Below are 42657 nucleotides of genomic sequence, written 5' to 3'. Positions count from 1 at the left end.
CCCCCCCCCGCGCATTCCGCCTGGCGCGGTCCGGCGCCGACAGCCGGCCCGCGGATGCGGCGACTTCAATCCGCTTTCTTCTTGAGCACGCTGATGTTGCCGTCGGCCTCCATGTAGGCGCGCCGCACTTCGCTGACATCCGTCACGCCTTTCAGGCGCAGTTCGCTCAGCAGCTCCGCTTCGGTGATGTACTCGCGCCGCAGGTTGCGGCGCGCAATGACGCCGTCATGGATCAGGCAGACCTTGTCGGCCGCCAGCAGCCGGCCGACCGGCTTGAAGAAATAGCCCGCCCTGTCGACGATGACGGTCCAACCGACGATCGTCGACACCAGCACCAGGCCGTCGACGATGGACTTGTATTCCCCCGCCATCGCGTTCTGCGCGGCGTCGGCGATCAGCACCAGCACCAGCATGTCGGCCACGCCGAACGAGCCGATATCGCGGCGGCCGGCCACGCGCAACAGCACGAAGATGAACCAGTAGACGATGGAGCCGCGGATGATGATTTCGAGCGGCGATATCGAGAAGGTGAACATCTCCGACCAGTCAGGACTCATGATCTTTCTCCCACGCGTGAAACGGCGACGCCCCCTCGGCGCGCCGCCGCAGTCAATTCATTTCGGGCGCGGATCGCGGATGCCCCGTTCCAGCCCCGCCATCGCGCCGCGCCGCAGCCGCGGTATGAAATTCGCCACGGCCCGCGCCACGTTGCGCACTTCCTGCTGCACCGCGCGGTCGCGATCCAGTTCCTCGTGGCTGGTGGCATAGGGCCGGTAGTAGCCGATATAGCGGTCCAGCCGCGACGACGCGCCGGCGTCGACCAGCCCCATCCAGTCCAGCCAGTCGCTGAGCGCGCGCCGCTGAGCCTCGATGCCGGCCACGTCGCCGTGCACCACCAGGCCATAGGCGCGTCCGGCCAGGTGCTTGGGGTAGGGCCAGCCATCCAGTTCGACCTGCTTGGCCTTGAGCGGATCCTTGCCGCCCGTGAGAGTGGGGTCGGGGTTGCCGCCATCGGCGCACACCAGCCGGTCGATCATCAGCTTCAGGGGACTGGGCGATTGATACCAATAGGATGGCGCCACCAGGATCACCCCATGGGCCGCCACCCATTGTTCGTAGATCGCGCCCATGGCGTCGTTGTCCTGCCCCAGCGAATGATTGGGGTAGCAGCTACAGGGCCAGTGGCACAGCGGCATCGCCGTCGACACGCAGCCCTTGCAGGGATGGATCCGGTATTCGTATTCCGAGACCAGGCGGCTGAGGTCCAGGGTGTCTGTCCGCATGCCGGCGGCCTGCAGTTCCTCCAGCAGGATGCGGGCCAGCCGCCAGCTCTTGGAGACCTCGCCAGGACAGGTGCCGTCGTTGCGGGACGCGCCGATGATCACCAGCACGCGGGAAGGCGTGGCCGGATCCTGTTGCGCGCGCTCGGCGAGCGCCAGCCGGTCTCGCGTTTCCTTCCACTCCACCGAAAGGTCATAGTCGGGATCGGCGTGGCCGGGGCCGGCCTTGACAGTGATCGGGGCCTTGCGGCCCTGCGCGTAGGCGTCCCAGGCGATCGCCTCGAGCCGCGCCAGCGCCGCCCGCTCGGCCTGGAACGCCGGATCGTAGAAGCGGCGCATGAAACGGGCGCGGAACGTTTCACGCTCGAGCTGCCCGGTGTACTGCCCCTTGCGGACCGTCGGTTTGTCGTCTGTCATCTCTGCCTCCGGCTGCGGGCGCGCTTGCGCCGCTGGGTCCTGGCGCGCGCGGTGCAGGCCGCCGCCAACGCCAGCAGTTTGTCCTCGTCCAGGCGTTCGGCATCCACCAGCCTTTCATCGGCCCCTTCGAGCGCGATCAGCAGTTCGTCCAGCTTCAGGTGCAGCGCCTCGCTGTCCTTGTTCTGGCTCTGCTGGATCAGGAACACCATCAGGAAGGTCACGATGGTCGTGCCCGTGTTGATCACCAGCTGCCAGGTCTCGGAATAACCGAACGCTGGGCCCGAGATTCCCCACAGGATCACCGCGATCAACGCCAGCCCGAATGCCACCGGCGATCCCGCCCAGCGGGTCACATGGGCGGCAAAATGGTCGAAGAAGCGCGACACCGGATTGCCCTTGGCCGCGTTGCGGGCCGCGGCGGGTCGGGGCGGCGCGGTCCGCCGCCTCCGTACGCGGGTGGCTGCCATGGTGCTCCTTTCGGTCGGGACGGAAACCGTGTTCAGCAAATTGCGTGCCCGCCGCCAGGGACGCGGGCATGCTAGGCTGGCGCTATTGCGGTCCGCCGGATTCCGATGAAATCCATTCTGCAGTCCGAGAAATACCTGCTGCTGGCCTGCCTGGTGGCCGTGGCGGGATACGCGGTCGATCCCCGCCTGGGCGATCACGGCCGGCTCGCCAGCGCGCTCGAGACGGCCGTGCTGGTCACGGCCATCCTGGCGGCTTCGCTGAGCGTGGCGCGCCACGCCGAACGCATCGCCCAAAAGCTGGGCGACCCCTACGGCAGCATGATCCTGACGTTGTCGGCGGTGCTGGTGGAAGTGATCGTGCTGGCCATCGTCTCGTCCCGGGCCGCGTCGCCGACGCTGGTGCGCGACAGCATCTATTCGGCCGTGATGCTGGACATCAACGGCATCCTGGGCGTGGCCGCGCTGCTCGGCGGCTTCAAGCATGGCGAGCAGGCCTACAACGACGATTCCGCCCGCACCTATAGCGTGATGATCCTGACCGCGGTGACGGTATCGATGGTCATCCCCGAGTTCGTCCCGCAAGCCGGCTGGCGCGCCTACAGCGGCTTCACCATCGTGGCGATGCTGTTGCTCTACGGCGTATTCCTGCGCATGCAGACCGGCCCGCACAGTTATTTCTTCAGCTACAGCTATCCCGACAAGAAAACCCGCCGCCCGCTGCCGGCGTCCGGCTATCCGAGCCGGCGCCAGTCGGTTGCCGTGATGGCCGCCGGCATCATCGCGGTGGGCGCGCTGGCCGAGCTGATGTCGCACTCCCTGAACCGCAGCCTGGCGGGCATCGACGTGCCTGTCGGGCTGGTGGCGCTGATCGTGGCCGGCATCTCGGCCGCGCCGGAAATGCTGACCGCCCTGCGCGCGGCGCTGGCCAACCGCATGCAATCGGTGGTCAACATCGCGCTGGGCGCCTCGCTGTCCACCGTGATCCTGACCGTGCCGGCCATGGAAGCCATGGCGCTGCTCTCCGGCCAGCGCATCGACATGGCCATGACGCCGCTGCAGACCGTGATGATGCTGGCGACCCTGCTGGTGGCCGCAATCAATCTGAACGACGGCCAGACCAATGCGATCGAAGGCATGACGCACTTCGTCCTTTTTGGCACTTTCCTGATGCTGCTGGGCCTGGGACTGTAGGAGCCGCCGCGCCAGGCACGGGAATTGCTCCGGCGCAAAGATTCCCGCGCCTGGAGACGCCATGTCCGCCATGACCTTGACGGTGCTGACCGTCAACACCCACAAGGGCTACACCAGCTTCAACCGCCGCTACATGCTGTACGACCTGCGCGAAGCGCTGCGCTCGGCGGCGCCCGACCTGGTCTTCCTGCAGGAGGTGGTGGGCGAACACCAGGATATGGCCGCGCGCCATCCAGGCGACCACGGAGCGGCGGCATCGCAGTACGAATTCCTGGCCGACACGCTGTGGCGCGACTTCGCCTACGGCCGCAACGCCGTGTATCCCGCGGGCCACCATGGCAATGCCGTACTGTCGCGCTATCCGATCGCGCGCTTCGAGAACCACGACGTCAGTGTCGGCGGCCACGAGAGCCGCGGCCTGCTGCATTGCGAACTCGAGGTCCCCGGGCAGGCCGGCGCCGTCCATGCGATCTGCGTGCACCTGGGGCTGCTGGCGCGCCATCGCGAACAGCAGATCGCCAGCCTGTGCCGCCTGGTGGCGCGCGACGTGCCGGCCGGCGCATCCTTGCTGATCGCGGGCGATTTCAACGACTGGCGCCTGAAAGCGGACCACCTGCTGCGCGACTGCCGGGTGCAGGAGGTGTTCACGTCGCGCCTGGGACGGCCGGCGCGCACCTTTCCGGCCCGCTGGCCGCTGCTGCGCCTGGACCGCATCTACGTGCGCAACGTGCGCGGCTGGCGCCCCGTGCCGCTGGCCTCGCGCGTCTGGTCGCGCCTGTCCGACCATGTGCCGATCGCGGCGGAGATCTCGCTATGACGCCCCCGCCCCTGGGCTGGCGCAGCGGCAACCGCTACACGCTGCTGGAGAACGGCGAAGCCTATTTTCCCGCGGTGCGCGCCGCGGTCGACGCGGCTGCCCGCGAAGTGCTGATCGAAACCTTCATCCTGTTCGACGACGCGGTCGGCCGCGACCTGCAGCGCACCCTGATCGCCGCCGCCGGACGCGGGGTCAGCGTCGACATCCTGGCCGACGGCTACGGCTCGGATGAATTGTCCGAGGAATTCCTGGCGGCCCTGACCGGCGCGGGCGTCCGTGTACATCTGTTCGACCCGCGCCCGCGGCTATTGGGGGTGCGGACCAACCTGTTCCGGCGCATGCATCGCAAGATCGTGGCGGTGGACGGAACCTGCGCATTCGTCGGCGGCATCAATTTCTCGGCCGACCACCTGCCGGACTACGGTCCCGAAGCCAAGCAGGATTACGCGGTGCGGGTGGAAGGCCCGCTGGCCGCCGACATCGCGGACTATGCGCGCGCCGCGCTGGGCGCCGATCGACCGCGTCGCCGGCGTCGCGGCCCGCTCGAGCCGATGCCGGCGGGCGATGGCGGCGGCCGCCTGGTGGTGCGCGACAACCAGGGCCACCCCACCGATATCGAACGCTACTACCGCGCCGGCCTGCGCGCGGCGCGCCAGGACGTGCTGATCGCCAACGCCTATTTCTTCCCCGGCTACCGCCTGCTGCACGATCTGGCCAGCACCGCCCGCCGCGGCGTGCGGGTGCGCCTGCTGCTGCAAGGCGAACCCGACATGCTGGTGGCGCAGCTGGCGGCCAGCATGCTGTACGACTATCTGATCGATGCCGGCGTCGAGATCTTCGAATACTGCAAGCGGCCCCTGCACGCCAAGGTCGCCTGCGTCGACGAGGACTGGTCCACCGTGGGATCCAGCAACCTGGACCCGCTCAGCCTGGCGTTGAACCTGGAGGCCAACGTGGTGGCCCGCGACGCCGCGCTCAATGCCAGCCTGCGCGCCAGCCTGGAACGGCTCATCGCCGAGGACTGCCGGCCGGTGCGGATGCGGCCGGGCTCGCGCCGGCGCCTGCGCCGCTTCTGGGTGGGCGTGGTGGTGTTCCATTTCCTGCGCCGCTTTCCCGCCTGGGCCGGCGCGCTGCCGGCGCACAAACCGCGCTTGCGCACGCTCGACGAGTCCGGCCAGCGCGAAGGCGAGGCGTTATGAGCCTGTACCGTTCCCGCCTGATGCGCGCGGCCCGGCATCGCTGGCCGCGCATCAAGAAGGTGCTGCCCTGGGTGGTGCTGGCAGTGGCGGCGGCCCTGCTGGTGTATTTCGGCAGCTCGGTCGACTGGCCGCAGGTCTGGCAGGCCGTGCGACGGATCCCGCGCGATACGGTCCTGCTGGCCGCCGCCCTGGTGGCGCCGGCCTACCTGGCGTACGCGGCCATGGACCTGCTGGGCCGGCGCTACACCGGCCATTCCCTGGCCTGGCCCAAAGTGCTGGGCGTGGCGATGCTGAGCTATGCGCTGAACCTGAACCTGGGCGTGCTGGTAGGCGGCCTGGGCGCGCGGCTGCGCCTGTATGCCCGGCTCGGCTGCCGCAAGTCCGTCGCCACGCGGGTGGCGTTGTTCTCGGCGGTGTCGAACTGGGTCGGCTATGGATGGGTGGCCGGCGTGTTGTTCGCCAGCGGCGCGATCGTGGTGCCGGCGGGCTGGGAAATCGGCGGCGGCATGCTGCGGCTGCTGGGGGTGGGGCTGCTGGCGATGGCCATTGCCTATGCGTGGGTCTGCGCGCGCGCCACGCGGCGCGCGGCCACGTGGATGGGAATGCGGGTGACGCTGCCGCGGGGACGCATGGCTGCGCTGCAAAGCGTGACGGCGGGGCTGTCGTGGATGCTGATGGGCGCCATCATGTATGTGCTGCTGCAGGGCAAAGTCGCCTATCCGATGGTGCTGGGCATCCTGCTGTGCACCAGCTTCGCGGCGGTGGTGACCCGGGTGCCGGGCGGCCTGGGCACCACCGAAGCGATCTTCGTGGCGGCCCTGTCCCCGCGGCTGCCGGCGGCCGAGGTGCTGGGCGCGGCGCTCGGCTATCGCGCGCTGTACGCGCTGGCGCCCCTGTGCCTGGCCCTGCTGGCCTTTGCCGCGGTCGAGATCCGCCTGGGCTGGCGCAGGCGCCACCCCCAGCCGGTGTCGGGCCAATGATTACAAAAAGGGGCACAAAAGGCGTAACGCAAGGGGTTGGCGCCAACCGGCAACGACCGGCGGCGGCGCCAGGGGCCACGGCCATGGCGCGCTCTCGCCGGCGCGGCGCCGGGCATGCCACTTGCGTAGGGACAAGTCTTGCGGACATGGCCCCGGTTCCCGAGGCCCTCCGCCGACTCCGGAGCAAGCATGGCGACAACAAGAATTCTCATCGTGGCGGCAGAAGCGTTCCCCCTGGCAAAGACCGGGGGCCTGGGCGACGCCATCACCGGCATGGCGCGCGCGCTGGCCCAGGCGCACATGCAACCGACACTATTGCTGCCCGCCTATCGCGGCGTTGCGCAACGCCTGCGGCCGGCGCGGCCGGTGGCCGACCTGGCGGGCCTGCCCGGCGGCGACGCGCGCCTGCTGGCGGGGGTCTGCCCGCAGTCGGGCCTGTCGTTCCTGCTGCTGGAAAACGACGCGCTGTACGACCGCGCCGGCCTGTACCTTGACGACGACGGCCAGGAATATGCCGACAACGCGCTGCGCTACGCGGCCCTGGCCCATGCTGCGGTGCGCATCGCCCAGGGCCTGCCCGGCCTGCCGCGCCCCGAACTGGTGCACGCGCATGACTGGCATGCGGCGTTGACGCCGCTATTGCTGCGCGCCACGGGCGTCACGGACGTGAAAAGCGTCCTGACGATCCACAACCTCGCCTTCCAGGGGCCGGCGGCGCTCGAGGATGCGCCCCTGCTGGGAGTTCCCGCGCCATTCCTGGGCGAAGACGGCGCCCAGGCCTGGGGCCGCCTGAATTTCATGAAGGCGGGAATCCGCTATGCCGACCGCGTCACCACCGTCAGCCATCGCTACGCCCGCGAGATCCTGACCCCCGAATTCGGCTGCGGACTGGACGGCGTGCTGCGCGAGCGCGCGGCCGACCTGTGCGCGATCGCCAACGGCATCGACACGCAGCTGTGGAACCCGGCGCGCGATCCGCACCTGGGACCGCTGCGCTACCACCCCGACGACCTGGCCAACAAGCGCCTGTGCAAAGCCGCCGCCCAGCGCGAATACGGCCTGCGCGAAGACCCGCAGGCCACGCTGCTGATCATGTGCAGCCGGTTGACGGGACAGAAAATGGCCGACGTGGCGGCGCTGGCGCTGCCGCGGGCGCTGGAAGCCCATCCGGCGCTGCAGGTCGCGGTGCTGGGCCAGGGGGAACGCCACCTCGAAGCCGCGCTGCGGGACCTGAGTCAGCGCTATCCCGGGCGCTGCGCGGTGCGCATTGGTTACGAGGAAGCCGGCGCCCACCGGCTGCAGGCGGCCGGCGACATCCTGCTGCACGGCAGCCGCTTCGAACCCTTCGGGCTGACCCCCCTTTACGCCATGCGGTATGGCACCTTGCCGATCGGCTCGCGGGTCGGCGGCATGGCCGACACGATCAAGGACCCGGGACCGCAGCAACCGCTGACCGCCATGGCCGGCGCCACCGGCGTGCTGTTCGACGGCAGCGCGCCCGAGGACATGGCGGCGGCGATTTCGCGCGCGCTCCATCTGCATCAACACGCCACCTTGTGGCGCGCCATGCAGCGCAACGCCATGACCGCGGATTTCAGCTGGCGCCCCGCCGTGGCGGAGTACCTGGCGCTGTTCCGCTCGCTCACGGGCGACGCGCCCGCCCCGCTGGCCGGCGGCGCGCAACCGCTGCCGGAGATCGCCGCGCCGCGACTGCGGCGCGTGCGCCAGGCGGCGACGCTTGGCGCCCCCGCGCCGCTGTAGGAGCCGCGCATGGCAGCCCCCTCCTCCTCGTCCGGCAGCCCGCCCATGCCGCGCATCTACTACGCGCGCGCCGGCCTGCCGGCCGAGGCCGCGGCGCGTGAGCCGCTGCTGGCCGGCTTGCGCCACGAGGGTTTCACGGCGGTGCTGGTGCCGGTTCCCTGGCTCTGCCCGCCCGGCGCGCGCTCGCTGGCCCCGGTCGATGCCGACCTGGCGGCGGCGCCGGACGGGCGCACCGAACCGCTGCCGGCGCGGCTGGCGCGCGATGCCCGCAGCGCCGCGGACCATGGCTTGGCGCTGCTGCTGCGGCTCGAGTTGCAACGGGTGGCCCGCCAGGCCCATGGCGCCACCGCCCCCGCCGCCTGGTACCAGGACCCGGTCGATGACCCGGCGCGCGATCCGCGCCTGCCCTGGCGCGAGCACGACGTGCGGCAGCTGCGCGACGGCCCGCCCGCGGGTTTCATCGAGGCCTGGGCGGCGCGGCTGCTGCGCTGGACGCGCAGCGGCGTGGCCGGCTACGTGGTACAGCCACCGCCCATGCTCGAGGCGCCCGCCTGGCGGGCATTGTTCGAACCGTCGCGCCAGCTCAATGGCGACCTGCGCTGCCTGGCATGGACCCCGGGCCTGCCGCCCGCGGCGCTGGAACGCCTGCGCGGCGCGGGTTTCGACGCGGTCTTCTGCTCGCTGCCGTGGTGGGACTACCGCGCGCCGTGGCTGGCCGAGGAACTGGAGCGCCTGCATGCGGTGGCGCCCGTGATCGCCCCCTCCTGCGCCCTGGAGGGAGACGAACCGGAGCCGGACGAGGACACGTCGGAGCGCCCCGCCGTCGACACCCGCCGGGGCTGGGCGGCGGCGTTCTGCGCCGCCGGCTGGCTCGCCGGAGACCTCGACCGCGCGGCCGGCGCCGCCCGCGTCAACTCCTGGCTGCGCGAGGCGCATGTCGCCGGCCCGCCGCGCATCGTCGTCGGCCGCGACGGCGGCGCCACCTTGCTGCTGCGCGCGACCGGCGACCAGGGCGCCGCGCTGCTGGCGCTCAATCCCGACGACACGGGCGCCGCGCGCGTCGACTGGGACCTGGCCGCCGGCCTGCTGCCCGCTGGCGCGATCAAGCCCCGCGACGACGCCCCGGCCGATGACACGCTGGCGCCCGCGGCCTGCGCCCGCTACGACGTGTCGGCGGCGCTGCCCGTATGCGCCGCGCCGCGCAACGCGGCCATGCTGCGCAATGACGCCGGCGCGCAAGCGCGCGTGGCCATCGAACAGGTCGCGCCCTCGGTGGACGCCGGCGCGCATGCCGTCAAATGTCGCGTGCACGAACTGGTCCGGGTGCAGGCCGACATCTTCATGGACGGGCATGACCGGCTGGCGGCCGAGCTGCGCTGGCGCGCCGACGACGAACCCGCCTGGCACAGCGTGCCGATGTCCCTGGCCACCAACGACCGCTGGGACGCCGCCTTCCGGCCAGGGCGGATCGGGCCCCACGCCTTCCAGGTCGCGGCCTGGTACGACGCCTGGGAAAGCTACCGGCACGAGCTGGAGGTCAAGCATGCCGCCGGCGCCAGCCTGCGGCTGGAGCGCGAGGAAGGCCTGCAACTGCTGCGCGAGGCCGACCAGCGCGGCCGGCAGGACGCCCCGCCCGGCGCCGGCGCCGGCCTCATCAAGCGCGCGCTCAAGCTTTGCGCGGCGCGCGATGCCCAGGCCGAACCCGATGCGGACCAGATCGAAATGCTGCTCAGCCCCGCCCTGGCCCAGGCCATGCGGACGCTGGACAGCCGCCCGTTCGAGTCGCTGTCCGCCATCTACCCCGTCTGGGTCGACCGGCCGCAGGCCGTGCACGCCGCCTGGTATGAGCTGTTTCCCCGTTCGCAGGCGGCCGAGCCCGGCCGGCATGGCACGTTCGATGACGTCATCGCGCGCCTGCCCGACATCCGCGAAATGGGCTTCGACGTGCTCTACCTGCCGCCGATCCATCCCATCGGCCAGGCCAACCGCAAAGGGCGCAACAATAGCCTGAGCGCCGGACCGGACGACGTCGGCAGCCCTTACGCCATCGGCTCGCCGGCCGGCGGCCACGACGCCATCGAACCGCGCCTGGGCACCCTGGCGGACTTCCTGCGGCTGGTCAGGGCGGCCGAGCGGCATGGCCTTGAAATGGCCCTGGACTTCGCCATCCAGTGCTCGCCCGACCATCCCTGGCTGAGCCAGCATCCCGACTGGTTCTCCTGGCGCCCCGACGGATCGCTGCGCTATGCCGAGAATCCGCCGAAGAAGTACCAGGACATCGTCAACGTGGCGTTCTACGGCCCCGCGCCCAAGCGCGCCCGCAAGCTCGGGCTGTGGCGCGCGCTGCGCGACATCGTGCTGTTCTGGGTGGGACACGGCGTGCGCATCTTCCGCGTCGACAACCCGCATACCAAGCCCTTGCCCTTCTGGCAGTGGCTGATCGCCGAAGTCCATGCGCGCCATCCGGACGTGCTGTTCCTGTCCGAGGCCTTCACCCGTCCCAAGATGATGTACCGGCTGGCCAAGGTGGGATTCACGCAGTCGTACACCTACTTCACCTGGCGCAACGACAAGGCCGAGCTCGAAGCCTACCTGCAAGAGATCTCGCATGCGCCAGCCGCGGATTTTTTCCGGCCGCACTTCTTCGTCAACACGCCGGACATCAATCCGGTCTTTCTGCAGACCAGCGGCCGTCCCGGCTTCCTGATCCGCGCGGCATTGGCGGCGCTGGGCTCGGGCCTGTGGGGCGTCTACAGCGGCTTCGAACTGTGCGAGGCCGCGCCGGTGCCCGGCAAGGAGGAATACCTGGATTCGGAAAAGTACGAGCTGCGCCAGCGCGACTGGCGCCAGCCCGGCAACATCCGCGCCGACATCGCCCGCCTGAACCAGTTGCGCCAGGCCAACCCCGCCCTGCAAAGCCACCGCGGCCTGACGCTGGCGGCAAGCGGCAACGACCGCGTCATCGCCTTCGCCAAGGCCACGCCGGGCAACGGCAACGTGGTGCTGGCGGCCATCAGCCTGGATCCGTTCCACCCCCAGACGGCCCGGGTCGAGCCGCCCTGCGCGCTGTTCGCGCCGCCCTGGCCGGACGGCCTGGTGGCCGAGGACCTGCTGGCCGGCCAGCGCGAAACCTGGCGCGGCGAGCGCGAGGTGGCGTTGTCCCCCGACCAACCCTATCGCATCTGGCGGCTGTCGCGTCATGGCTGACGCCGCCAGGGAGCCCATGACCATGATCAGCCAACCCCACCCCCAGGACGACGGCCTTTGGTACAAGGACGCGGTGGTCTACCAACTGCATGTGAAGTCGTTCTTCGATTCCAACGACGACGGCGTGGGCGACCTGCCCGGGCTGATTTCCAAGCTCGACTACATCGCCAACCTGGGCGTCGATACGATCTGGCTGCTGCCCTTCTACCCCTCGCCGCGACGCGACGACGGCTACGACATCGCCGACTACCGCGGCGTGCATCCGGACTACGGCACCGTCGCCGACGTGCGCAAGCTGATCCGAGCGGCCCACGCGCGCGGCCTGCGCGTCATCACCGAGCTGGTGGTCAACCATACCTCCGACCAGCATCCGTGGTTCCAGCGGGCGCGCACCTCGCGGCCCGGCTCGGCGGCGCGCAATTTCTACGTGTGGTCGGACAACGACAAGGCCTACGCCGGCACCCGCGTGATCTTCTGCGACACCGAGAAGTCCAACTGGACCTGGGACCCGGTGGCCAACGCCTACTTCTGGCACCGCTTCTACTCGCACCAGCCCGACCTGAACTACGACAACCCGCAGGTGCTCAAGGAAGTGCTGGCGGTGATGCGCCACTGGCTGGACATGGGCGTGGACGGGCTGCGGCTGGACGCCGTGCCCTACCTGGTCGAGCGCGAGGGCACCAACAACGAGAACCTGCCCGAGACCCACCAGGTGCTCAAGCGCATCCGCGCCGTCATCGACAGCGAGTATCCGGGCCGCCTGCTGCTGGCCGAGGCCAACCAGTGGCCCGAGGACGCGCAGGAGTATTTCGGCAATGGCGACGAATGCCACATGTCGTTCCACTTTCCGCTGATGCCGCGCATGTACATGGCGATCGCGCAGGAAGACCGCTTTCCCATCACCGACATCATCCGCCAGACGCCCGACATCCCCGCCACCTGCCAGTGGGCCATCTTCCTGCGCAACCACGACGAACTGACGCTGGAGATGGTCACCAGCCGCGAACGCGACTACCTCTGGAGCGTCTACGCGGCCGATCCGCGCGCCCGCATCAACCTGGGCATCCGCCGCCGCCTGGCGCCGCTGCTGGAACGCGACCGGCGCCGGGTCGAACTGATGAACAGCCTGCTCTTGTCGATGCCCGGCACGCCGGTGCTGTATTACGGCGACGAACTGGGCATGGGCGACAACGTGCACCTGGGGGACCGCGACGGCGTGCGCACGCCGATGCAATGGTCGCCCGACCGCAACGGCGGCTTCTCGCGCGCCGACCCCGAACGGCTGCCGCTGCCGGTGCTGATGGGGCCGCTGTATGGCTATGAGGCCGTCAACGTCGAGGCTCAGCAGCGCGACCCGCACTCGCTGCTGAACTGGACCCGCCGCATGCTGGCGCAGCGCCGCCAGACCCACGCCTTCGGCCGCGGCACGCTGCGCTTCATCCAGGCCGGCAACCGCAAGATCCTGGCCTACCTGCGGCAATGGCGCGACACCACCATCCTGTGCGTGGCCAACCTGTCCAACGCCGCCCAGCCGGTCGAACTGCCGCTGCAGGCCTTCGACGGCCGCGTGCCGGTGGAGATGCTGGGCGGCACGCCGTTTCCCGCGATCGGCGAGCTGCCCTACCTGCTGACGCTGCCGCCCTACGGCTTTTACTGGATGGACCTGAGCGCCGAGGCGGCGCCGCCCGGCTGGCACGCGAGCGCGCCGGAACGCATGCCGGAGCTGGCCACGCTGGTGTTGCGCGGCCATGCCAACGCCGTCCTCACGGATGGCTCGCGCCAGACCCTGGAAACCGAAGTGCTGCCGGAATACCTGGCGCGCCAGCGCTGGTTCCCCGGCGCCACGCCGCCCGCCCGGGTGTCGCTGGCCTACGCCACGCCCTTCGGCGCCGGCCGGGCCGAATCCTCCGGCGCCGGCGGCGCCGAATACTACTGGGCCGAAGCCGAGCCAGCCGACGCCGCGGTCGCGCGGCGGGTGCAGATCCCGTTCGCGCTGGTCTGGGACGAGGCCGCGCAAGTGCAGTACCCGATCGCGCGCGTGCGGCGCGGCCCTGAAGTCGGCATCCTGGCCGATGCCTTCCTGCAGCCCGGCTTCGTGCTGGGGGTGGTCGACGCCCTGCGCCACGGCCGCGAATGGGATGGCCGCCAAGGCGGCAAGCCGGGCGAGCGGCCCGGCGTGATCCGCAGCCTGCCCGAACCCGGCATGACGGAACTGGCGCTGGACGCCGAACCGGCGCTGCAATGGATCAGCGGCGAGCAGTCCAACAGTTCGGTGGTGATCGGCGGCAAGGCCATCCTGAAACTGCTGCGCAATGCCCCGCCGGGGCTGTCGGCGGAAGTCGAGATGAGCCGCCACCTGACCCGCGCGGGCTATGCCAACATCCCCGCGCTGCTGGGCGAAATACAACGCGTGGACGGCGATGGCGTGCCCTGCACGCTGGCAGTGCTGTACGCCTACATCGCCAACGAAGGCGACGCCTGGAACTGGACGCTGGACTACCTGAAGCGCACGCTCGCCACGGCGCTGCTGGGCGGCGACAGCCCCGAGGAATTCGAAGCCAGCCTGGAAGGCTATGCCACCCAGGCCGCCACCATCGGCCGGCGCCTGGCGCAATTGCACCAGGTGCTGGCGCGGCCCAGCGACGATCCGGCGTTCGCCCCGGCCATCGCGTCGCAGGAAGAGGCCGATGCCCTCGCCGCGCGCGTCGTGGGCCAGCTCGATCAGGCCGCCCAGGCGCTGCGCGCCTGTGTCGACAGCCTGGAGGAACCTTCGCGGGCCTGCGCCCAATGGCTGTTCGACCACCACGGCCGCCTGGTGGCGCGGATCGAGCGCATGGCGCAAGCCCTCGCCGGCAGCCCGCTGATCCGCGTCCATGGCGATCTGCATCTGGGCCAGGTGCTGGTGGCGCAGACCGATGCCTACCTGATCGACTTCGAGGGCGAACCCGACCAGCCGCTGTCCCTGCGCCGGCAACTGGCCTCGCCCGCCAAGGACGTGGCCGGCATGCTGCGGTCGTTCGACTACGCGGCCGCCGCCGTGGCGCACCACGATCCGCTGGGCGGCGCCCCCACCGACGCCAACGCGGCGCCGATGGAAAACGCCGCCACCGCGAATTCGCCGGCGCAGTTGCGCGATGCGTTGCTGGCGCGCTTTCGCGCCCGCGCCACCGAGGCCTTCCTGCAAGGCTACGAGGAAGCCGGAGCCGCGCCGTCGCCGGCCTGGCGCACCCTGCTGCAACTGGCCCAACTGGAAAAAGCCGCCTACGAGATCGGCTACGAGGCCGGCCACCGCCCCGACTGGATCTCCATTCCGCTGTGCGCGCTGTCCGGCCTGGCGCATGCGCTGGTGCAGAACGCGGCGATCGACGCCGAGGACCCGACGCCATGAGCCGCCGCAACCACGACCCGCGCGCCAGCGCCGCCTCCCCGCATCCCGCGCCGGCCGCCCTGGACGCGGCGCAGCGCGCCGCGCTGCTGGCCGGCGCCCATGACGATCCGTTCGCCGTGCTCGGGCCGCATGACGGCGGCGTGCGCGCGCTGCTGCCCGGCGCGCGCTCGGTGACCGTAGTTGCTCCCGATGGCGCCCGCTTCCCGCTGGCCGACGAGGGCGATGGCCTGTTCAGCGGTCCGGCCGGGCCCGCCCGGGCCGGCGCCGGGCATTCCTACCAACTGGACATCGAATGGCCGGACGCGCGCCAGCATGTCGCCGACACATACGCGTTCGGGCCGCTGCTGCCCGCCGAGGCGCTGCAGGGCCTGCGCGACGGCGACTGGCGGGCCGCGCTGGCGTGGCTTGGCGTGCGGCCCGCCAGCGTCGACGGCGTGGACGGGGTGCGCTGCGCCGTCTGGGCGCCGAACGCGCGGCGCGTGGCGCTGGTGGGCGACTTCAACAGCTGGGATCCGCGGCGCCACGGCATGCGCCTGCGCCACGAGGCCGGCGTATGGGAACTGTTCGCGCCGGGCGTCGCGGCCGGCGCGCGCTACAAATTCGCAATCACCGACGCCACCGGCGCGGTCCGCTTCAAGGCCGATCCGCACGCCCGCCGCGCCGAACCGCCGCCGGCCACCGCCTCGATCGTGGATGCGGCCGCCCCCTATCCCTGGACCGACGACGACTGGATGCGGGCGCGCGGCGAACGCCATGCGCCCGGCGCCCCCATCGCCATCTATGAAGTCCACGCGGGCTCCTGGCTGGCGCCGGACGGCGGCTGCCCGTGGCGGCAACTGGCCGACAAACTGCCCGCCTATGCCGCCTCGATGGGTTTTTCGCACATTGAGCTGATGCCCATCATGGAACACCCGTTCGGCGGATCCTGGGGCTATCAGCCGCTGGGGTTGTTCGCGCCCAGCGCGCGCTTCGGCCCGCCGGCGGCATTCGCGCACTTCGTCGACCGCTGCCACGCGGCCGGCATCGGCGTGATCCTGGACTGGGTGCCGGCCCACTTCCCCGATGACGCGCATGGATTGGCCCGCTTTGACGGCACCGCGCTCTACGAGTACGACGACCCGCGCGAAGGCTACCACCCCGACTGGCACACATTGGTCTACAACCTGGGCCGGACCGAAGTCCGTGGCTTCATGATCGCCAGCGCGCTGCACTGGCTGCGGCGTTTCCACGTCGACGGCCTGCGGGTGGACGCGGTGGCGTCGATGCTGTACCGCGACTACAGCCGCCGTCCCGGCGAATGGATTCCGAACCGCCACGGCGGCCGCGAGAACCTGGAGGCCGTCGACTTCCTGCGCGGCCTCAACCAGGCCGTGCGCGACGAGGTGCCCGACGCCATGATGATCGCCGAGGAATCCACCGCCTGGCCCGGGGTCACCGCGCCCGTGGCGGACGGCGGCCTGGGCTTCCACTACAAGTGGAACATGGGCTGGATGCACGACACGCTGCGCTACCTCGCCGAAGACCCGGTGCACCGCAAGTACCACCACGGCGAGCTGACCTTCAGCATGGTCTATGCCTATGCCGAGCGCTACGTCCTGCCGCTGTCGCACGATGAAGTGGTGCACGGCAAGGGATCGCTGCTGAACAAGATGCCGGGCGACGTCACCTCCCGCTTCGCCAATTTGCGCGCCTACCTGGGCTACATGTGGGCCCACCCCGGCAAGAAACTGCTGTTCATGGGCGGCGAGATCGCGCAGGCCGCCGAATGGAACCATGACGCTCCGCTCGACTGGAACCTGCTGGACGATCCGGCCCGCAAGGGCATGCAACGACTGGTCGGCGACCTCAATCGCCTGTACCGCTCCCAGCCCGCGCTGCATGCCCGTGACGCCGATCCCGCCGGCTTTGCCTGGGTCGTCCTGGACGACGCCGACAACAGCGTGGTCGCCTTTCTGCGCACGGACGGCGCCGCGCAGGTGCTGGCGGTCAGCAACTTCACGCCGGTGGCGCGCGCCGCCTACCGCGTCGGCGTGCCGCTGGGCGGGCGCTGGGACGAGATCCTGAACACCGACGCCGGCAGCTACGGCGGCACCGGCGCCGGCAATCTTGGCCGGGCGCAGGCGCGCGCCGAGCCGGCGCATGGCCATGCCCAGTCGCTGCTGCTGACGCTGCCGCCGCTATCCACCCTTTACTTCCTGCATCGAGACGAATGACCATGGATCCCTCTCTGTTGACCCGCATGACCGCCGGCCAGCCCTATCCGCTCGGCGCCGTCAGCGATGGCCTGGGCGTGAACTTCGCCGTTTTCTCGGCCAACGCCACGCGCATCGAAGTGTGCTTGTTCGACAGCCGCGGCCGCAAGGAACTGCGCCGCTTCGACCTGCCGGAGTGCACCGACGAGATCTGGCACGGCTACCTGCCCGACGCCCAGCCCGGGCTGGTCTACGGTTTGCGGGCCCACGGCCCGTACGACCCGCGCAACGGCCATCGCTTCAATCCGCACAAGCTGCTGCTGGACCCGTACGCGCGCCAGCTGACCGGCCCCGTGAACTGGAGCGACGCGCTGTTCGGCTACCGCCTGAACCACGCCCGCGCCGACCTGACGATGGACCGGCGCGACAGCGCGCCCGCCATGCCCAAGGCGGTGGTCGCCGAGGACCTGCCCTTCAACTGGGGCAACAGCAAGCCCCCGCGCACCGGCTGGAGCGACAGCGTCATCTACGAAGTCCACCTGCGCGGCGCCTCGATGCAGCGCGAGGACCTGCGCCAGCCGCTGCGCGGCACCAGCGCCGCGCTGGCCGACCCGCGCTTCATCGAACACCTGCAACGCCTGGGCGTCACCGCCGTCGAACTGCTGCCGGTGCACGCGTTCCTGCAGGACCGCTTCCTGCTCGAACGCGGACTGCGCAACTATTGGGGCTACAACACGCTCTCGTTCTTCGCGCCCGAACCCTCCTATCTGCAGCACGGGCCCAACGACCTGCGCCAGGCCATCCGGCGGCTGCACGCGGCCGGCCTGGAGGTCATCCTGGACGTGGTCTACAACCATACCTGCGAAGGCAACGAGCTGGGCCCCACGCTGTCCTGGCGCGGCCTGGACAACGCCAGCTACTACCGCCTGGTTCCGGGCGAGGAACGCCACTACATCAACGACACCGGCTGCGGCAATACGGTCAACCTGTCGCACCCCCGGGTGCTGCAGATGGTGACCGACTCGCTGCGCTACTGGGTGCGTTCCTACGGCGTGGACGGCTTTCGCTTCGACCTGGGCGTCACCCTGGGGCGGGAAGGCACCGGCTTCGATCCCGGTTCGGGCTTCTTCGACGCCCTGCTGCAGGACCCGGAGCTGGCGCATGCCAAGCTCATTTCCGAGCCGTGGGACATCGGCCCGGACGGCTATCAGCTGGGCAACCATCCGCCCGGCTTCGCCGAATGGAACGATCGCTACCGCGATACGGTGCGGCGCTACTGGCGCGGGGACGACGGCCAGCGCGGCGACATGGCGGCCCGGCTGACCGGTTCGCGCGACGTATTCGACCGCCGCCACCGCCGCCCCTGGGCCAGCGTCAATTTCGTGGCCTCGCACGACGGCTTCACCGTGCGCGACGTGGTCAGCTACGACGGCCGGCACAACGAGGCCAACGGCGAAAACGGCGACGACGGCCATCCCGAGAACTACAGCAGCAACTGGGGCGAGGAAGGCCCGAGCACCGATGAAGCGGTGCTGGAGCGCCGCGCCCGCGTGCAGCGCGCGCTGCTGGCGACGCTGTGCCTGTCCGATGGCACCCCGATGCTGCTGGCCGGCGACGAATTCGGCAACAGCCAGGAGGGCAACAACAACGCCTACTGCCAGGACAACCCGCTGTCCTGGCTGGACTGGACGCAGGCCCAAAGCGATGAAGGCCGCGCCTTGAGCCAGATGGTGGCGCGCGCGCTGGCGCTGCGGCGCGGCCACCCGGCGCTGCGCGCGGCCCGCTACGGCGATGCCGCGCGCGAGATCTGTCCGGGCGTGGCCGCCATCGACTGGTTCAACCCCGACGGCCACCCCATCGAACCGGCATCCTGGGAGGACGCCGGCGCCAAGGCCATGGCCCTGCGGCGCGCCGCCCTGCGCGAGGACGGCAGCGCCGACGTCACGCTGCTGCTGCTCAATCCGGGCAGCGAAGCGCAGCCGTTCACCCTGCCGTCGCCGACGCTGGCCTGGATACGCGAACTGGACTCGTCCGCGCCGGCCGCGGCGGCGCCGGTCCATGGCGCCGAAGTCACGGTGCAGGCCCAAAGCCTGCTGCTGCTGGCCGCCGCGCCCGTCCCCGGACAAGCATCATGAGCGCCTGGCCCGAACCTTTCTCCTTCGGCGCCCTGCCCTTGCCCGACGGCCGCACCCGCTTTCGCCTGTGGGCGCCGACGGCCGCGCCCGGGCTGGCGCTGGTGATCGAGGGACGCGCGCCCATCGCGCTGCACCCCGACGCGCAAGGCTACGCCCAGGTGGACGTCGATTGCGGCGCCGGCACGCGCTACCGCTATCGTCTCGGCGACGGCACCCTGGTGCCGGATCCCGCCTCGCGCCTGCAGCAGGATGACGTGCACGGCGCCAGCATCGTCACCGGCGCCGACGCCTACCCCTGGCGGCATCCGGGCTGGCGCGGGCGGCCATGGGAAGAGACCGTGCTGTACGAAGTCCACGCCGGGCTGGCGGGCGGCTACGCCGGCCTGCGCCAGCGCCTGCCGGCGCTGGCCGAACTGGGCGTCACCCTGCTCGAACTGATGCCGCTGGCGGACTTCCCCGGACCCCGCAACTGGGGCTACGACGGCGTCCTGCCCTATGCGCCCGACACCGCCTACGGCTCTCCCGACGACCTGAAGGCGCTGATCGACAGCGCCCATGGCCTGGGCATGGGCGTCATGCTGGACGTGGTCTACAACCACTTCGGCCCGGATGGCAATTTCCTGGCCAGCTACGCCGCGCCATTCTTTCGCGACGATATCCAAACCCCCTGGGGCGCGGCCATCGATTTCCGCCAGGCGGCGGTGCGCCGCTATTTCGCCGAGAATGCCCTGCACTGGCTCGGCGAGTACCGTTTCGACGGCCTGCGGCTGGACGCGGTGCACGCCATCGCCGGCCATGGCTGGCTGGAGGAACTGGCGCAGCACGTGCGCGGCCAGTTGCCCGGACGCCACGTCCACCTGGTGCTGGAGAACGACGACAATCGCGCGTCGCTGCTGCAGGCGGGCTACGACGCGCAATGGAACGACGACGCGCACCATGTCCTGCATCACCTGCTGACCGGCGAGTCCCAAGGCTACTACGCCGACTATGCGGCGCAGCCATCCGAGACGCTGGCGCGCTGCCTGGAACAGGGCTGGCTCTATCAAGGCCAGCCCAGCGCCCACCGCGGCGGCCGGCCGCGCGGCGAACCCAGCGCCCATCTGCCGCCCACGGCCTTCGTCCTGTTCCTGCAGAACCACGACCAGACCGGCAACCGCGCCCACGGCGACCGCCTGACCCGGCTGGTGCCGTCGGCCGACCGGCTGCGCGCGGCGGTGGCGCTGCAATTGCTGTCGCCCCAGATCCCGCTGATCTTCATGGGCGAGGAAATCGGCAGCGAATCGCCGTTCCTGTATTTCACCAGCCACACGGATCCGGCCCTGGCGCAAGCGGTGCGCGAGGGCCGGCGGCGCGAGTTCTCGTCCTTCGCCGAATTCAGCGGCACCGACGCCGCCACGCTGCCCGATCCCGATGATCCCGCCACCTACGCGCGCAGCCAGCCCTGGACGGCGGAACAGGACGATGACGCCAAGACCTGGCTCACCTACTATCGCGCGCTGCTGCATTTGCGCCAGCGCGCGCTGGCGCCGCGCCTGCGCGGCGCCGCCAGCCTGGGCGCGCTGGCGCTGGGCGAACGCGGCGTGCACGCGCGCTGGCGCCTGGGCGATGGCGCGGTGCTGACGCTGTACGCCAACCTGGGCGCAGCGCCCGAACCCCTGCCGCAATCGTTGGCGCCCAGCGGGGGGTTTGCCGACCTGCTGTTCGAATCATTGCCCGGCGCCTGTGCCGCGCTGGCCACGGGCAGCGTGTGCGGCGACAGCGCGGTGTACCTGCTGGAGGACGCCGCATGAGCGCCGCGCTCTCGGCGCTGGCCATGGCCGCCGGCCTGGCCGAGCATTGGACCGACGCGCGCCAGCAGCCGCGCGCGGTCGCGCCTGACACCTTGCGCGCCCTGCTGCGCGCGATGGACCTGCCCGCCGACAGCGAGGCCGATATCCGCGACAGCCACGCGCGGCTGGCCGCGGCCCGCAGCCAGGCCCGGCTGCCCGCGATGATGGTCGCGGTAGCCGGGGGCAGGCTGCGGCTGCCGCCCGCCTGCGCCGGCGCCTACGAAATCAGCGCCGCGCATGCCCGCGCCCTGGCCGGCCACACCACCACGGACGCGGCCGGCATGCCAGAACTCATCCTGCCCACGGTGCCCGGCTACTACACGCTGGCGCTGCCGGGCGGCGTCACCACCCTGGCGGTGGCGCCGGCCAGCGCGCCGCCGCCCTCCCTGTTGCTGGACGAACCCGAGCCGCGCGCATGGGGCCTGGCCGCGCAGGTCTACAGCCTGCGGCGGCAGGCCGCCGATCCCGTCCAGGCGACCCATGGCTTCGGCGACTTCGGCGCCCTGCGCGACCTGGCCATCAGCGCCGGCGCGGCAGGCGCCGACGCGCTGGCCATGAGTCCGGTGCACGCCATGTTTGCCGCCGACCCCGGCCAATACAGCCCCTACTCGCCCTCCAGCCGGCTGTTCCTGAATACGCTGTACGCCGATCCCGCCGCCGTGCTCGGCGCCGAGGCCGTGCGCGCGGCGCTTGCGCGCATGGGGCCGGCGGCGCAACAGGCGCTGCACGCGCTGGAACAACGCGACCTGATCGATTGGCCCCAGGCCGCGCGGGCGCGCCAGCGGCTATTGCGCGAGTTGCACCGCGGTTTCCAGCAGACGGCCACCGCGGACCAGCGCCAGGCGCTGCAGGCATTCTGCCGCGCCGGCGGCCAGGACCTGCGCGACCACGCGCTGTTCGAGGCGCTGCACGAGAACCTTGCGCAACTGCCCGGCGCGCCGCGCAACTGGACCGCCTGGCCCGACGGGCTGCGCGACCCGCGCTCGAACGAGACCCGCGGCTTCGCCCAGGCGCAGGCGGGTGAACTGGACTTTCATCAATTCACGCAATGGCTGGCCGCCGTCAGCCTGTCGCAGACGCAGCAGGCAGCCCGTGGCGCCGGCATGCGCATCGGCTTGATCGCGGACCTGGCGATCGGCGCCAGCCCCGCCGGCAGCCACGCCTGGAGCCACCAGGCCGACCTGATGCGGCGCGCCGGCGTGGGCGCCCCGCCCGATATTCACAACCCCTTGGGCCAGGCCTGGGGCCTGACCGCCCTGTCGCCCCAGGCGCTGCGCGAATCGGGCTACGCCGCCTTCATTGCCCTGCTGCGCGCCGGCCTGGCGCAGGCGGGCGGGCTGCGCATCGACCATATCCTGGGCATGGCGCGCCTGTGGCTGATTCCGGACGGGGCGGCGGCGGCCGACGGCGCCTATCTGCGCTATCCGCTGCGCACGCTGCTGCGCCTGACGGCGCTGGAGGCCTGGCGCCACCGGGCGCTGATGATCGGCGAGAACCTGGGCACCGTGCCCGAGGGCTTCGACGACGCGCTGCGCGAACACGGCCTGCTGGGCATGGACGTGCTGTGGTTCATGCGCGAAGCGTCCGCCGCGCCCTCGCCCGCCGCGTTCACGGCGCCGGGCGCCTGGCCCGCGCAGGCCGCGGCCATGACCACGACCCATGACCTGCCCACGCTGGCAGGCTGGTGGCGCGGCCGCGACATCGACTGGCGCGCCAGCCTGGATCTTCTGGGCCCGCAGGAAAGCGCGGCCGACCTGCGCGCCGCGCGCGCCGCCGATCGCGAAAGCTTGTGGCAGGCCGTGCGCGCGCATGCCCACCAGCCGCCCGAACCCGCGCCGGACCAGGTTCCCGCGGCTACGCTGCTGGCCTATGTGGCGGCGGCGCCGTGTCCCTTGGCCCTGGTGCCGCTGGAAGACGCCACCGGCATGGTCGACCAGCCCAATCTGCCGGGCGCCGACAGCCGCCATCCCAACTGGCGCCAGCGCCAGCCGCTGGCCGCCGCCGATTGCCTGGACGCGCCCGCCGCGCGCGAACGGCTGGCGCCGCTACGGTCCCTGCGAGGGCGCAAGCCATGAACGGCGCCAACCCGTCCGCCACGCGCGCGCCATTGCGCCCGCGCGCCACCGCCCGCCTGCAGCTGCATGCCGGCTACACCCTGGACGACGCGCGCGCCCAGGTCGCCTACCTGGCCGACCTGGGCATCAGCCACCTGTACCTGTCGCCCATCACGCGCGCGCGCGCCGGCTCCACCCACGGCTACGATGTCATCGACCATGGCCAGGTCAGCCCGGAACTGGGCGGCGAGGCCGCCCTTCGGCGCCTGGCGGACGAGGCCCGCGCCCACGGCATGGGATTGATCGCCGACATCGTGCCCAACCACATGGCCGCCGACGTCTCCAACCCCTGGTGGGCCGACGTGCTGCGCTACGGCGAACGCAGCCCGCATTCGCGCTGCTTCGACATCGACTGGCGCGCCCCCGACCCCGCCCTGCGCGGCAAGGTATTGCTGCCGGTGCTGCCCGATCCGTACGGCGAATGCCTGGATGCCGGCGCCATCGTCCTGGCGCACGACCGCGCCCAGGGTTACACCATCGTGGTGGGCGGCCAGCGCTATCCCCTGGCCGAAGCGCCCTTGCCGGTGCAAAGCCCCGCGCGCACGTGCGCCGCGCATGCGCCGGACACGATGCCCGGCCGGCGCCGCCTGCACCAGTTGCTGGAACGCCAGCATTACCGCCTGGCCTGGTGGCGCACCGCGCCCGACCAGATCAACTGGCGGCGCTTCTTCGAAATCCACGAGCTGGTTGGCGTGCGGGTCGAGGACGACGTCGTATTCGACGCCGTGCACGCCCTGCCCCTGCGCCTGTACCGCGAAGGCCTGCTCGACGGGCTGCGTATCGACCACATCGACGGCCTGGCCGCGCCGGGCGCCTACCTGCGCCGGTTGCGCGCGGCGCTGGCCCAGGTGGCGCCCGCGCGCGCGCGGGCCGGCCTGGCCACCGAACCCTATCTGGTCGTGGAAAAGATCCTGGCCGATGACGAGCGCATCGACCCGCGCTGGGCCACCGACGGCACCACCGGCTATGACTTCATGGACCAGGTCGGCGCGCTGCTGCACGCGCCCGCCGCGCGTGAACCGCTGGCGCAATTCTGGCAGGCCTTGAGCGGCGACACCCGGACGCCGTCGGCGCAGCTGCGCGGCGCCCGCGAACTCATGCTGGCGCGCCACTTCGCCGCCGAACGGCTGGTGCTGGTACGCGCGCTGACGCGCGTGGCGCGCCTGGACCTGCGCACCCGCGACTGGGCCGCGCCGGCGATCGATCGCGCCGTGACGGCCTTGCTGGCGGCGTTTCCCGCGTACCGCAGCTACGCGGAGGACGGCGGGCGCGGCGGCGCCGACGCGAGCCATTGGCGCGCGGCGCTGGCCGCCGCCGGCAACGCGCTGGGGGCCGCCCCCGGCAGCCCCGACGACCGCCTGCTGCGCCTGCTGGACCAATGGCTGGACGGCGCGCCCGGCCAGCCCCAGGACGAGAACGCGGCCAACGCCGTGCGCAACGCGCGCGCCCGCGCCCTGCGCCACTTCCAGCAGCTGACGCCGCCGCTGGCCGCCAAGGCGCTGGAAGACACGCTGTTCTATCGCTACGGTCCGCTGCTCTCGCGCAACGAGGTTGGCGCCAGTCCCGCGCGCTTCGCGCTGCAACCCGAAGCCTTTCTCGACGCCGGCGCCGCCCGGGCCGCCCGCCATCCCGACGCCATGCTGGCCACCGCCACCCACGACCACAAACGCGGCGAAGACAGCCGCTGCCGCCTGGCGGCGCTGAGCGAAATCCCGCAGGACTGGATCGCCACCGCCCGCGACTGGATCGAACGCCTGCCCGCCCGCGACGGCATGCCCACGCGCGCCGACCGCTATCTGTTGCTGCAGACGCTGGTCGGCGCCTGGCCGCTCGACCTTGCGCCCGATGATATCGCCGCCCGTCCCGACGCGGTCGGCGCCTACCTGGCGCGCGTGGCGCAGTGGCAGGTGAAGGCCCTGCGCGAGGCCAAGTTGCACACGCGCTGGACCGCGCCCGACGCCCCCTATGAAGACGCCGCCGCGCAAGCGCTCGACGCCCTTTCGACGACCACCGACGGCCAGGCGCTGTTGCGCGAGATCGCCGCCTATGCGCTGCGGCTGGCGCCCGCCGGGCTGATCAACAGCCTGGCCCAGACCCTGCTGCGCAATACCCTGCCCGGCGTGCCCGACCTGTACCAGGGCGCCGACCTGTGGGATTTCAGCCTGGTCGATCCCGACAATCGCCGGCCGGTCGACTATGCCGGGCGCGCGGCCCTGCTGGCCGCCGCGCCACGCGGCGACGCCGCCATCGACACCGGCGCCGCCGCATGGCGCAGCGGCGCGGTCAAGCAGGCGCTGATCCAGCGCGCGCTGGCCCTGCGCGCGCGCCATCCCGCGCTATTGCGCGACGGCACGCTGCAAGCCGTTGCCGCGCAGGGACCGCGCGCGCAACATGTGCTGGCCTTCCTGCGGCGCCATGAGGACCAGGCCATGCTGGTCGTCGTGCCGCGCCTGTGCGCCACGGCGATCGCCGGCTATGCGCGGGCCGACGCCGCGACGGCCAGCGCCCATTGGTCCGGCACCCGCCTGCTGCCGCCGGACGATATGCCGCGCCCGCTGCTGGAGCTGCTGTCGTCGCGGCATGCCGATACGGCCTGGGACCTGGCCGACCTGCTGCGCGATAGCCCCGTCGCGTTATGCGTGATTGCAAAGTAACCCCTGTCCAAGCAACAGATGCTCGCACTTGCAACAGGACATGGCATGAATGGCAACGACGGCCCCGCCGGGCGTATGCTCGTAGGCGCAGTGCCGGGCGCGATACGCCCGAAGCAGTGCGCCCAAAAGCGATAAACCGGCAGGGGACATGCCTCTTTTCCATTCCGATGGCGGACGCGCCATGGCCCCCGCGCATCCGGAGAGGAGAAGACAGTTGGCAAACACCCCCAATACCGAACTCAAGGGCGGCCTGAAATCCCGCCACCTCACGATGATGTCCATCGCCGGCGTGATCGGCGCGGCGCTGTTCGTCGGTTCCGGCAAGCAGATCGCCCTGGCCGGCCCCGCCGTCATCCTGGCCTATGTCGGCGGCGGCATACTGGTCATCCTGGCCATGCGCATGCTGGGCGAGATGGCGGTGGCGCAGCCGGACACCGGCTCGTTCTCGACCTACGCCGATCGCGCCATCGGGCGCTGGGCGGGCTTCACCATCGGCTGGCTCTACTGGTACTTCTGGGCCCTGCTGATGGGCTGGGAGGCCTACGTCGCCGGGCAGATCCTGCACGGCTGGTTCCCGCTGGTGCCGGCCTGGGGCTATGCGCTCCTGGTGACCGTATCGCTGCTGGTCGTCAACTTCCTGAACGTGCGCAACTACGGCGAATTCGAATTCTGGTTCGCGCTCGTCAAGGTGGTGGCCATCGTGCTGTTCCTGGTCATGGGCAGCCTGGCGCTGGCGCACCTGTGGCCGTGGGGCGACGCCAAGGGATGGAGCCACCTGACCAGCCAGGGCTTCATGCCCAACGGCCCTAAGTCCGTGGTGGTGGCCCTGCTGGGCGTGATGTTCGCCTTCATCGGCGCCGAGATCGTCACCGTGGCCGCCGCCGAATCGGCCGACCCGGGCCGCGAGATCATCAAGACCACGCGCTCGGTGGTGTGGCGCATCTGCCTGTTCTACGTGGGATCGATCTTCATCGTGGTCTGCCTGGTGCCGTACAACGCGCCGGGCCTCACGGAGCCGACCCAGGGCACCTACAACGTCGCGCTCGACGCGCTGGGCATCCCGCACGCGCAACTTATCGTCAACTTCATCGTGCTGACCTCGGTATGCAGCTGCTTCAATTCGGCGCTGTACACCGCCTCGCGCATGCTCTATTCGCTCGCCCGGCGCGGCGACGCCCATCGCGTCATGCAGATCACCGGGCGCAAGACCGGCACGCCGTATGTGGGCGTGCTCATCTCCAGCCTGTTCGCCTTCGCCGCGGTCTGGATGATGGCCACCTCGAAGATGGACGTCTATGACGTCCTGATGCAGGCCACGGGCACCATCGCGCTGTTCGTCTACCTGGCCATCGCCTTCTCGCAGCTGCGCATGCGCCAGCGCCTGCAGGCGCGCGGCGTGCGGCTGGAGTTCAGGATGTGGCTGTTTCCGTGGCTGACGTACGCGGTGATCGTCTGCATTGTCGCAGCGCTCGTCACCATGGTGATCGAAGGCACCTACCGCAACGAAGTGGTCTACACCTCGATCCTGGCCGGCGTCATCGTCGCCATGGGCATCGTCGCGCAGGTGTTCGGCATCGGCACGCGCGCCCGGGCCGAAGCGGAACTGGCGCCGGCGGGAGCCGAGTAGGCCGCCAGCCCCAAGCCCCGGCCCATTGACCGGCGCCGGCGCCGATCAATGGCTGGATCGGGGCGCCGAGGCGCCCTACCCGCTCGAATCTGGCTTGAAGTCCATCGCCTTCATGGCTGGGCCCAGCGCCTGCGGCGTGTAGTCGTCCCAGGGCGCGTCGCCGACATCCAGGCGCGTGTGGATGTTGGCGATGGTCCACTGGTCGCTGGCCCGGACCTCGTCCAGCTCGTCCCAGGCCAGCGGCACCGACACGCCCATCCCCGGCCGCGCGCGCGCCGACCAGGCTGCCACCGTCGTGGCGCCGAAGCCGTTGCGCAGGTAGTCGGCGAAGATCCTGCCGACGCGGTTCTTCGGCCCGCTCTTGGCCACGAACACCTGCGGCAGCGTGCGCGCCAGGTGTTGCACGATGGCCTGCGAGAACGCCTTGACGGTGTCCCAGTCGTATTGCCGACGCAGCGGCACCACCACGTGCAGGCCCTTGCCGCCGCTGGTCTTGAGCCAGCTGCGCAAACCGATTTCGCGCAGCATCACGTGGACCAGCCGCGCCGCCTGCTGCATCGACGGCCAGGCCACGCCCTCGCCCGGGTCCAGGTCGAACAGCATGCGGTCGGGCTTGTCGATCGCGCTTTTCACCGCGTTCCAGGTGTGGAACTCGACCACGTTCATCTGCGCCGCCGACATGATCGCCTGCGGCGTCGGGACCTCCATCAAGGGCGGATGATCCGGGTCCAGTTCCCGCGGCAGCGGCCGCACGCCCGGCATCGGCGCCTCCAGGTGCTTCTGGAAAAAGAACTCGCCCTTCAGGCCGGACGGGGCGCGCAGAAAGGAAACGGGCCGGTCCTTCAGGTGCCGCAGCAGCAGCGGCGCCACCAGCCCGTCGTAACGCGCCAGGTCCAGCTTGGTCAGCCCCGTGGACGGATCGATGATGCGTTCCGGGTGGGTCAGCTTGCCGGCGCCTGGCTTGGCCTTGCCCGCCTTGGCTTTGCCAGTCCTGGCGTTGCCGGGCTTGGCTTTGCCTGTCTTGGCGTTGCCGGTCTTGCCGGCCGCATTGTCGGACTGCATCGTATCGGCCCCCATCGCCGCCTCCCTGGTGATCGCGCGCGCCGGTTTGTCGGTGCGCAAGCCGCGGAACACGGGGTGGCGCACATGCCCCGAAGCGGTCCATTCGCCGAACGACACTTCCGCCACCAGCTCGGGACGCACCCAATGGACGCCGCGGCCAATGCCGGCCGCCTTGACGGCGGGCCGCTCCGTTTCCAGGGCGCTCAGGCGGCGTTGCAGCGCCGCCAGGCCCATGTCGTCAAAGCCGGTGCCGACCTTGCCGGCGTAGACCAGCCCGCCGTCCTCGTCGTGGTACGCCAGCAGCAGCGCGCCCAGCCCCACCCGCGCGCCCTTGGGATCGGTATAGCCGGCAATGACGAATTCCTGCCGGCGGGCGCACTTGAGCTTGACCCAGCTGTCGCTGCGGCGCGATACGTAGGGCGCGGACAGGCGCTTGGCGATGATGCCCTCCAGCCCCATCTTGCAGGCCGAGGCCACCAGGTCCGCCGGCGCCGCGTCGAAGGCTTCGCTAAAGCGCAGCGGATCGCCGCCGGCGGCCTCCATCACCCGCGCCAGCACCGCGCGGCGCACGCGCAGCGGCTCCTGGCGCAGGTCGCGGCCGGTGACGTAGGGCAGGTCGAACGCGTAGAACAGGATGCCGTCGGTGCGTTCGCCGTCGAAGGCATTCTGCAGCGCCTGGAAGCTGGGCGCGCCGTTGTCGGCCAGCATCACGATCTCGCCGTCGATCCAGGCGTCGGGCAGCGGCAGGCGCTGCAGCGCCCGCGCCAGGTGCGGCAGCTTCGGCCCCCAGTCGTGGCCGTTGCGCGTGTACAGGCGCACCTGGCCGTCCCGCAGCCGCGCCAGCAGACGGTAGCCGTCGAACTTCATCTCGTAGATCCAGTCATCGCCGGCCTGGCGCGGCACGCCTTCCACCAGCGTGGCCAATTGCGGCTTGAGCAGTTCCGGCAAGGGCGCCGCCTCGCCCGGCAGGCCCGCTGCCCCGGCGTCCGACGACGGCGGCGCGGACGATGACGGCGATGCTGACGGCGATGCGGCCGCATCCGGCCGCGCCCCGGGCGCCGCGGCGGGCACGGCCCGCGCGCCCGTCCGCGGCGGCGTGGCCACGCTGTCGGGCTGCTCGTCCACCACGCTGAATTCGCTTTCGGCGCGGGCGTGTTCGTCGCGGTCCTTGACCAGCAGCCAGGGCGGCTGCTTTTCCGACTCGCGGCCCTTCATGCGGATCAGCGCCCAGCGTCCGCGCATCTTGACGCCATGCAGGTCGAACTTGAGATGGCCGCGCCGGTAGCCGTCGGCCGGATCGCCCACCGGCGCCCAGGTGCCCCGGTCCCAGATGATCACCTTGCCGGCGCCGTACTGGCCCTTGGGGATCTCGCCCTCGAAACGGTTGTAGGCGATGGGGTGGTCCTCCACCTGCACGGCCATGCGCTTGACCGACGGGTCGTAGCTGGGCCCCTTGGGCACGGCCCAGCTCTTCATGGCGCCATCCAGTTCCAGCCGGAAGTCGTAGTGCAGGCGGCTGGCCCAGTGCTTCTGGATCACGAAGGCGCGCGCCGCCTCGTTGGCCTGGCCGCCTTCGGCCGGCTCCGACGTCACATTGAAATTACGCTTGGCGCGGTACTTCGCCAGGGTATCGGCCATGGTCACGCCGCCTTGCGGGTCTTGGCCGCCTTGGCGCCCGCCGCTTTCTTCTTCGCCGGCCGGGCGGCTGCCTTCTTCGCGGTCTTCTTCGCCGCGGCCTTGCCCTTGGCCGTCGCATTGCCCGTTCCATTCCCCGCCCCGTTCGCGGCCATCCCGGACGAGCGTCCCTTCAGGCTGCGTTGCAGCAGTTCGGTCAGGTCGATGACATTATCGGCATAGGCGGGCGTTTCCTCCCGCGGCTCGATCACCGTCTCGGTCTTGCCGGCCTTGACCTTGCGGGCCACCAGGTCCATGACCGCGGCCTTGAATTCGTCCTTGTACTGTTCCGGATCCCACTGGCCCGACATGTCGTCCACCAGCATGCGCGCCATCTTCAGCTCGCTGGCGCTGGGCGCTGAGGCCTTGGCGCCCGCCTTGGGCAGGTCCAGGTCCTCGGTGGACTTGACCTCGTCGCCCCAGCGCATCAGGTTCAGCACCAGCGCATCGCCCGACGGAATGAGCGCGGCCAGGTGCTGCTTGGTCTGGATCACCACCTTGGCGATGCCGATCTTGCCGGCCTTGGCCAGCGTGTCGCGCAGCAAGGCATACACCTTCTGGCCCTTGTTGATCGGCGCCACGTAATAGGGCCGCTCCAGGTACACGAACGACACCTCGCCGGCATCCACGAACTGCTGGATCTCGATGGTCTGCGTGGTGCGCGGGTAGGCCTCGGCGATCTCGTCCGGGGAAATGATGACGTACTGGCCGTCCTCGTACTCCACGCCCTTGACGATATTGTCCTTGTCGATTTCCTTGCCGGTGCGCTTGTTGATGCGCTTGTAGCCGACCGGGTCCATCGAACGCTTGTCGAGCCAGTCGAAATCCACGCCCGATTCAGTCGTCGCCGTGTGCAGCCCCACCGGGATATGCACCAGCCCGAATGAAATCGCCCCTTTCCAGATGGTTCGCGTCGCCATGATGCCGCTCTCCCGCAGGGCGTCATTGCCGCCCCGTCCACTGTATCGGTTGACCGCCTGCATGCCAGGGATCGTGGCTGCCGCGCACGCCCCAGGCACCAGCATAAGCGAGCTGCGCAGCAATTGGCGTGCCCGCGCGGCATTGGCCCGGCCGGCCCCGCCGGCACGCCAATTGCTGCGCCCGCCGGCATCCCCTGTGGAAGCCTGCGGATGAACACCATCGAGCGCGTCGCCCTGTTCATGCACGAACACCAATTGACCCTGGTCACGGCCGAGTCCTGCACCGCCGGGCTGATCGCGGCCACCCTGGCCGACATTCCCGGCGCGGGCGGCCTGCTCGACTGCGCCTTCGTGGTGTACTCGGTGGCGGCCAAGCGGCGCTGCCTGGGCGTGCCGCAATCGACGCTGGCGCGCCACAACCTCACCAGCGAAGCCGTGGCGCGCGACATGGCGCTGGGCGCGGCCCGCAAGAGCCCCGCCAACGTCGCGGTGGCCAACACCGGCGTCACCGACGCCACCGACGACCGCATTCCCGCCGGCACGCAGTGCTACGCCTGGGTCTTCAAGACGGGGCCGGCCGACGCCAGCCCCATCGTCTACACCGCGACACGCCAGTTCAGCGGCAGCCGCAACCAGATCCGCCAGGCGAGCGCCGAATTCGCGCTGCAAGGCATCGTCGAGCACTTCCTGCGGCATCATGCGGGGCGGGTCCGCTAGCCGCATCGGCCGCCATCGCCATGGCTGGCCGCGCGGACGCCCCCGTAAAGTGGCCATATCAAATAACCCGGATTGGCTATTTTTCACCGATCCAATTTTGCCTAGGATGGCCGGGTACACAGTCAACCCCGAGCACATCCATGCCAGAACTGACCCCGGCGCTGCGCCAGCGCATCCTCCAAGCCGTGGACGCGGGCTTCGCGGCCCAGACCGAACTGACGGCGCAACTGGTGCGCCTGCCCTCGCAGCGCGGCGAGGAAGCCACCGCGCAGGACTTCATGGCGGCGCGCTACGCCGAACGCGGCTACGCGGTGGACCGCTGGCGCATCGACGTCGACGCCATCCGCCACCTGCCCGGCTTTTCGCCGGTGGCGGTGTCCTATGACAACGCCTACAACGTGGTCGGCGCGCACCGCGCCCGCAGCCTGAAAGGCCGCTCGCTGATCCTGAACGGCCACATCGACGTGGTGCCGGTCGGCCCGCTGGCGCAATGGAGCCGCGATCCGTACGACCCCGCCATCGTCGATGGCTGGATGCACGGCCGCGGCGCCGGCGACATGAAATCCGGCCTGGTGGCCTGCCTGTCGGCCATGGACGCGCTGGCCGCCATCGGCCTGGCGCCGGCTGGCGACGTGTTCCTGCAATCGGTGGTGGAAGAGGAATGCACCGGCAACGGCGCCCTGGCCTGCCTGGCGCGCGGCTACCGCGCCGACGCCGCCTTCATCCCCGAGCCGCTGCTGCCCATGCTGATGCGCGCCCAGGTCGGGCCGATGTGGTTCCAGGTGCAGGTCGAAGGCGACCCCCAGCACGCCTCGGCCGCCTTCACCGGCGCCGGCGCCAACGCCATCCAGAAGGCGATCTTCCTGATCCAGGCGCTGGACGAACTGGAAACGCGCTGGAACGCCAACAAGCGCGACCACCGCCACTTCTGCGACCACCCCCACCCCATCCGCTTCAACCTCGGCAAGATCGCCGGCGGCGACTGGCCGTCCAGCGTGCCGGCCTGGTGCACCTTCGACATGCGCGTGGCGGTCTATCCGGGCCAGAGCCTGGAGGCCGCGCGCGCCGAGATCGAAGCCTTCGTGGCCCAGGCCGCGGCGCGCGATCCGTTCCTGGCCACGCATCCGCCCAAGGTGGTCTACCACGGCTTCATGGCCGAGGGCTATGAACTGCGGAACGCCGACGAGGCCGAGGCCGCGCTGCGCGCCGCGCACGAACAGGTGTTCGGCGAGCCGCTGCGCGAATACGCCACGTCGGCCGCCACCGACGCCCGCTTCTACGGCCTGTACGCCGACACCCCGGCCATCGTCTACGGCCCGGAATGCCGCATGCCGCACGGCTACGACGAAGCGGTCAACCTGGAATCGGTGCGCAAGGTCACCCAGACCATTGCGCTATTCATCGCCCAATGGTGCGGACTGGAAGAGCGCCACGCATGAACCGCAGCAACCTCTCCAGCGCCGACCAGGCGCTGTTCGCGGCCGAGCCGCCCAAGTTGTCCCTGTCGCAGGCCGAGGATCTGGCGCGCGACCACTACGGCCTGGCGGTCCGCGCCAGCATCCTGTCCAGCGAGCGCGACCAGAATTTCCTGCTGCGCGGCGCCGACGGCCGCGCCTACGTGCTCAAGGCCACGCATCCGGCCGAAGACCCCGCGGTCACCGACTTCCACACCCAGGCGCAATTGCGGCTGATGCGCGCCGGCGGCCAGCCGCCGGTGCCGCACCTGCTGCCCCGCCTGGCGGGCGACTACGTGCATTGGCACGACGACGCCAGCGGCGCCCGCCGCGCCATCCGCCTGATGACCTTCGTCGATGGCGTGCCGCTGCACCAGGTGGCGCGCACGCCGGCGCAGCACCGGGCGCTGGGCCGCGCGCTGGCCCAGTTTGACCTGGCGCTGGCGGACTTCGACCATGCCATGGCCGGCCACGAACTGATGTGGGACCTGCAACGGGCCGATCAACTGGCCGACCTGCTGCCCAAGATCCCGCAGGCGGACCGCCGCCGGCTGGCCGAACGCCAGCTCGAGCGCTTCGTCACCGACCTGCGGCCCCGCCTGGGCGCGCTGCGGCGCCAGGTCATCCACAACGACCTCAACCCCTACAACGTCATGGTGGCGCGCGATCGGCCCGACCAGGTCGCCGCGCTGCTGGACTTTGGCGACATGGTGCGCGCGCCGCTGGCGCAGGACCTGGCCGTGGCCGGCGCCTACCTGCTGGACGACGCCCCCAACCCCCTGTCGCTGGCGCTGCGCCAATGCCTGGCCAGCTATCACCAGACGCTGCCGCTGACCGAAACCGAGATCGCGCTGCTGCCCGACCTGATCGCCACGCGCCTGTTGATCACGGTGGCCATCACCGGCTGGCGCGCGCAGCAGCACCCCGAGAACCGCCAGTACATCCTGCGCAATAACGGCCTGGCCTGGACCGGCCTGGCGCGCCTGGACGCCCTGCCCCGGCAGCAGGCCAGCGACATCCTGCTGGCCGCCAGCCAGACCCCGATGGAGACTCTTGTATGAGCCGAGACCAAGCCATGCTCAACGCCTTCGACCCCGCCGCGGCCGACGCGCTGCCGCCGGCCGAGCGCGAGCTGATCGCCCGCCGCCAGCGCGTGCTGGGGCCGGCCTACCGCCTGTTCTACGACCAGCCGCTGCACATCGTGCGCGGCGAAGGCGTGTGGCTCTACGGCGCCGACGGCGATCGCTACCTGGACGCCTACAACAACGTCGCCTCGGTGGGCCACAGTCATCCGCGCGTGGTGCGCGCCATCGCCGAACAGGCGGCGGTGCTGAACACCCACACCCGCTATCTGCACGACGGCGTGCTGGACTACGCCGAACGCCTGCTGGCGACGTTCCCGCAGCCGCTGTCGCAGGTCATCTTCACCTGCACCGGCAGCGAGGCCAACGACCTGGCGCTGCGCGTGGCGCGCAGCCATACCGGCGGCACCGGCGTCATCGTCACGCAACTGGCGTACCACGGCGTCACCGCCGCGGTGGCCGCTGTGTCGCCGTCGCTCGGCCAGGCCGTGCCGCTGGGCGTGGACACGCGCGCCGTGGCCGCGCCCGACAGCTACCGCCACGATCCGGCCACCCTCGGGCAATGGTTCGGCCAGCAGGTGCGGGCCGCCATCGACGACATGCGGCGCCACGGCATCAAGCCGGCCGCGCTGCTGGTGGACACGATCCTGTCCAGCGACGGCGTCTACAGCGATCCGGCCGGCTTCCTGGCGCCGGCGGCGCAGGCCATCCGCGACGCCGGCGGCCTGTTCATCGCCGACGAAGTGCAGGCCGGCTTCGCCCGCACCGGCTCGTGCATGTGGGGCTTCCAGCGCCACGGCCTGGTGCCGGACCTCGTCACCATGGGCAAGCCGATGGGCAACGGCCATCCCATCGCCGCCATGGTGTCGCGTCCCGACATCATGGAGCGCTTTGGCCGCGAGGCGCGCTACTTCAATACCTTCGGCGGCAATCCGGTGGCCTGCGCGGCTGCCCAGGCCACGCTCTCGGTCATCGAGGAAGAAGGCCTGCAGGCCAACGCCGCGCGCACCGGCCAGTACCTGCGCGACGGTTTCCGCGCGCTGGCCGAGCGCCACGCGCTGATCGGCGACGTGCGCGGCGATGGCCTCTTCATCGGCGTCGAACTGGTGCGCGACCGCGCCGCGAAGACGCCGGCCAAGGAAGAGACGCACCGCTTCGTCAACCTGATGCGCCAGCGCCGCGTGCTGCTCAGCGCCACCGGCCTGCACGGCAACGTGCTCAAGCTGCGGCCGCAGCTGCCGTTCGCCCGCGAGCATGCCGACCTGCTGCTGGCGGCGGCGGACCAGACGCTGGCGGAACTGTAGCGGGCGAAGCGGCGCCCCTCGTGCCCGCTCCCGCGCTGCCCCGCCGATGCGGGGCGCCGGCCACCGTCCCTGGCCGCCTTGGTCCGCCGCCGTGATTCAACGGCAAGGCTCAACGCCGCGGCCGGCGCGCGGGCCGGTTCTCGCCGGCCCGCCCCAGCGCCCGCGCAAAGCGGGCCACGCCATCGTCGATGCGCTCGCACGGCACGCCGCCATACCCCAGCACCACCGCCGGCGCCGCCGCGCGCGCGGCATCGGGCAGGTAGTGCGGCTGCCCCAGCACGATGCCTTCGTCGCGGGCCGCCTCGGCCAGACGCGGCACCGACACCTTGCGGTCGAGCCGCGCATAGACATGCAGCCCGGCCCGCGCTTGCGACAATTGCACCTGGTCGCCGACGCGCGCCGCCATCGCCTCGCGCAGCACGATCTGGCGGCCGGCATACTCGGTGCGCATGCGCTTGATGTTGTGCGAGAAGTGGCCGTCCGCCATGAAGTCCGCCAGCGCCGCCTGCAAGTGCAGCTGGCCCGGCCGATAGATGCTGGCGCAGGCGCGCGAGAACGGCTCGGCCACCTGTGGCGGCACCACCATGTAGCTCATGCGCAGGCCGGCGAACATGGTCTTGCTGAAGGTGCCCAGGTAGATCACGCGGCCGTCGGCATCCAGCCCCTGCAACGACGGAATCGGCGCGCCGTCGTAGCGGAACTCGCTGTCGTAGTCGTCCTCCAGCACCCACAGGCCGCGCGCCCGCGCCGCCTGCAGCAGTTCAAGACGCCGCGCCAGCGGCATCACCACGCCGGTCGGGTACTGATGCGACGGACTCGTGATCAGCAGCCGCGCCCGGCGCGGCAGCTTGCTAGCCGCCAGGTCCAGGCCCTGGTCATCGAGCACGGCGGCATGCGCGCGCACGCCCGCCGCCGCCAGCACCGGCGGAAAGGCCCAGTGGCACGGGCTTTCCACCAGCGCGGCGTCGCCCGCCCCCGCCAGCATGCGCGCGCACAGGTCCACCGACTGGTGCGTGCCCGCCGTGACGATGACCTGCTCCGGCTCGCACACCACGGCCCGCGCCAGCCGCAGATAGCTGGCGATGGCCTCGCGCAGCGGCAGAAAGCCCGCGCCGTCCTTGGCATAGCCCGACAGCGCCAGGTTCGACTTGCCCAGATGGCGCGACACCAGCCGGCGCCACAGGTGGAACGGAAACAGGCTGGCGTCGGCCACGCCCGGCACGAATGCCCCGGTGTGCTGGCCCAGTCCGGCCGCGCCGCCGGCGATGCCCTCGCCGCGCGTGGACAGGCCCGGCACGTGGCGCTGCGCGAGCCCTGGCGAGGCCGGCGGCAGCAGCGGCCGGTCCACCGTCTTCTCGACGAAGGTGCCGCTGCCGCCGCGCGCGCTCAGGTAGTTCTCGGCGATCAGGCGTTCGTACGCCAGCGTGACCGTGATGCGCGAGATGCCCAACTCCTGCGCCAGCACGCGCGAGGACGGCAGGCGCTGCCCCGCCACCAGCGTGTGGTCCAGCACGCCGCGCCGCACGATGTCGTAGATCTGCTTTTGCAAAGGGTCGGGCGATTCGCGCGAGAGCGCGCCGGATAGCAGGTCGGCGAGCAGGACTTCCTTCATGAAGTGGACCTATCTCTGATTGGATTGTGGCTATACAAGATATAGCCAGTAGTTGCTATCGTCAACGCCGTATCCAATGCGGCGCCACCGTGGAAAGCCGCGACAAACAAGGGGAATTCCATGCAAGACCAGAATGGCCGCAGACAGCCGGTCAGGGCGGCGGCCGCCGCTTTCTTCGGCACCATGATCGAGTGGTACGACTTCTACTGCTACGCCACGGCCGCCGCCCTGGTGTTCGGCGACGTGTTCTTCGCGACCAACGATCCCTTCATGGGCACGCTGGCCTCGCTCGGCACCTTCGCCATCGGCTTTTTCGCGCGGCCGGTGGGCGCGGTGCTGTTCGGCCATCTCGGCGACCGCGTCGGCCGCAAGCAGAGCCTGGTCATCACGCTGCTGCTGATGGGCGTGGCCACCACGCTGATCGGCCTGCTGCCGTCATACCATTCGATCGGCCTGACCGCCGTGGTGCTGCTGGTCGCGCTGCGGCTGGTGCAGGGCATCGCGGTGGGCGGCGAAGGGAACTGTTTTTCGGAGCGGGGCCGCTTTATCCACAAAAAAAGCCCCCCGGCTTGGCGGGGGGCGTGATCGCCCGGAGGTAGGCGGGCGATCGGTGCCGGGTGGGGAGGCGCCCTGGCCCGGCATCGGCGGCAATCAGGGATTGAACTTCTTGATCCAGTCGACGTAGCGGTCGATCCAGCCTTGCAGGAACTTGCGCGTGCCCTCGTTGGTGATGGTGTACTGGTCGTCGATCAGGCCATCGGTGTATTGCAGGAAGACTTCCGGCGTGGTCAGCGCGATGGCGCCTTCGGCGGCCAGGATGTTGCGCAGGTGCTGCTGCATGAGCGCGGTGCCGGCGGCGCTGGGCGAGGCGCCGAGGATGCCCACGGCCTTGCCGGCCCACGAATTCTGGCCCCACGGACGAGTGCCCCAGTCGATCGCGTTCTTGATGGCGGCGGGCACCGAGCGGTTGTGCTCGGGCGAGACGAACAGGATGCCCTGGGCGTCGAGGATCTGCTGCTTGAGCTTGGCCGCGGGCGCGGGCAGGTTGTTTTCGTTGTCCTGGTTATACAGCGGCACGTCGCCCAGGCTGACGTAGTCGAACTTGAAGTCCGCGGGAACCAGTTTTTCCAGCGCGCGCGCCAGGCGCAGGTTGATCGATGCGGCGCGCAGGCTGCCGACGAAGACGGCGATCTTGTAGGTGCTCATGAGGCGGGGCTCCTGGGTCGGGGAAAGCCCAGTGTAGACCTGTCCTCATGACGGCTCAATGGCCGCGAATCAATATGGTTATGGGCGGTGTTGACCTGTGTCAGGGCGCATCCGCGCCGGCCGCCGCGGCCGCGTCTAGCCGCTCATGAGGCTGACGTGCGCCGAGACCACGCGCCAGCCCTGCGGCGTGCGCATCCAGGTCTGGCTCTGGCGGCCGATGCGGTCGCTGCCATCGCGCTGGAATTCGATGTTGGTGGTGGCGAAATCGCGGCCGTAGGTGGTGATCGCGGTGCGCAGCACGCGGCGCGCAAGGCCTTGCGGCGAGCGGCCCGCGCGAAAGGCGCGGATGGCGTCGTAGCCATAGAGGTTCTCGGCGGCGCCATAGCGCAGCGTGTGCGGGCTGTTCCAGAACAACTCGTCCAGCACCTCGACCTGATTGCCGACCAGGGCGGCTTCATAGCGGGCAAAGGCCACGGTGACCTCGGTGACGACGTCGGGCAGGTTGATATCCATGTGAGGGGTCGGGCTCCGTGTTGATTGCACCGTTATGGTGCGTGATTCAGGGTAATCACCAATATGGGGTGTGTTGCGGTGCGCAAATCTCGCGGCCGGACGCGGCGATCGCCCTATGCGCGGGGAAATGATGCGGTGCAAGGCTGGCACGCCGCTTGCTAGGGTTTACACCACATAACACGCTGCGCGCCGCCCCAGGAGTTTCACCATGTCCAGTTCCGCCGTTTCCGCCCCGGTCACCATGCTGGTCACCCGGCACATCACGCCCGAACGCTACAGCGATTTCCTGTCCTGGATGCGCCAGGGCGAGATCCTCGCCGCCGGCTTTCCCGGTTTTCTCGGCTCGGGCGTGCTGCAACCGCCCGAGGGCGGCGACCAGTACCAGATCGTGCTGCGCTTCAATGACGAGGCCAGCCTCAACCGCTGGGAGCAATCGCTGCCGCGCCGCATGTGGCTCGAACGCGGCGCCGCGCTGGTGCGGGCCAGCCATGCGCGCCGCGTCAGCGGCATGGACAGCTGGTTCGGCCCGCAGGGGAGCGCCGGCGCGCCGCCGCGCTGGAAGCAGGCCGTGAGCATCTGGCTGGCGTATTTTCCGGTGCTGCTGGTGTTCACCCTGCTGCTGAGCGAACACCTCAGCGCGCTGCCGCCGTTCTGGCGCGCGCTGGTCACCAGCGTGACGATGACGCCGGTGATGGTGTTTGTCTGCATTCCGTTCGTCACGCGCCGGCTGGAGCGCTGGCTGCGGCCGCACTGACGCGGCCGCGTATCGCGCCAGCGCCATCACGCCGCCTGCGCGCGGCGCGTGGCATACAGCCGGTGCAGCGTGATCTTGCGCACGGCGGCCTGGCTGTCGCCGATATGCGCCGCAAGCAAGGCCGTCGCGCGTTCGGCGTCGCGGGCCAGGATGGCGTCGAGGATGGCGCCATGTTCGGCGTAGGTATGGGCGATACGGTCGGGCTGGGTGAAGTCCAGCCGCCGCACGATGCGGATGCGCTCGGTGGCGGCGCGGTGCACGCGCGCGATCTCAGGATTGCCGGCGGCGGCCACCAGGTCCGCATGGAAGCGCTCGTCCAGGTCCGCCAGCCACTCGCCATCGCCGGAATAATGGGCGCTGTCCACCAGCCACGTATCCGCCAGCGGCTGCAGCGCGCGCAGCGGATCGGGCACCTGGCCCGGGGCGCACAGCGCGCGCACCGCCGCGATCTCCAGCACGCTGCGCAGTTCATAGAAGTGATCGAGCGTGTCGAAGTCCAGCGGCTTGACCAGCCAGCCATTGCGCTGGCGCACCTCCAGGTAGCCCTCGCGTTCCAGGCGGAACAGGGCTTCGCGCACCGGCGTGCGGCTGACCCGCAGGCGGTCGGCGATTTCGGTCTCGGTGAAGCGGTCGCCCGGCGCCAGGCGGAAATCCAGGATGTCGCGCTTGAGCGTGCCGTAGGCGGAGTCGGCCAGGCTGCGGGGCGTGTCGATGACGGCGAATGCGGAATCCATGGACGGCCTCGGTTGGCGGGTCAGGAGAGGGGACGAACGGTGGCAACGCCCGCCTGTTCCAGCCGCCGCGCGGCCAGCAGGCAATCGGCCTCGCGCCACGGCGCGGCGATCAATTGGACGCCCAGTGGCAGGTGCGCGTCGGCGCCGATGCCCGGCCAGGTGGGCGCGGCGCACACCGGCAGGCCAAGGCAGGAGATCGGCTGTGTCAGCAGGCCCATGCTGGCGCGCGCGGGCAGTGACTGGCCGGCCAGGGCCAGGGTCTCGGTGCCGATGGCGGTGGCGGGCACCGGCGTGGCCGGGGCGATCAGCACGTCGTAGCGCGCGAACAGCGCCATGGCTTCGCGGTAGACGCGGTGGCGCACCCGCTGGGCCTGCTGCACCCAGGCGGCAGGCACCAGGCTGCCGGCGACCAGGCGGTCGCGTGAATGGGGTTCGTAGTAGTCGTAGTGCGTGACCAGACGGCGGCGATGCAGCGCGCCGCCCTCGGCAGCCGTGATGACGAAGGCCGCGGCGCGCGCCTGTTCGGCGCTGGCCAGTTCGACGATCTCGGTGGCCGCGAGCGCGCGCGCGGCCAGTTGCACGGCCTGGCGCGCCTCGGGGCCGGCCCAGTGCGCGAAGTAGCCGCCCAGCACGGCCACGCGCAGCGGGCGGTCCGAGGACAGCTCCGCCAGCACGGGTTCGGCCGCGCGCTGGGCGCAGGCGGCATCGTCGGCATCCGGGCCTTGCAGCGCGTCGTAGACCGCGGCCAGGCTGGCCGTGTCGGCCGCGAACGGACCCAGGTGGTCGAGGCTGCCGACGAAGGGGAACGAGCCGGTGCGCGGCAGGCGGCCGAAGGTCGGCTTCAGGCCGAACACGCCGCACAGCGAGGCCGGCACGCGGATCGAGCCGTTGGTGTCCGAGCCCAGCGTCAGCGGCACGAGGCCGCCGGCCACCGCGGCCGCGCTGCCGCCCGACGAGCCGCCGGCGATGCGGGCGGGGTCGTGCGGATTGCGGCTGGCGCCGTAGTGCGAGTTCTCGGTGGTGAAACCGTAGGCGTGTTCGTCCATGTTGAGCGCGCCCACCAGCACGGCGCCGGCCTTGTGCAGCCGCGCGACCAGCGCGGCGTCGCGTGGCGCGGGCGGGTTGGCGGCGTTGACGCGGCCCCCGGCCAGCGTCACCTCCTCGGCGGTGTCGAACAGGTTCTTGACCGCGTAGGGCACGCCGGCCAACGGCGGCAGGGTGTCGCCGCGGGCGCGGCGCGCGTCGATGGCGGCGGCTTCCTGGCGCGCCCGGCTTTCGGTGACGGCGGTGAAGCAGTTGTAGCGCGCATCGGCGGCGCGGATGCGGGCCAGCGTGGCTTCGAGCACCGCCGCCGCGCTGCGTTCGCCGGCGCGGATCTGCCGCGCCAGGTCGAGGACGGCGCCGTTCATGGACGGAACACCGCGGCCGAATCCAGCTCCACCGGCAAGGCTTCGTCGACGAAGGTCGAGGCGATGTCGTGGATGCGCGTGAATTGCCGCGCCACTTCGGCCGTGGCCGGTTCGCGCAGGGCGTAGCCGGCCAGCGCCAGCGCGCTGCGCACGTATTGGTCGATGGTTTCCTGGGTCATGGCGGACTCCCGTGAATGGCGTTGCGTGTCAGCGACGGACTTCGCGCTGGAAGATCTCCAGGCTCAGCTTCTTCATGCCGATGAAGCTGGGCTCGGACAGCGTCTCGACGGTGCGTGGGCGGGCGTCGCCGTAGTCCAGGATCTCGGCCACGCGGGTGGGGCGCTTGGTCAGCAGCAGCACCTGGTCGGCCAGGTACACGGCTTCCTCCAGGTCGTGCGACACCAGCAGCATGGTGGTGCCGGTCTGCATGAAGACTTCCTGCAGCTTTTCGCGGATGAACAGCGTCATCTCGAAGTCCAGCGCCGAAAACGGCTCGTCCAGGAACAGCACTTCCGGTCCCGGGGCCAGCGCGCGCATGATGGAGGCCGTCTGCTGCTGGCCGCCCGACAGTTCGTAGGGATAGCGCTTGAGGTCGAACTTGACGTCGAACGAGGCCACCAGCTCTTCCACGCGCGCGTCGACCTCGGCCTTGCCGCGGCCTTCCAGGCGCAGCGGGTAGGCGATGTTGTCGATGGTGCGCAGCCACGGGAACATGGCCTCGCGGTAGTTCTGGAAGACGTAGCCGATCTTGGTCTGGGCCAGCGACTTGCCGTCGAACAGGATCTCGCCGGCATCGATGGGGATGAGACCCGCGATCATGTTGATCAGCGTCGACTTGCCGCAGCCGTTGGGGCCGAACACCGAGACGATCTTGCCCTTGGGGATGTCGAGGTTGAAGTCCTCGTACAGCGGCCAGCCGGCGAAATACTTGGTCAGGCCGCGGATGGTGATGTGGGTG

The 42657-nt window shown here is 70.7% G+C and carries 30 protein-coding genes and 1 pseudogene; 19 read left to right on the top strand and 12 right to left on the bottom strand.

The features are described 5' to 3' along the window. Positions 1–65: 65 nt before the first annotated feature. The 3 genes from DK459_RS15045 to DK459_RS15035 are packed head-to-tail and all read right to left on the bottom strand — an operon-like array spanning position 66 to position 2164. Positions 66–557 carry a DUF421 domain-containing protein gene (locus DK459_RS15045; protein WP_006384482.1) on the bottom strand — a complete coding sequence of 164 codons (492 nt, stop codon included), beginning with the start codon at positions 555–557 and terminating at the stop codon, positions 66–68. Between the two features lie 57 nt (positions 558–614). Beyond that, positions 615–1697 carry a flavodoxin family protein gene (locus tag DK459_RS15040; protein WP_020928725.1) on the bottom strand — a complete coding sequence of 361 codons (1083 nt, stop codon included), beginning with the start codon at positions 1695–1697 and terminating at the stop codon, positions 615–617. Continuing rightward, entirely contained in the window at positions 1694–2164 is a 471-nt protein-coding gene (locus tag DK459_RS15035; RefSeq protein ID WP_233256807.1) for a low affinity iron permease family protein, read from the bottom strand. Before DK459_RS15035 ends, DK459_RS15040 begins: the two co-directional genes overlap by 4 nt. Before the next feature lie 105 nt (positions 2165–2269). Here DK459_RS15035 and DK459_RS15030 point away from each other — a divergent pair, with 105 nt between their 5' ends. The 13 genes from DK459_RS15030 to DK459_RS14970 all read left to right on the top strand — a co-directional run bounded on the left by DK459_RS15030 (position 2270) and on the right by DK459_RS14970 (position 27258). Further along, positions 2270–3355, top strand: coding sequence for a calcium:proton antiporter (locus tag DK459_RS15030; protein WP_006384479.1), 1086 nt, complete (start codon positions 2270–2272; stop codon positions 3353–3355). A 61-nt stretch (positions 3356–3416) separates the two neighbouring features. Beyond that, on the top strand, positions 3417–4172 hold the full coding sequence (locus DK459_RS15025; RefSeq protein WP_006384478.1) for an endonuclease/exonuclease/phosphatase family protein: 756 nt from the start codon (positions 3417–3419) through the stop codon (positions 4170–4172). Beyond that, complete coding sequence (clsB, locus tag DK459_RS15020) at positions 4169–5371, top strand: cardiolipin synthase ClsB (RefSeq protein WP_020928727.1); 1203 nt, start codon at positions 4169–4171, stop codon at positions 5369–5371. Before DK459_RS15025 ends, clsB begins: the two co-directional genes overlap by 4 nt. After that, positions 5368–6351: a lysylphosphatidylglycerol synthase domain-containing protein gene (locus DK459_RS15015; protein WP_006384476.1), complete on the top strand. Its 984-nt coding sequence runs from the start codon at positions 5368–5370 to the stop codon at positions 6349–6351. Before clsB ends, DK459_RS15015 begins: the two co-directional genes overlap by 4 nt. Before the next feature lie 189 nt (positions 6352–6540). Continuing rightward, a complete protein-coding gene (gene glgA, locus DK459_RS15010; RefSeq protein WP_110134842.1) occupies positions 6541–8112 on the top strand; it encodes a glycogen synthase GlgA in 1572 nt (523 codons plus the stop codon). Positions 8113–8121: 9 nt separating this feature from the next. After that, a complete protein-coding gene (locus DK459_RS15005) occupies positions 8122–11319 on the top strand; it encodes an alpha-1,4-glucan--maltose-1-phosphate maltosyltransferase (protein WP_233256806.1) in 3198 nt (1065 codons plus the stop codon). A gap of 22 nt (positions 11320–11341) precedes the next feature. Continuing rightward, positions 11342–14707, top strand: a complete 3366-nt coding sequence (gene treS, locus DK459_RS15000) for a maltose alpha-D-glucosyltransferase (RefSeq protein ID WP_110134894.1) — start codon at positions 11342–11344, stop codon at positions 14705–14707. Continuing rightward, positions 14704–16920 carry a 1,4-alpha-glucan branching protein GlgB gene (gene glgB, locus DK459_RS14995; protein WP_082405927.1) on the top strand — a complete coding sequence of 739 codons (2217 nt, stop codon included), beginning with the start codon at positions 14704–14706 and terminating at the stop codon, positions 16918–16920. The genes treS and glgB overlap by 4 nt, the downstream gene beginning before the upstream one ends. A gap of 2 nt (positions 16921–16922) precedes the next feature. Beyond that, positions 16923–19034, top strand: a complete 2112-nt coding sequence (gene glgX / locus DK459_RS14990) for a glycogen debranching protein GlgX (RefSeq protein WP_049054462.1) — start codon at positions 16923–16925, stop codon at positions 19032–19034. Then, positions 19031–20824, top strand: a complete 1794-nt coding sequence (treZ, locus tag DK459_RS14985; RefSeq protein WP_054498631.1) for a malto-oligosyltrehalose trehalohydrolase — start codon at positions 19031–19033, stop codon at positions 20822–20824. Before glgX ends, treZ begins: the two co-directional genes overlap by 4 nt. Continuing rightward, positions 20821–22938 carry a 4-alpha-glucanotransferase gene (gene malQ, locus DK459_RS14980; RefSeq protein ID WP_054498630.1) on the top strand — a complete coding sequence of 706 codons (2118 nt, stop codon included), beginning with the start codon at positions 20821–20823 and terminating at the stop codon, positions 22936–22938. Before treZ ends, malQ begins: the two co-directional genes overlap by 4 nt. Continuing rightward, positions 22935–25631, top strand: coding sequence for a malto-oligosyltrehalose synthase (treY, locus tag DK459_RS14975; RefSeq protein ID WP_054448450.1), 2697 nt, complete (start codon positions 22935–22937; stop codon positions 25629–25631). The genes malQ and treY overlap by 4 nt, the downstream gene beginning before the upstream one ends. Positions 25632–25812: 181 nt before the next feature. Further along, the gene (locus DK459_RS14970; protein ID WP_049055625.1) at positions 25813–27258 is read left to right on the top strand and encodes an amino acid permease; all 1446 of its coding nucleotides are present in this window, start codon (positions 25813–25815) and stop codon (positions 27256–27258) included. A gap of 75 nt (positions 27259–27333) precedes the next feature. Here DK459_RS14970 and ligD read toward each other — a convergent pair whose 3' ends face one another. After that, entirely contained in the window at positions 27334–29958 is a 2625-nt protein-coding gene (gene ligD, locus DK459_RS14965; RefSeq protein WP_110134841.1) for a DNA ligase D, read from the bottom strand. 2 nt (positions 29959–29960) lie between these two features. Then, positions 29961–30914 carry a Ku protein gene (locus tag DK459_RS14960; protein ID WP_110134893.1) on the bottom strand — a complete coding sequence of 318 codons (954 nt, stop codon included), beginning with the start codon at positions 30912–30914 and terminating at the stop codon, positions 29961–29963. Between the two features lie 210 nt (positions 30915–31124). On the opposite strand from DK459_RS14960, the gene DK459_RS14955 reads away from it, so the two are divergent. The 4 genes from DK459_RS14955 to DK459_RS14940 all read left to right on the top strand — a co-directional run bounded on the left by DK459_RS14955 (position 31125) and on the right by DK459_RS14940 (position 35471). Next, positions 31125–31631, top strand: a complete 507-nt coding sequence (locus DK459_RS14955) for a CinA family protein (protein ID WP_006384469.1) — start codon at positions 31125–31127, stop codon at positions 31629–31631. Positions 31632–31771: 140 nt separating this feature from the next. Next, positions 31772–33070: an ArgE/DapE family deacylase gene (locus tag DK459_RS14950; RefSeq protein WP_054445587.1), complete on the top strand. Its 1299-nt coding sequence runs from the start codon at positions 31772–31774 to the stop codon at positions 33068–33070. Beyond that, on the top strand, positions 33067–34146 hold the full coding sequence (locus DK459_RS14945; protein ID WP_020928748.1) for a phosphotransferase: 1080 nt from the start codon (positions 33067–33069) through the stop codon (positions 34144–34146). The genes DK459_RS14950 and DK459_RS14945 overlap by 4 nt, the downstream gene beginning before the upstream one ends. Beyond that, positions 34143–35471 carry an aspartate aminotransferase family protein gene (locus DK459_RS14940; protein ID WP_026383307.1) on the top strand — a complete coding sequence of 443 codons (1329 nt, stop codon included), beginning with the start codon at positions 34143–34145 and terminating at the stop codon, positions 35469–35471. Before DK459_RS14945 ends, DK459_RS14940 begins: the two co-directional genes overlap by 4 nt. Before the next feature lie 109 nt (positions 35472–35580). On the opposite strand, the gene DK459_RS14935 is transcribed toward DK459_RS14940, so the two are convergent. Beyond that, positions 35581–37083, bottom strand: coding sequence for a PLP-dependent aminotransferase family protein (locus DK459_RS14935; protein ID WP_110134840.1), 1503 nt, complete (start codon positions 37081–37083; stop codon positions 35581–35583). Between the two features lie 120 nt (positions 37084–37203). On the opposite strand from DK459_RS14935, the pseudogene DK459_RS14930 reads away from it, so the two are divergent. Beyond that, a pseudogene (locus tag DK459_RS14930) lies at positions 37204–37659 on the top strand (MFS transporter); the annotation flags it as partial. 75 nt (positions 37660–37734) lie between these two features. Here DK459_RS14930 and DK459_RS14925 read toward each other — a convergent pair. Both DK459_RS14925 and hpxZ read right to left on the bottom strand, forming a co-directional pair. Continuing rightward, a complete protein-coding gene (locus tag DK459_RS14925; protein ID WP_006386518.1) occupies positions 37735–38289 on the bottom strand; it encodes an NADPH-dependent FMN reductase in 555 nt (184 codons plus the stop codon). Between the two features lie 135 nt (positions 38290–38424). Then, on the bottom strand, positions 38425–38802 hold the full coding sequence (gene hpxZ / locus DK459_RS14920; RefSeq protein ID WP_024069878.1) for an oxalurate catabolism protein HpxZ: 378 nt from the start codon (positions 38800–38802) through the stop codon (positions 38425–38427). A gap of 208 nt (positions 38803–39010) precedes the next feature. On the opposite strand from hpxZ, the gene DK459_RS14915 reads away from it, so the two are divergent. Then, positions 39011–39556 carry an antibiotic biosynthesis monooxygenase gene (locus DK459_RS14915; protein ID WP_054444286.1) on the top strand — a complete coding sequence of 182 codons (546 nt, stop codon included), beginning with the start codon at positions 39011–39013 and terminating at the stop codon, positions 39554–39556. A gap of 26 nt (positions 39557–39582) precedes the next feature. Here the strand turns inward: DK459_RS14915 and DK459_RS14910 are convergent, their stop codons facing one another. The 4 genes from DK459_RS14910 to DK459_RS14895 all read right to left on the bottom strand — a co-directional run. Continuing rightward, positions 39583–40290, bottom strand: a complete 708-nt coding sequence (locus tag DK459_RS14910) for a GntR family transcriptional regulator (protein WP_024069876.1) — start codon at positions 40288–40290, stop codon at positions 39583–39585. Between the two features lie 20 nt (positions 40291–40310). Then, positions 40311–41699, bottom strand: a complete 1389-nt coding sequence (locus tag DK459_RS14905; protein ID WP_054444285.1) for an AtzE family amidohydrolase — start codon at positions 41697–41699, stop codon at positions 40311–40313. Beyond that, positions 41696–41878 carry a DUF4089 domain-containing protein gene (locus tag DK459_RS14900; protein ID WP_110134839.1) on the bottom strand — a complete coding sequence of 61 codons (183 nt, stop codon included), beginning with the start codon at positions 41876–41878 and terminating at the stop codon, positions 41696–41698. The genes DK459_RS14905 and DK459_RS14900 overlap by 4 nt, the downstream gene beginning before the upstream one ends. Positions 41879–41906: 28 nt before the next feature. Then, positions 41907–42657: ABC transporter ATP-binding protein (locus DK459_RS14895; protein ID WP_110134892.1), on the bottom strand; the 751-nt coding region annotated here is incomplete at its 5' end.

Source organism: Achromobacter sp. RW408 (genome assembly GCF_003184165.1).
Taxonomy (GTDB): domain Bacteria; phylum Pseudomonadota; class Gammaproteobacteria; order Burkholderiales; family Burkholderiaceae_B; genus Achromobacter; species Achromobacter xylosoxidans.
The sequence above is the reverse complement of the archived record's forward strand: the minus strand, read 5'-3'. Positions and strand labels throughout refer to the sequence as shown.

Coding starts and splice junctions, on each gene's coding strand:
- clsB (WP_020928727.1), top strand. CDS start 4,169: ATGACGCCCCCGCCCCTGGGCTGGCGCAGCGGCAACCGCTACACGCTG.
- DK459_RS14915 (WP_054444286.1), top strand. CDS start 39,011: ATGTCCAGTTCCGCCGTTTCCGCCCCGGTCACCATGCTGGTCACCCGG.
- DK459_RS14950 (WP_054445587.1), top strand. CDS start 31,772: ATGCCAGAACTGACCCCGGCGCTGCGCCAGCGCATCCTCCAAGCCGTG.
- DK459_RS15035 (WP_233256807.1), bottom strand. CDS start 2,164: ATGGCAGCCACCCGCGTACGGAGGCGGCGGACCGCGCCGCCCCGACCC.
- treZ (WP_054498631.1), top strand. CDS start 19,031: ATGAGCGCCTGGCCCGAACCTTTCTCCTTCGGCGCCCTGCCCTTGCCC.
- DK459_RS14960 (WP_110134893.1), bottom strand. CDS start 30,914: ATGGCGACGCGAACCATCTGGAAAGGGGCGATTTCATTCGGGCTGGTG.
- DK459_RS15015 (WP_006384476.1), top strand. CDS start 5,368: ATGAGCCTGTACCGTTCCCGCCTGATGCGCGCGGCCCGGCATCGCTGG.
- DK459_RS15030 (WP_006384479.1), top strand. CDS start 2,270: ATGAAATCCATTCTGCAGTCCGAGAAATACCTGCTGCTGGCCTGCCTG.
- DK459_RS15045 (WP_006384482.1), bottom strand. CDS start 557: ATGAGTCCTGACTGGTCGGAGATGTTCACCTTCTCGATATCGCCGCTC.
- DK459_RS15040 (WP_020928725.1), bottom strand. CDS start 1,697: ATGACAGACGACAAACCGACGGTCCGCAAGGGGCAGTACACCGGGCAG.
- DK459_RS14970 (WP_049055625.1), top strand. CDS start 25,813: ATGGCCCCCGCGCATCCGGAGAGGAGAAGACAGTTGGCAAACACCCCC.
- DK459_RS14910 (WP_024069876.1), bottom strand. CDS start 40,290: ATGGATTCCGCATTCGCCGTCATCGACACGCCCCGCAGCCTGGCCGAC.
- glgB (WP_082405927.1), top strand. CDS start 14,704: ATGAGCCGCCGCAACCACGACCCGCGCGCCAGCGCCGCCTCCCCGCAT.
- ligD (WP_110134841.1), bottom strand. CDS start 29,958: ATGGCCGATACCCTGGCGAAGTACCGCGCCAAGCGTAATTTCAATGTG.
- glgX (WP_049054462.1), top strand. CDS start 16,923: ATGGATCCCTCTCTGTTGACCCGCATGACCGCCGGCCAGCCCTATCCG.
- treY (WP_054448450.1), top strand. CDS start 22,935: ATGAACGGCGCCAACCCGTCCGCCACGCGCGCGCCATTGCGCCCGCGC.
- DK459_RS15005 (WP_233256806.1), top strand. CDS start 8,122: ATGGCAGCCCCCTCCTCCTCGTCCGGCAGCCCGCCCATGCCGCGCATC.
- DK459_RS14955 (WP_006384469.1), top strand. CDS start 31,125: ATGAACACCATCGAGCGCGTCGCCCTGTTCATGCACGAACACCAATTG.
- hpxZ (WP_024069878.1), bottom strand. CDS start 38,802: ATGGATATCAACCTGCCCGACGTCGTCACCGAGGTCACCGTGGCCTTT.
- treS (WP_110134894.1), top strand. CDS start 11,342: ATGATCAGCCAACCCCACCCCCAGGACGACGGCCTTTGGTACAAGGAC.
- glgA (WP_110134842.1), top strand. CDS start 6,541: ATGGCGACAACAAGAATTCTCATCGTGGCGGCAGAAGCGTTCCCCCTG.
- DK459_RS15025 (WP_006384478.1), top strand. CDS start 3,417: ATGTCCGCCATGACCTTGACGGTGCTGACCGTCAACACCCACAAGGGC.
- DK459_RS14940 (WP_026383307.1), top strand. CDS start 34,143: ATGAGCCGAGACCAAGCCATGCTCAACGCCTTCGACCCCGCCGCGGCC.
- DK459_RS14900 (WP_110134839.1), bottom strand. CDS start 41,878: ATGACCCAGGAAACCATCGACCAATACGTGCGCAGCGCGCTGGCGCTG.
- DK459_RS14905 (WP_054444285.1), bottom strand. CDS start 41,699: ATGAACGGCGCCGTCCTCGACCTGGCGCGGCAGATCCGCGCCGGCGAA.
- DK459_RS14945 (WP_020928748.1), top strand. CDS start 33,067: ATGAACCGCAGCAACCTCTCCAGCGCCGACCAGGCGCTGTTCGCGGCC.
- DK459_RS14935 (WP_110134840.1), bottom strand. CDS start 37,083: ATGAAGGAAGTCCTGCTCGCCGACCTGCTATCCGGCGCGCTCTCGCGC.
- malQ (WP_054498630.1), top strand. CDS start 20,821: ATGAGCGCCGCGCTCTCGGCGCTGGCCATGGCCGCCGGCCTGGCCGAG.
- DK459_RS14925 (WP_006386518.1), bottom strand. CDS start 38,289: ATGAGCACCTACAAGATCGCCGTCTTCGTCGGCAGCCTGCGCGCCGCA.